General features: G+C 71.4%; 48 protein-coding genes and 1 pseudogene (1 of these 49 cut by a window edge). 32 read left to right on the top strand and 17 right to left on the bottom strand.

Annotation, left to right across the window (positions count from 1 at the left end):
- Positions 1-171: 171 nt before the first annotated feature.
- The 8 genes from ACFU5O_RS26115 to ACFU5O_RS26080 all read right to left on the bottom strand — a co-directional run bounded on the left by ACFU5O_RS26115 (position 172) and on the right by ACFU5O_RS26080 (position 8,500).
- Entirely contained in the window at positions 172-2,412 is a 2,241-nt protein-coding gene (locus ACFU5O_RS26115) for an MMPL family transporter (protein ID WP_384244278.1), read from the bottom strand.
- Positions 2,413-2,699: 287 nt separating this feature from the next.
- The gene (locus ACFU5O_RS26110) at positions 2,700-2,915 is read right to left on the bottom strand and encodes a ferredoxin (protein WP_384244277.1); all 216 of its coding nucleotides are present in this window, start codon (positions 2,913-2,915) and stop codon (positions 2,700-2,702) included.
- A gap of 4 nt (positions 2,916-2,919) precedes the next feature.
- Positions 2,920-4,182, bottom strand: a complete 1,263-nt coding sequence (locus tag ACFU5O_RS26105) for a cytochrome P450 (RefSeq protein WP_384244276.1) — start codon at positions 4,180-4,182, stop codon at positions 2,920-2,922.
- Between the two features lie 51 nt (positions 4,183-4,233).
- Entirely contained in the window at positions 4,234-5,025 is a 792-nt protein-coding gene (locus ACFU5O_RS26100; protein WP_384244275.1) for an ABC transporter permease, read from the bottom strand.
- Positions 5,022-5,996: an ATP-binding cassette domain-containing protein gene (locus ACFU5O_RS26095; protein ID WP_384244273.1), complete on the bottom strand. Its 975-nt coding sequence runs from the start codon at positions 5,994-5,996 to the stop codon at positions 5,022-5,024. Before ACFU5O_RS26095 ends, ACFU5O_RS26100 begins: the two co-directional genes overlap by 4 nt.
- Before the next feature lie 168 nt (positions 5,997-6,164).
- Positions 6,165-7,001 carry a DUF4097 domain-containing protein gene (locus ACFU5O_RS26090; protein ID WP_384244272.1) on the bottom strand — a complete coding sequence of 279 codons (837 nt, stop codon included), beginning with the start codon at positions 6,999-7,001 and terminating at the stop codon, positions 6,165-6,167.
- Positions 7,002-7,085: 84 nt separating this feature from the next.
- Entirely contained in the window at positions 7,086-7,619 is a 534-nt protein-coding gene (locus ACFU5O_RS26085) for a hypothetical protein (RefSeq protein WP_384244283.1), read from the bottom strand.
- Positions 7,620-8,119: 500 nt separating this feature from the next.
- Positions 8,120-8,500 (bottom strand): winged helix-turn-helix transcriptional regulator, encoded by a 381-nt coding sequence (locus ACFU5O_RS26080; protein ID WP_384244271.1) that lies wholly within the window; start codon positions 8,498-8,500, stop codon positions 8,120-8,122.
- A gap of 109 nt (positions 8,501-8,609) precedes the next feature.
- On the opposite strand from ACFU5O_RS26080, the gene ACFU5O_RS26075 reads away from it, so the two are divergent.
- Entirely contained in the window at positions 8,610-9,017 is a 408-nt protein-coding gene (locus tag ACFU5O_RS26075; RefSeq protein WP_384244270.1) for a RidA family protein, read from the top strand.
- Positions 9,018-9,343: 326 nt separating this feature from the next.
- Here the strand turns inward: ACFU5O_RS26075 and ACFU5O_RS26070 are convergent.
- Positions 9,344-9,802: pseudogene (locus ACFU5O_RS26070) on the bottom strand (alpha/beta hydrolase fold domain-containing protein); the annotation flags it as partial.
- Between the two features lie 117 nt (positions 9,803-9,919).
- Here ACFU5O_RS26070 and ACFU5O_RS26065 point away from each other — a divergent pair.
- Positions 9,920-10,516: a hypothetical protein gene (locus tag ACFU5O_RS26065; RefSeq protein ID WP_384244268.1), complete on the top strand. Its 597-nt coding sequence runs from the start codon at positions 9,920-9,922 to the stop codon at positions 10,514-10,516.
- A gap of 153 nt (positions 10,517-10,669) precedes the next feature.
- On the opposite strand, the gene ACFU5O_RS26060 is transcribed toward ACFU5O_RS26065, so the two are convergent.
- Complete coding sequence (locus ACFU5O_RS26060) at positions 10,670-11,941, bottom strand: PP2C family protein-serine/threonine phosphatase (protein WP_384244267.1); 1,272 nt, start codon at positions 11,939-11,941, stop codon at positions 10,670-10,672.
- A 278-nt stretch (positions 11,942-12,219) separates the two neighbouring features.
- Here ACFU5O_RS26060 and ACFU5O_RS26055 point away from each other — a divergent pair, with 278 nt between their 5' ends.
- The gene (locus ACFU5O_RS26055) at positions 12,220-13,134 is read left to right on the top strand and encodes a LysR family transcriptional regulator (protein WP_384244266.1); all 915 of its coding nucleotides are present in this window, start codon (positions 12,220-12,222) and stop codon (positions 13,132-13,134) included.
- Here the strand turns inward: ACFU5O_RS26055 and ACFU5O_RS26050 are convergent.
- Positions 13,129-13,302 carry a hypothetical protein gene (locus ACFU5O_RS26050; RefSeq protein ID WP_384244265.1) on the bottom strand — a complete coding sequence of 58 codons (174 nt, stop codon included), beginning with the start codon at positions 13,300-13,302 and terminating at the stop codon, positions 13,129-13,131. The two genes, ACFU5O_RS26055 and ACFU5O_RS26050, sit on opposite strands and share 6 nt — an antisense overlap.
- A 566-nt stretch (positions 13,303-13,868) precedes the next feature.
- Here ACFU5O_RS26050 and ddaH point away from each other — a divergent pair.
- The 4 genes from ddaH to ACFU5O_RS26030 all read left to right on the top strand — a co-directional run bounded on the left by ddaH (position 13,869) and on the right by ACFU5O_RS26030 (position 18,079).
- Positions 13,869-14,741 carry a dimethylargininase gene (gene ddaH / locus ACFU5O_RS26045; protein ID WP_384244263.1) on the top strand — a complete coding sequence of 291 codons (873 nt, stop codon included), beginning with the start codon at positions 13,869-13,871 and terminating at the stop codon, positions 14,739-14,741.
- Positions 14,742-14,913: 172 nt separating this feature from the next.
- Entirely contained in the window at positions 14,914-15,657 is a 744-nt protein-coding gene (locus ACFU5O_RS26040; RefSeq protein WP_384244262.1) for a GNAT family N-acetyltransferase, read from the top strand.
- A 303-nt stretch (positions 15,658-15,960) separates the two neighbouring features.
- Positions 15,961-16,620, top strand: a complete 660-nt coding sequence (locus tag ACFU5O_RS26035) for a DedA family protein (protein ID WP_384244261.1) — start codon at positions 15,961-15,963, stop codon at positions 16,618-16,620.
- Between the two features lie 337 nt (positions 16,621-16,957).
- Positions 16,958-18,079 carry an XdhC family protein gene (locus ACFU5O_RS26030; RefSeq protein ID WP_384244260.1) on the top strand — a complete coding sequence of 374 codons (1,122 nt, stop codon included), beginning with the start codon at positions 16,958-16,960 and terminating at the stop codon, positions 18,077-18,079.
- 284 nt (positions 18,080-18,363) lie between these two features.
- On the opposite strand, the gene ACFU5O_RS26025 is transcribed toward ACFU5O_RS26030, so the two are convergent.
- The gene (locus ACFU5O_RS26025) at positions 18,364-19,776 is read right to left on the bottom strand and encodes an MFS transporter (protein WP_384244258.1); all 1,413 of its coding nucleotides are present in this window, start codon (positions 19,774-19,776) and stop codon (positions 18,364-18,366) included.
- 298 nt (positions 19,777-20,074) lie between these two features.
- Here ACFU5O_RS26025 and ACFU5O_RS26020 point away from each other — a divergent pair, with 298 nt between their 5' ends.
- On the top strand, positions 20,075-20,578 hold the full coding sequence (locus tag ACFU5O_RS26020) for a VanZ family protein (protein WP_384244257.1): 504 nt from the start codon (positions 20,075-20,077) through the stop codon (positions 20,576-20,578).
- Positions 20,579-20,851: 273 nt separating this feature from the next.
- On the opposite strand, the gene ACFU5O_RS26015 is transcribed toward ACFU5O_RS26020, so the two are convergent.
- Entirely contained in the window at positions 20,852-21,442 is a 591-nt protein-coding gene (locus ACFU5O_RS26015) for a MarR family winged helix-turn-helix transcriptional regulator (protein WP_384244256.1), read from the bottom strand.
- A gap of 248 nt (positions 21,443-21,690) precedes the next feature.
- On the opposite strand from ACFU5O_RS26015, the gene ACFU5O_RS26010 reads away from it, so the two are divergent.
- From ACFU5O_RS26010 to ACFU5O_RS25960, 11 genes are all read left to right on the top strand, one after another.
- Positions 21,691-22,116, top strand: a complete 426-nt coding sequence (locus ACFU5O_RS26010; protein WP_384244254.1) for a cell division protein SepF — start codon at positions 21,691-21,693, stop codon at positions 22,114-22,116.
- A gap of 127 nt (positions 22,117-22,243) precedes the next feature.
- The gene (locus tag ACFU5O_RS26005; RefSeq protein WP_384244253.1) at positions 22,244-23,434 is read left to right on the top strand and encodes an AAA family ATPase; all 1,191 of its coding nucleotides are present in this window, start codon (positions 22,244-22,246) and stop codon (positions 23,432-23,434) included.
- A complete protein-coding gene (locus tag ACFU5O_RS26000) occupies positions 23,373-23,744 on the top strand; it encodes a nucleotide pyrophosphohydrolase (RefSeq protein ID WP_384244252.1) in 372 nt (123 codons plus the stop codon). The genes ACFU5O_RS26005 and ACFU5O_RS26000 overlap by 62 nt, the downstream gene beginning before the upstream one ends.
- A 125-nt stretch (positions 23,745-23,869) precedes the next feature.
- On the top strand, positions 23,870-24,358 hold the full coding sequence (locus ACFU5O_RS25995) for a DUF6099 family protein (protein ID WP_384244250.1): 489 nt from the start codon (positions 23,870-23,872) through the stop codon (positions 24,356-24,358).
- Positions 24,359-24,691: 333 nt separating this feature from the next.
- Positions 24,692-25,615, top strand: a complete 924-nt coding sequence (locus ACFU5O_RS25990) for an LLM class F420-dependent oxidoreductase (RefSeq protein ID WP_384244249.1) — start codon at positions 24,692-24,694, stop codon at positions 25,613-25,615.
- Positions 25,616-25,750: 135 nt separating this feature from the next.
- Positions 25,751-26,659, top strand: a complete 909-nt coding sequence (gene mmuM, locus ACFU5O_RS25985) for a homocysteine S-methyltransferase (RefSeq protein ID WP_384244248.1) — start codon at positions 25,751-25,753, stop codon at positions 26,657-26,659.
- Positions 26,660-26,788: 129 nt separating this feature from the next.
- Complete coding sequence (locus ACFU5O_RS25980; RefSeq protein ID WP_384244247.1) at positions 26,789-28,249, top strand: 3' terminal RNA ribose 2'-O-methyltransferase Hen1; 1,461 nt, start codon at positions 26,789-26,791, stop codon at positions 28,247-28,249.
- Positions 28,246-30,798 (top strand): polynucleotide kinase-phosphatase, encoded by a 2,553-nt coding sequence (locus tag ACFU5O_RS25975; protein ID WP_384244245.1) that lies wholly within the window; start codon positions 28,246-28,248, stop codon positions 30,796-30,798. Before ACFU5O_RS25980 ends, ACFU5O_RS25975 begins: the two co-directional genes overlap by 4 nt.
- Before the next feature lie 359 nt (positions 30,799-31,157).
- Positions 31,158-32,408: an arginine deiminase gene (locus ACFU5O_RS25970; RefSeq protein WP_384244243.1), complete on the top strand. Its 1,251-nt coding sequence runs from the start codon at positions 31,158-31,160 to the stop codon at positions 32,406-32,408.
- A gap of 60 nt (positions 32,409-32,468) precedes the next feature.
- Positions 32,469-33,482 carry an ornithine carbamoyltransferase gene (argF, locus tag ACFU5O_RS25965; RefSeq protein ID WP_384244242.1) on the top strand — a complete coding sequence of 338 codons (1,014 nt, stop codon included), beginning with the start codon at positions 32,469-32,471 and terminating at the stop codon, positions 33,480-33,482.
- Between the two features lie 171 nt (positions 33,483-33,653).
- Positions 33,654-35,114: an amino acid permease gene (locus ACFU5O_RS25960; protein ID WP_384244241.1), complete on the top strand. Its 1,461-nt coding sequence runs from the start codon at positions 33,654-33,656 to the stop codon at positions 35,112-35,114.
- Here ACFU5O_RS25960 and ACFU5O_RS25955 read toward each other — a convergent pair.
- Positions 35,032-35,529 carry an ATP-binding protein gene (locus tag ACFU5O_RS25955; protein WP_384244240.1) on the bottom strand — a complete coding sequence of 166 codons (498 nt, stop codon included), beginning with the start codon at positions 35,527-35,529 and terminating at the stop codon, positions 35,032-35,034. The two genes, ACFU5O_RS25960 and ACFU5O_RS25955, sit on opposite strands and share 83 nt — an antisense overlap.
- A 449-nt stretch (positions 35,530-35,978) precedes the next feature.
- Between ACFU5O_RS25955 and ACFU5O_RS25950 the strand changes: the two genes are divergently transcribed.
- Both ACFU5O_RS25950 and ACFU5O_RS25945 read left to right on the top strand, forming a co-directional pair.
- Complete coding sequence (locus tag ACFU5O_RS25950) at positions 35,979-36,806, top strand: enoyl-CoA hydratase family protein (RefSeq protein WP_384244238.1); 828 nt, start codon at positions 35,979-35,981, stop codon at positions 36,804-36,806.
- Positions 36,791-39,097, top strand: coding sequence for a bifunctional salicylyl-CoA 5-hydroxylase/oxidoreductase (locus tag ACFU5O_RS25945; protein WP_384244237.1), 2,307 nt, complete (start codon positions 36,791-36,793; stop codon positions 39,095-39,097). The genes ACFU5O_RS25950 and ACFU5O_RS25945 overlap by 16 nt, the downstream gene beginning before the upstream one ends.
- A 64-nt stretch (positions 39,098-39,161) precedes the next feature.
- Here ACFU5O_RS25945 and ACFU5O_RS25940 read toward each other — a convergent pair whose 3' ends face one another.
- Together ACFU5O_RS25940 and ACFU5O_RS25935 are read right to left on the bottom strand one after the other, a co-directional pair.
- A complete protein-coding gene (locus ACFU5O_RS25940; protein ID WP_384244236.1) occupies positions 39,162-39,977 on the bottom strand; it encodes a PaaX family transcriptional regulator C-terminal domain-containing protein in 816 nt (271 codons plus the stop codon).
- Between the two features lie 4 nt (positions 39,978-39,981).
- Positions 39,982-41,616: an AMP-binding protein gene (locus tag ACFU5O_RS25935; RefSeq protein ID WP_384244234.1), complete on the bottom strand. Its 1,635-nt coding sequence runs from the start codon at positions 41,614-41,616 to the stop codon at positions 39,982-39,984.
- 133 nt (positions 41,617-41,749) lie between these two features.
- Here ACFU5O_RS25935 and ACFU5O_RS25930 point away from each other — a divergent pair, with 133 nt between their 5' ends.
- Together ACFU5O_RS25930 and ACFU5O_RS25925 are read left to right on the top strand one after the other, a co-directional pair.
- Complete coding sequence (locus tag ACFU5O_RS25930; RefSeq protein WP_384244232.1) at positions 41,750-42,925, top strand: acyl-CoA dehydrogenase family protein; 1,176 nt, start codon at positions 41,750-41,752, stop codon at positions 42,923-42,925.
- Positions 42,922-43,320, top strand: coding sequence for a RidA family protein (locus tag ACFU5O_RS25925; RefSeq protein ID WP_384244231.1), 399 nt, complete (start codon positions 42,922-42,924; stop codon positions 43,318-43,320). Before ACFU5O_RS25930 ends, ACFU5O_RS25925 begins: the two co-directional genes overlap by 4 nt.
- A gap of 105 nt (positions 43,321-43,425) precedes the next feature.
- Here ACFU5O_RS25925 and ACFU5O_RS25920 read toward each other — a convergent pair whose 3' ends face one another.
- Complete coding sequence (locus ACFU5O_RS25920; protein ID WP_384244230.1) at positions 43,426-44,838, bottom strand: aminopeptidase P family protein; 1,413 nt, start codon at positions 44,836-44,838, stop codon at positions 43,426-43,428.
- Positions 44,839-45,013: 175 nt separating this feature from the next.
- On the opposite strand from ACFU5O_RS25920, the gene ACFU5O_RS25915 reads away from it, so the two are divergent.
- The 9 genes from ACFU5O_RS25915 to ACFU5O_RS25875 all read left to right on the top strand — a co-directional run.
- Positions 45,014-47,401: a collagenase gene (locus ACFU5O_RS25915; RefSeq protein WP_384244229.1), complete on the top strand. Its 2,388-nt coding sequence runs from the start codon at positions 45,014-45,016 to the stop codon at positions 47,399-47,401.
- Between the two features lie 56 nt (positions 47,402-47,457).
- Positions 47,458-48,633: an NAD(P)/FAD-dependent oxidoreductase gene (locus ACFU5O_RS25910; protein WP_384244227.1), complete on the top strand. Its 1,176-nt coding sequence runs from the start codon at positions 47,458-47,460 to the stop codon at positions 48,631-48,633.
- The gene (locus ACFU5O_RS25905; protein ID WP_384244226.1) at positions 48,630-48,944 is read left to right on the top strand and encodes a (2Fe-2S)-binding protein; all 315 of its coding nucleotides are present in this window, start codon (positions 48,630-48,632) and stop codon (positions 48,942-48,944) included. The genes ACFU5O_RS25910 and ACFU5O_RS25905 overlap by 4 nt, the downstream gene beginning before the upstream one ends.
- Positions 48,925-50,574: an FAD-dependent oxidoreductase gene (locus ACFU5O_RS25900; RefSeq protein WP_384244225.1), complete on the top strand. Its 1,650-nt coding sequence runs from the start codon at positions 48,925-48,927 to the stop codon at positions 50,572-50,574. Before ACFU5O_RS25905 ends, ACFU5O_RS25900 begins: the two co-directional genes overlap by 20 nt.
- A gap of 95 nt (positions 50,575-50,669) precedes the next feature.
- Entirely contained in the window at positions 50,670-51,572 is a 903-nt protein-coding gene (locus ACFU5O_RS25895; RefSeq protein ID WP_384244224.1) for a dihydrodipicolinate synthase family protein, read from the top strand.
- Positions 51,573-51,662: 90 nt separating this feature from the next.
- Complete coding sequence (locus ACFU5O_RS25890) at positions 51,663-52,664, top strand: proline racemase family protein (protein ID WP_384244222.1); 1,002 nt, start codon at positions 51,663-51,665, stop codon at positions 52,662-52,664.
- Between the two features lie 146 nt (positions 52,665-52,810).
- Positions 52,811-53,782 carry a proline racemase family protein gene (locus ACFU5O_RS25885; RefSeq protein ID WP_384244282.1) on the top strand — a complete coding sequence of 324 codons (972 nt, stop codon included), beginning with the start codon at positions 52,811-52,813 and terminating at the stop codon, positions 53,780-53,782.
- The gene (locus ACFU5O_RS25880) at positions 53,779-54,738 is read left to right on the top strand and encodes an ornithine cyclodeaminase family protein (RefSeq protein ID WP_384244221.1); all 960 of its coding nucleotides are present in this window, start codon (positions 53,779-53,781) and stop codon (positions 54,736-54,738) included. The genes ACFU5O_RS25885 and ACFU5O_RS25880 overlap by 4 nt, the downstream gene beginning before the upstream one ends.
- Before the next feature lie 40 nt (positions 54,739-54,778).
- Positions 54,779-55,479, top strand: the 5' portion of a protein-coding gene (locus ACFU5O_RS25875; RefSeq protein ID WP_384244220.1) for a GntR family transcriptional regulator. It continues 10 nt past the right edge of the window; 701 of the gene's 711 nt are visible here — the first part of the coding sequence; it begins with the start codon at positions 54,779-54,781; its stop codon lies beyond the right edge, outside the window.

Raw genomic sequence — 55,479 nt, 5'->3', positions numbered from 1 at the left:
GGCCCGGCCCGCATCCGGGCCGGGCCGATGGGCGGCTTTCCGTGTAGCTGTTCGGGCTGCGGCCGCTCTCCAGACGCGATGGTGACATCGGTCCGGCGAACACACCCACGTAACTGACGCCGGATCGCCCGGTGTTGCGGGTTCCCGGGGCCTCGGAGGGTTGCTGGGCGGTCAGCCCACGAGGTGGTGCTCTCGTGAGGAGTGCTCCGAGGGCGTCGCGTGGTGGTTCGTCAGCTTGTCGCCCTCGACGTCGATGTTCGGCAGGAGCCGGTCGAGCCACTTCGGCAGCCACCAGGCGGACTTGCCGAGCAGGGCGAACAGGGCGGGCACGACGGCCATGCGGACGACGAACGCGTCGAAGAGGACAGCGGCGGCGAGACCGAAGCCGATCATCTTGACGAAGTCGTTGTCCTCCACGATGAAGCCGGAGAAGACGCTGGTCATGATGATCGCGGCCGCGCTGACGACCCGGCCGCCGTACCGGAACCCGGTGACGACCGCCTCGCCGGGACGGGCGCCGTGGACGTACGCCTCGCGCATCCGGGACACCAGGAAGACCTCGTAGTCCATCGCCAGGCCGAAGACCACGCCGATCATGAAGATCGGCAGGGTGCTCATCACCGGGCCCGGCTGGTCGACGCCGAAGAGGTCGGCCAGCCAGCCCCACTGGAACACGGCGACGACGGCGCCGAGGGCCGCGGCCACCGACAGCAGGAAGCCGAGCGCCGCCTTGAGCGGGACCAGCACGGAGCGGAAGACCACCATGAGCAGCAGGAACGCCAGGCCGACGACCAGGCAGAGGTACGGGAGCAGCGCGTCGTCCAGGGTCTGCGAGAAGTCGATGAACATCGCGGTCTGACCGGCGACCAGGATCTCGGCGGCGCCCGTCCGGGACTCCAGACCGCCCGCCATGCCGCGAAGGGAGCGCACCAGGTCCTCGGTCCTGGTGTCGGTGGGACCGGTGTCGGGGATGACGTTGACGAGGGCGGTGTCGCCCGACGGGTTGGCGGTGACGGGCGAGACGGCGTCGACTCCGCGGACCGTCTCCAGCGCCGTGCGGACCTGCTCCGCCGCCGTATTCGCGTCCTTCGCCTCGACGACGACCGTCAACGGCCCGTTGAAGCCAGGGCCGAAGGAGTCGGACAGCATGTCGTACGCCTTGCGCTGGGTGGTGTGCGGGGCCATCGTGCCCTCGCCCGGCAGACCCAGTTCGAGGCTCGCGGCGGGCACGGCGACGGCGCCCAGACCCAGGACGCCGAGCAGCAGGACGGCGACGGGGTGGCGCAGCACCAGACCGGCCCAGCGGGCGCCGAGGTTGGGCTTGCGGCGGGCCTCGCGCTTGGCGGCCTTGCGCTGCTGACGCTTCGACAGCGGCTTTCCGGTGTACTGCTTGCGGTCCCTGCGGGCGAGGACCCTGACGGGGGCGAACCCGAGGAGCGCCGGTACGAACGTGATCGCGACGAGTACGGCCACGGCGACCGTGCCGGCAGCGGTGAGGCCCATCTTGGTGAGCATCGGGACGTTCACCACCGCGAGCCCCGCCAGGGCGATGACGACAGTGAGCCCTGCGAAGACGACGGCCGAGCCCGCGGTGCCCACGGCACGGGCGGCGGCTTCCGCGCGCTCGCGTCCCTCGGCGATCTCGGAGCGGTAGCGGGAGACGATGAACAGGGCGTAGTCGATGCCGACGGCGAGGCCGATCATCATCGCGAGCATCGAGGTGGTGGACGACAGGCCGAGGGTGCTGCCGAGCGCGGTGATGCCGCTGATCCCGATGCCGACGCCGATCACTGCCGTCAGCAGGGGCATTCCGGCGGCCACCAGGGAGCCGAAGGTGAGGAGCAGGACGACGGCGGAGACGAGGATGCCGATCTTCTCACCCGTACCGCCCATCGCTTGCTCGATCTTGACGGCGTCGCCGCCCGCCTCGACGACGAGACCCGTGTCCCGGGCCCGCTCCATCGCGTCGGTGAGACCGTCGTGCGTCGCGTCGGTCAGCTCGGTGGCCTTCGCCTCGTACGTGACGTAGGCGTACGCGGTCGTACGGTCGCCGCTCACGGCGTTCGCCTTGAACGGGTCGGCCACGCGCTCGACTTGAGGTGCCTTGGCCAGGTCGGCGGCGAACTGCTCGACCTGCTCCTTGCGGGCAGGGGAGGTGATCTTCTCGGTGCCGGGGACGCGGATGACGACGCGGGCGGCGGCACCGTCCGCGCGGGCGTCCGGGAACTTCTCCTGGAGGAGGTCGAACGCCTTCTGCGACTCCGTCCCCGGCATCGAGAAGGTGTCGGCGGGCGGGGCGGTGGCGGTGGAGGCCGCGAAGCCCGCACCGACAAGGGCCAGGAGCCACAGGAGGACGACCAGGCCCCGCCTTCGGAAGGCGAAGCGGCCCAGTTTGGAGAGGAACGTAGCCACGGTGAAGGAGTCCTGTCTGTGAGGCGGTCGCGTCGCCGACGGCACACCGGAGGCGCCGTCGGCGACGGACCAGGTCTTTGCAGGTGAGGAACGGTGCTTCAGCGGGCACCAGGGACACCGCGCGCAGGGGCAGAACCGGTGTCGGTGGGACCCGCGTGGGGCTGTGGTGAGCGGGCGGCATCAGAACGGGCGGGTTTGGTAACCGCCATGACTCAGGGCCGCCGGTGGGGAGTTGCCCGCGCAGGGGCGGTCGCTCGGAGGTGACACTTCCGGAGAGGCCGCCGCGGTTACGAGGCGGGGGAGGATCCCCGCTCCGTGACGGTGATGACCGAGGCCGGGCACACACCGGCGGCGACGCGGACTGCCGCGTGCTGCTCCTGCGGCGGCTGGGCGTTCAGCAGGACGACCAGGCCCTCGTCCTCGTCCTGGTCGAAGACCTGCGGGGCGGTCAGGGCGCACATTCCGGCCCCGAGGCAGCGGTCGCGGTCGACTCGGACGTCCATGGGATCAGTCCTCGTCCCAGGTGACCGGCAGCCGGTGCACGCCGTAGATGTTCATGTTCGTCCGCAGCGGCACCTCCTCTGCCGGCACGTCCAGCCGCAGCGTGGGGAACCGTTCGAGCAGCGCGGGCAGGGCCACCGTCATCTCGACGCGGGCCAGTTGCTGGCCCAGGCACTGGTGGATGCCGTGTCCGAAACCCAGGTGTCCCGTGGCCTTGCGGTGCAGGTCGAGGACGTCGGGGTCGGGGAACCGCTCCGGGTCCCGGTTGGCGGCTTCCAGCGAGATGGTGACGCTCTCGCCCGCCTTGATGAGCCGGCCCTCCAGCTCGACGTCCTCCAGCGCGGACTTCACGCTGGTGTGGGCGATGGTCAGGTAGCGCATCAGCTCTTCGACGGCCTGGGGGGCGAGGTCCGGGTCCGTACGCAGGGCATCGGCCTGGGCCGGGTTGGTGAGGAGCGCGAACGTCCCGTGGGCGATCATGTTGGCGGTGGTGTCGAGCCCGGCGGCGAGCAGGAAGCCCCCGATGCCGATCAGCTCCTCGTCGGTGAGGTCGGAGTCCTGGGCCAGGTCGCCGAGCAGGTCGTCGGAGCGTGCGGCGCGCTTGGCGGCGACCAACTCGCCCATGTACTCCTGGAGTCCGACGAAGGCGGCGTACTTGTCCTCGGGCGTCGCATCCATGGACATGATCGTGTGGGCGTGCTCCTGGAATCGCTCACGGTCGGCGTAGGGCACGCCGAGCAGCTCGCAGATCATCAGCGCGGGGAGGGGGCGGGCGAAAGCCTCGACCAGGTCGGTGCCCGGGCCGCGGCGCTCCATCGCGTCCAGGTGCTCGGCGGTGATCTCCGCGACCCGGTCGGAGAGTTGCCGCATCCGGCGGACGGTGAACTTGCCCGTCAGGATCCGCCGGAAGCGGGTGTGCCCGGGCGCGTCCATCCCGGTCATGTCGCCGACCGGGGCGGGCGGCAACGGGCCCTCGGGCCCCCCGGGGAAGGGGTAGTGCATCAGCTCGTACCGCGAGCTGAAACGGCTGTCGCCCATGATCGAGCGGACCGTGGAGTAGCCGGTGGCCAGCCAGCCGACGTGCCCGTCGGGGTACGACATCCGGGCCAGCGGCCGCTCCTCGCGCAGCTCCGCCAGTCCGGCTGCCGGGTCGAAGGGGCATCCCGCCACGCGCTGCGTGGGTAACGTGACGGGCTCGGTGGTGGCCGTGGTGTCGGTGGTGTCGGTGGTGTCGGTGGTTCCGGGGCGGGGCGACGGTTTGTGCTGCACGAGGTCCTCCGAGGAGAGAGTTGTGTGCGTGGACGGTGGGGTGGGCGGTACTTATCGCTTCGCGGTACGGCCGAAGGCGGATCGCGCCCAGACATAGCCGACGAGGGTGAGACCGACGCACCAGGCGAGCGCGAGATATCCGCTGTTGCCGATGCCGGTTCCCATCAGGAGGCCGCGCAGGGTCTCGATGACGGGGGTGAAGGGCTGGTACTCGGCGAACCAGCGCAGCCCGGTCGGCATCGAGTCGGTCGGAACGATGGCGCTGCCGAGGAAGGGCAGGAAGGTGAGCGGCATGGGCGTGTTGCTCGCCGACTCGGGGGTCTTGGCGACCAGGCCGATGCCGGCCGACAGCCAGGTCAGCGCCAGGGTGAGCATCGTGAGGAGGCCGATCGCCGCGATCCACTCGACGGCGGTGGCGTCGGGGCGGAAGCCGATCGCGAGCGCGACGCCGATCACCAGCGCGATGGCGACCATGGTTTGGATGACGCTGCCGACGACGTGTCCGGTGAGGAAAGCGGCGCGGGAGATCGACATCGTACGGAAGCGGTTGACGATGCCCTCGGTCATGTCGACGCAGACGCCGACCGCCGTCGCCACCGCCCCGGCTGTCGCGGCCATGAGGATGATGCCGGGAGCGACGTAGTCGATGTACTCGGCGCCGCCGGTGGGCCCACCGGAGATTCCGGCGCCCAGGGCGCCACCGAAGGCGTAGTTGAACAGCAGCAGCATCATCACCGGCATGGCGACGACGGAGACGGTCATCGCGGGATAGCGCAGGGCGTGCTTGAGGTTGCGCCGCAGCATGGTCATCGAGTCGCTGACGGCATACGTGAGGGTGCTCATCGGGCCATCTCCGTAGCGGTGTTGGGGGTGCTGTGACCGGTGAGGGTGAGGAAGACGTCGTCGAGGTCGGGCGTGTGCACGGTCAGCGACTCGGCCTGCACGGGCGCGCCGTCCAGCACGTCGAGTACGGCGCGCAGGGCGGGGATGCTGCCGTCGCTGGGGATGCGGAGCGTGAGCTCCTCGTGGTCGCGGGCCGCAGCGCCGAAGTGGCGTGCGGCGGCGTCGAGTTCGACGGCGTCCGCGAACCGCAGACGGATGTGCCCGCCGGGAATGAGGCGCTTGAGCTCGTCCGAGGTGCCCTCGGCGACCAGTCGGCCGTTGTCGAGGACGGCGATGCGGTCGGCGAGCTGGTCCGCCTCCTCCAGATACTGCGTGGTGAGGAAGACCGTCACGCCGTCGGCGACCAGGGCGCGGATGATCTCCCACATGGTGCGGCGGCTGCGGGGATCGAGTCCCGTGGTCGGTTCGTCGAGGAAGATGATCTGCGGGTCGCCGACCAGGGTCATCGCCAGATCGAGCTTGCGGCGCATGCCGCCGGAGAAGGTGACGACGGGTTTGCGGGCGGCCTCGGTCAGCTCGAACCGGTGCAGGAGCTCGGTGGCGCGCCGCCTGCCCTCGCGACGGGGCAGGTGCTGGAGGTCGGCCATGAGGAGCAGGTTCTCCTCGGCGGTGAGGAGGTTGTCGACGGCGGCGAACTGGCCGGTGACCCCGATCGCGGAGCGCACGCCTTCTGGACGCTGGGCGAGGTCGTGGCCGGCGACCTGGGCCTGGCCGGCGTCGGGGGCGACGAGTGTCGACAGGATCTCGACGGTGGTGGTCTTGCCGGCACCGTTCGGGCCCAGCAGGGCGAAGATCGTGCCCTCGGGGATGGCCAGGTCGATGCCGTCCAGGACGACCTTGTCGCCGTACGCCTTGCGCAACCCCAGGGCGGAGATCGCCGGTGAGGCCGTGGTGGTGGACGTCATGGTCATGGAGTCCGCTTTCCGATGGTCGTGGGCAATGTGACATTTCACGTGTGAAATCGGCAGCCCGCTTCGCGCCGTCGCCGTCGCGAGGACGGCGACACGCTCCGGGGGTGTCGGGGTGTGGGGTGTCGGGGTGTGTGGGGCGCCTCAGGGCGCCTCGTTGGTGGAGAGAGCTCAGGCGCGACGGATCACGATGTCGCCGACTCCGGTACGGGCGTGGATCTCGACGGTCTCGTCGGACGTGCCGGGGCCCTCGGCGGTACCGAGCGAGTTGCGGACGGTGCCGATCCGGGAGTTGACGTCCAGCCAGGCCGCGGTGGACTCGCGGATGCCGATCTCCACGTCGCCGGCGGCGGTCTGGAGCTGGATCACGCCCCGGGTCACGTCGTTGAGGTGGATGGCGCCGTTGGCGGACTTGGCCTCCACGGAGGCGTGTGCGACGCCGACCGTGATGCGGCCGTTGGAGGAGTTGGCCTTCAGGCCACCGGTGATCTCGCCGATCGCGGTCTCACCGTTGCCGTTCTTGACCGTCGCCGAGCCCGCGATCTCGCCGATCTCGATCCGGCCGGCCCCGTGGATCTCGGCGTCGCCCACGGCACGGTCGACGCGGATGTCCCCGTGGTCCGTACGCAGGTGCGTGACACCCGCCTCGGCGAGCAGGATGTCGCCGAGCGAGGTCTTGACGCGGCATTCCCCGAGCGGTCCCTCGCAGGTGTAGTCCCCCATGGGGGAGGTGCCCCGGAGGTGCGAGCCGTTGGGCAGTTCGACGGTCACGTCGATCGATCCGCTCTTGCCGAACAGGGAGCGCTTCCTGGGCCCCTTGATGGTCAGGACGCCGTTGGCGTAGGTGACCTTGGTCTGCTGCACCGCCCGTACATCGGCGTCGTCAGCGCCGTTGCTCGGCAGCACCTCGACGACCGTGTCCGTGCGCTTGCTCGCGGTGATCCGCACATTGCCGATGTCGAACTCGAGGGTCACGGTGATGGGTTCGGCGGTTTCGTAAGAAGGCATGGCTGTCCCGTCCTCTTGGCTCTGGAGTGTGTTCGCGCAGGTGGGGCGGTGGTGGAGTGGTGCTGCGGCAGTGGGGAGATCCGGCTAGCGGACCCAGCCCCGGATGCTCTGGCCGTGGCGCGGGGCGCGCGCCGGCTGGGCCGGTGCGCCCGGCTCCAGGGCGAGGGCAACCGCACGTACGAGCCAGGCGTTGACGGACAAGCCCTCCTGGCCGGCCGCGTCCTCCACCCGGGCCTTGAGGGGCGCCGGGAGTCGGAAGTTGATGCGGGCCATACCGCCCTCGTCGCCGTCCGCCGCGAGTGGTGCCACCGGTGCCACCGATGGCGCCATCGGTGCGGTCGCCTCGGGCGCGCCCTCGCCGGGCGCCTCGGGCGCGGGCGGCGCCGTCACCACGAACTCGGGGTCGAGTCCCCGCAGTCGTACGTCCACAGAGCCCGGCGCCAGCTCACGGGTGATCTCGTCCGACGCGGCGGACAACGCGTTCAGAAGGGTCAGTCGGGCGGCCGACTCCAGCGGCGCGGTCAGCCGCTCGGCCAGGGCGCGGGCTTCGTCCCCGCCGGCGTTCGCGGCGACCGCGAGCTCACGGCGGAGGTGATCGACGTAGGGGGTCAGGTCCATGGAGAGATAGTGGCACCAGAATGGCGCCATTGCAAGTCATTGTGGCGCCAGATGGCGCCGGATGGCGCCCTGTGGTGTCACGTGGTGGCACATGGTGCGCCTCGTGGCGCCATCGCCCGAAGTCCGGGGGCGTGGCGTCAAGGGCGCGCATGGACTGTGCCCTATGGCCTCAAGACGGCGAGAGGGCGCTCGGCAAGGCCCCGAGGCGCCGCGCAACACCCCGCCGCGCAACACCCCGCCGCGCAACACCCCGCCGCGCAACACCCCGCCGGTCACGGTCGCGACAGCGGGCCTGTCGGCGGTACCGGTGGCCTCGTACCGGCAGGTCGTCGCGGGAGAAGGTCAAGACGCACGTGTCACGGATCCTGGCGAAACTCGGCCTGCGGGACCGTGTCCAGGCGGTCGTCCTCGCCTACCGGGTGGGGCCGGGTGTCCGGCGCGGCCTGAAGCGGTGCGCTCGTGGACCCGCGCGGCGGGGCGGCAGGCGAGCGCTCCGTCCGTCAGGCGTCGAAGCTGCGGCGGGAGGCCTCGATGTGACCGAGGTACCGGTGGGTCCAGTCGCACAGTCCGTCGATCGTCACCCGCAGTGCCTGGCCCGGCTCGGTGAGGGTGTACTCGACCCGGGGCGGCACGACGGGGTGCACCGTCCGCTCGATCAGACCGTAGCGCTCCAGCATGCGCAGGTTCTGGGTGAGCATCTTGTGACTGACGCCCTCGATCTCGTTCCGCAGCTCGCTGAAACGCAGGGTGTGTTCGCCGAGGGCCTCGATGACCAGGAGCGCCCACTTGTTGGCGACGTTCGAGAAGATCTCCCGCGCCAGCGAGTCCGCGCGCCTCAGGTCCGCATCCTCGGGTGAGCCGCTGAACTGCTTGGTCACCATCAGGTTCCCCTGTCACCGAAAAGTGCGTTCTTCCATGTCAGCGGCCACTCTCCTACGGTTTCCCAGTAACCGCAAGAGAGCGGTTCTCGTAGCAATGGAGGCAGGCAGCATGGCCATCACCCTGGTGAACCCCAACGGATTGCCGGAAATCGACGCCTACCGGCAGGTGTCGATCGCGACCGGGTCGAAGCTGGTCTTCATCGCCGGGCAGGTCGCCTGGGACGTCGACGGTGTCACGGTCGGCGAAGGCGACCTCGCCGCGCAGGTCGAGCAGTGCTACGTCAACATCGGTACCGCCCTGGCCGAGGTCGGCGCTTCCTTCGACGACGTGGCGAAACTGACCGTCTACGTCGTCGACTGGACCCCCGACAAGATGCCCCTGCTCATGGAGGGGCTCGGTCGGGCGGCCGCGAAGCTGGGGGCCACCGCGACACCCCCTGCCTCGCTGCTGGGCGTTGCGGCACTGGACGTACCCGAGCACCTGGTGGAGATCGAAGCCACCGCCGTCCTCGACTGAACAGGCGTTCTCGCTGCCGTCCCAGGGGATGCGGTCCAGCGAGGCATGCGCGCAGCCGTGGAGGCCGGCGCACGGACCCGCGAAGGCGAACTCGACCACCGCGTCCTGCTGATCGACACGGCATCCGTCGCATGACCGGCCCGCGCCCGCATCGCCGTTGGGCGGTCACGGTCCGACCGGCCTGGTTCGTCAGGCGGTTCGGCGCCGGCGGCCAAAGGCCGCACGTGCTTCAGCAAGGGCGGGCCACCTCACGCACATGCCTGGGCAAGGCCCCAGGGGCTTGCCCAGGCATGCGGGCGTGGTGTGCTGGTCGTGGTCCGGGCCGCTCAGGCGGTGCCGAGAGCGGTGCGCAGGGTGCTGATGGCCTGGCTGATGGCGGCCTGGGCGGCGTGGGTCTCGCGCAGGGCGTTGAGCATGACGAAGTCATGGATGATGCCCTGGTGGCGGACGGCGGTTACGGGGACGCCGGCGGCGCGGAGCTTGCCGGCGTAGGCCTCGCCCTCGTCGCGCAGGACGTCCGCCTCGGCGGTCACGACCAGGGCGGGCGGGAGGCCGGTGAGCTGCTCGGTGGTGGCGCGCAGCGGCGAGGCGGTGATCTGCGCGCGTTCCGTCTCGTCGGTCGTGTACTGGTCCCAGAACCACTGCATGCCGTCGCGGCGCAGGAAGTAGCCCTCGGCGAACTGGTGGTAGGAGCCGGTGTCGAAGGCGGCATCGGTGACCGGGTAGAACAGGACCTGCTGGCGCAGGTCGAGGCCACCGCGTTCCTTGGCCATCAGGGTCAGGCGGTCCGGGGGCTTTCCGAAGGGCGGCCGACCGAGCTGCTCGCCGTCGCGAACGCCGTGCATGTCCTTCTGTCCCGGACCGCCACCGAGAGCAGTCCTGTTGCTCTGATCATCGATGACGTGGCGTGGCTGGACCGGCCCAGCGCCGTGGTTCTGGGAACCGTCGCCTGCTACATACGCACCGGTTCCATCGCCTTGCTCGCGGCGTCCCGGACCGGCGACGAGTGGGCTCTGGTCGAGCGGCACAAGGACAAGACGTTCTCCCTCGACCTGCCCGGCGGTGCACGGGTGAGCGCGGACGGCAGGTCGGCGGAGGAAGTCGAGCGACTGCTGAAAGCCTCCGAGGAGATGCTTCGCCGGCAGCTCGCCGCTCAGCGATTGACGACGGAGGCGCCGGAACTCCCCGAGGATCCGCAGCACGAGCTCGTCGAGCAGGCCGCACGGGGGCTGCTGGAGCAGCGCGCCGATATCGCCGGGGCCGGCGAGTGGGAGCGGCACTTCCCGGTCGGCGCCTACCTGGACGGGATGGCGGAACTGGTCGGGAACTGCCGTACGGCTCGGGACCGTACGACGCTTGCCGCGTTCCTCGCGCAGGTGGTGAACAACCTGCGCTTCCTGGAACGCATCGGCAGCAGCCCGGCCGCCGCGACCGAGGTGGCACGGCAGGCTCTCGACCGGGCTGCCGAGGCGCTCGCTGATCGCCCGCGCGGTCAGTAGGGCCGCCGGCGCCGCAGCCTCGGAACGGATCTGCCGCGCCGGGTGTGCGAGCGCGTCCGTGACGGCAGCGAGTTCCTCGTCTGTGGGCCAGCCGCGGTTGGGGTGGAGGACGTCGGCCTCGTCGGTCGCACCGCTCGCGAGCCGCGCACCGGCTCACAGTCGTACGACGACCAGGGCGGTGTCGTCGTCGGGCCCGTCGCTCCGGGGCGGGTGGAGATCGGTGAGCAGCGCGTCGGCCAGGTCCTCGGGGGAGAAGCCGCAGTGGTCGGCGAGGCTGTGGGTGAGGCGCTCGAGTCCGGTGTCGATGTCTTCGCCGCGGCGCTCGATCAGTCCGTCGGTGTACAGCACGAGCGTGGCGCCCGGCTCGTACGACAGCATGGCCTGGTTCCTGGGCGTGTCGAGGTCCCAGGCGCCGAGGGGCGGGTCCGCGACCTCCTCCAGGACTTCGACCGCGCAGCCGTCGGGGTGGAGCAGCAGGGGCGGAGGATGGCCCGCGCGGCTGTAGGTGATGGTGCGGGCGGTCAGGTCGATGACGGTCTGGACGGCCGTGGTGGCCAGCGCGCCCTCGACGGTGAGGGCGTGCAGGGCGAGCGCCTTGAGGGCGCCGGCCGGTTCGCCCGTTGCCCGGATGGCGGCGCTCAGGGCGCCGCGGAGCTGCCCCATGACCCCGGCGGCCTCCAGGCCGTGGCCCACCACATCGCCGACCGCGACCGCGCGCCGGTCCTGGCCGAGGTCGAGGAAGTCGTACCAGTCGCCGCAGACGTTGAGGGCGCTGGTGGCAGGGCGGTAGCGCACCGCGACCTCGCCGTATCCCGGCGGGACGGTCGGGAGCATGGCGCGTTGCAGGCCGACGGCGATCTCGCGTTCACGTGCGTGCGCGCGGCGCAGCCGCTCGTTGAGCTCCTGCAGTTCCTGGGAACGGGCGAGCAGGGTGGCCGTCATGGTCTCCTCGGCGCTGAGGACCCCGCCGGACTCCTGCAGGAGGGCGCGGGCGCGGACCAGCGCGGTGACCTCCTCGACCCGGGAGATGATCCACGCCACCTGCCCGTCCGGCCCGAAGACCGGAGCGTTGACCGGACTCCAGTACCGCTTCTCGAAGACCCCCGGCTGCCCGGGCACCTCCATGTCGTAGCGCTGCAGCACCATGCTGTCCTGCTGCCCCGTGTCCAGCACCCGTGCCACAGAGGCGCGCAGCCGGCTGCCCGCCGCCTCGGGGTCGGCGGGGTTCACGGGGAACACCTCGAAGACCGAACGGCCCACCAGTTCCTCACGGCTGCGACCGGACCGGCCGAGGAAGGCCTGGTTGACGTTCACGATGACCAGGTCGGGGGTGAGGAGCAGCGCCGGACCCGGGAACGCGCGGAAGACCGCCGCGTAGTCGATTTCGGAGGGCGGGACCTGACCAGGGGTGTCGGGATCGTTCACCCTCAGACGTCTACCTCGTGAGGGGCGGCACTCCGCGTCCGACACTCCTTGAGAGGCCGGACGGGGCCGAGCTCCGAGCCCCGCCCCGGAGGAAGACAGGCGGACCCCGGAAGCCGGCCAGCGTTCGGGGGTCGGCACCCGTCCGATGCTCTCGCCGCTGGTCCGGACCCTGGCGAAAGCGGTGGGACGGGTTGCCGCCTGCGCCCATGGTTGTGCACGCGATATACCAAGTCAATCCTATGATTTTTCGTTCAACTCCAAGTGATAGCTTGGGTGTTGTGACTCTCGATGACTTGCGTGTCTTTGTCGCCGTGTGCCGGGCGGGCAGCCTCAGCGCCGTCGCGCGAGACCTCGGTTGCACACAGTCGGCGGTGAGCCAGCATGTGAAACGGCTGGAACGGGAGACGGGCGTCAGCCTCCTGGAACGGCAGCCGCGGGGAGCCGTGCCCACCGAGGCGGGGCGGGTTCTGCAGGACGCGGCGGCCGACGGCATCGCCGGCCTGGACCTCGCCCTGCGCCGCCTCAAGGACCTCGTCAACGGAGACAGGGGCTCCGTACGTGTCACCACCGGTGCGACAACCGTGCGGCACTTCATGTCCGAGGCAGTCGTCTCCTTCCGGCAGCGCTACCCCAAGGTGAGCCTGGAGTTCCAGACCGAGTACTCCAGCCGAAGCTGCTTCGACGCCCTGACCGCCAACAACCTCGACCTCGCGTGGATCACGATCGGCGGCCCGGTGCGAGGCATCGAGCAGCGTCCGGTCGCCGACCTGCCCTGGGTCCTGGCCGTCCGCGCCGACGATCCGCTCGCGGACCGGCTCCATGTGGAGGCGGACGACCTCCGTGACGTCCGGCTCATCCGGCCGCCGGAGAGCTCCACGTCCGGGACCCGTCTGGACGCGGCGTTCAACGAGCTGGGCGTGCGGATCAGGTCCGACACCAGCGTCGCCGACTGGGATGCCGCTCTCCTGCTGACCGAACTCGGCCTGGGACATGCCGTCGTCCCCGCCGTGCCCGGCCGACGGGTCCCCGGCAGCCATGGCCCCCTCCGTCTCGTCCCCATTCCCGTGCTGCCGCCGCTCTCCGTCGGCTGGGCGGTCCGGCGCTGGGACGCCCTGACCCCGATCGCCCGGGAATTCGCCGACACCGTCGCCCGGAGTTGCGCGGAGAGAGCCGCGGACGCCACGGCGTCATGACGGCAAGTGCCGACGCGCCGCCCGCAGGCGGCGGCCGGCACCGCCGCCCCGGGTACTGCCGCGGAGCAGGTCGTCGAACGACGCGATGACCTCGGTGACGGCCCGCTCGTAAGCGCTGCCGAAGTCCTGGACCGACTGCACCCGTGTCGTCGTCCATGACGAGCGCACATGCTCATTCCCCACAGGCCGACGGACCGGGACCGTGCCGCGGAGACTAGGCCCCTCGCCGACCGACCGACCGACCGGCTCGGACGGGCGACCCCGTGGAAGCCTGCCGCGAGATCCGTCACTCCGACGTCGGATCGTGTTCGGCCGGCGGACACCAACGCGGCGCACCGCGCCGCGCAGGTGGTTCGCATCCGGCGCAGGTGGCGCTCGATCTTCACCGTCGGCTTGGTGAGCGCGGGCGGCCACGACAGCCCCTGATGCGCAGCGCGGGCGCCGGGCGCCCGCGACGACAGCGGGCGCCCTTGCCCACCCGGATGGCCCGCCGCCCACCACCCGCGGCCGGTCGCCTGCCGCCCACCGCCGGTTGCCCGTCGCCCGTCGCGCCGTACCGGAACCGACCGGCGTCGGACGAGATCACGCCCGGGCCGTGGTACGTGGTACCCGCCGGTGAACATGAGCCCCCGGTGTCCGGACCCAACCGGTGGGCCGCCCTTCGGCCCTGATTAGCGCGGCATTCACCCGGCGCGCCGATACTCCGAATCCCAGGAGACGAAGAAGGAAACGCCATGCCCGAGACCGGCATCACCGCTCAGTCCCGCACCCCCGAGGCAACCGCCACGGCCCCCGCCTCCCGCACGGCTGTCCCGCGCCGGCTGCTGATGTGCTCACCCAGCCACTTCGACGTCACCTACTCCATCAATCCCTGGATGGAGCCGGAGAAGCCGGTCGACGGCGGTCTCGCTCTCACGCAGTGGGAGCAGCTGCGCGACCTGTACCGGGACCTGGGCCACACCGTGGAGGTCGTCGAGCCGGTCGGCGGGCTGCCCGACATGGTGTTCGCGGCCAACGGTGCCACCGTCGTGGACGGCCGTGTGCTCGGTGCCCGCTTCCGGCACGAGGAGCGTACGGCCGAGGGGCCGCTGTATCTGTCCTGGCTGCGCGAGAACGGCTTCACCGAGACGCACTGGCCCGAGTACATCAACGAGGGCGAAGGCGACTACCTCCTCGTCGGCCGCCGTCTCCTGGCCGGAACGGGCTTTCGCACCGACCCCCGCTCGCACGCCGAGGCCCAGGAGTTCTTCGGTGTGCCCGTCACGGGACTGACGCTGATCGACCCGCGCTTCTACCACCTGGACACCGCGCTCGCCGTGCTCGGCGACGACGAAGTCATGTACTACCCCGAGGCGTTCTCGCCCGGCAGCCGGGCCGTGCTGCGGGAGATGTTCCCCGACGCGCTCCTCGCGACGGCCGAGGACGCCGACGTCTTCGGGCTCAACGCCTTCAGCGACGGCCGCCATGTGCTGCTGCCGGAGTCCGCGACAGGGCTGACGGCGGGCCTGCGGGAGCGTGGGTTCGAACCCGTCGGCGTCGATCTGACCGAACTTCTGAAGGCGGGCGGCAGCGTCAAGTGCTGCACGCTCGAGCTGCGTGAGGGGTGACGCAGGAGGCCCCAGCGCCGAGGAAGGTCAGGTGCCGGGGCGTGCGTTGTCCCACTGCTCCGTACCCGGGCCGCTCCCACGGCCTCAGCAGGCGTCAACGCCCCTTCCGTACAAGCGAATCAGACGGCCGATCAGGCCGGCGCAGTACGCCCACCGAACGGAGAACGCAACCATGCTCTCGACACCCACGGCAACGGTCACCAGCAACTACGTCACCTCCATCGCAGGCACCCAGGAGCAGATACGGGCCGCCCAGCGGCTGCGCTACCAGGTCTTCGGCGAGGAGATGGGCGCCACCCTCGACACGCCGCTGCCCGGCCACGACATCGACGAGTACGACGACCTGGTCGATCACCTGATCGTCACCGACACCACCACGGGCGAAGTCGTCGGCACCTACCGGCTCCTGCCGCCGGGACGCACCGAACGGTCCTACTCGGACGGCGAGTTCGACCTGCGCAACCTGTCCGCTGTGCGCTCCTCGATGATCGAGGTCGGTCGCTCCTGCGTCCACCCCGACCACCGCAGTGGCGCGGTCATCAACCTGATGTGGGCGGGCATGGCCCGCTATGTACTGCTCTCCGGCCACCGCTATCTGGCCGGCTGCGCCTCCGTTCCGCTGGGTGACGGCGGCCAGTCCGCTTCCCACGCATGGCTCCTCGGCACCACCAAGCACGCCGCTCCCGCCGAGTACCGGGTCCACCCGCGGCGGCCGTGGACGCCCCAGGGCCTGAGCGAGAGCAAGCCGAGCTATGCGCTGTTGCCGCCGCTGCTCCGCGGCTACCTGCGCCTCGGCGCGTGGATGTGCGGGGCACCCGCGCACGACCCCGAGTTCGACGTCGCCGACTTCTTCGTCGTGCTGGACATGGACCGGCTGAGCGACCGCTACCGCCGGTACTTCCTCGGCGAGACCTGATGGGCCCCGACGCGGCGGCGGAGGTCCACCGGGCACCGGCCTGCACGGAGAAACCCGCGTGCAGGGTGTCACCTGTGGCCGAGGCCGGGCGCCGCCACGCATCGTCCGCCGGCACGCTCGTCCGCGGCGTGTTGCCGGGGGAGAGGCCGGCAGATCCCCTGACCCCGCACCGGGCCGCCGGTGCCACGGAGCCTTCCGCGACGGTCGTCACGCGTCTCACGCGTCGTCCGCTGCCCCGTGGCGGCCGGCCCTCGTCGGCTGCCGGGTCCCGAAGAAGCCTGCCGGGCTCGGAGTTGCCGGCCCATGCCTGAGTCGTTCGGCCAGCTCGTAGGGCTGCTGCAGGCCCGGCTGGATTCGCCTTGGCTGTGGCTGGCCGTCTTCCTGGTGGCCGGCCTCGACGCCCTGCTGCCGTTCATGCCGAGTGAGGCCACCGTCGTCACGGTGGCGGTGCTGTTCGGGGGAGACGTACCGCGGTTGGCCGTCCTCGCCGCGGTCGCGGCGACCGGTGCGCTGTGCGGCGACTGCCTCGGTCACTGGACAGGGCGCCGGTTCGGACCACGTGCCGTGGAGCGCCTCATGCGTGGCGAGAAGGGCCGGCAGCGCTACGAATGGGGCCGGACGATGGTCCACAGGCACGCGTCGGCCCTGGTGATCGCCGGTCGCTTCCTGCCGGGCGGTCGGGTCGCGTCCAGTATGTCGACGGGGTGCCTGCGCTTCCCCTTCCGCCGTTTTCTCCTGCTGGACGCTTCAGGCGCCGGCCTCTGGGCGGTCACCAGCACCGCCATCGGATACATCGGCGGGGCCCGCTTCGGCCACGAACCCGTCAAGGGGCTGCTGCTGGCCTTCGCCCTGGCCCTGGTCGTCGTCGGATGCGTCGAACTGGCGCGCAGGCTGCGGGCACGGCGCGCGCCCGCCGATGCGCCTGTGCCCGCGACTCCACCCGTCGGACCGGCCTGCTCCTGAGCCGGCGGGCGCACCCCGGCAGTCCGGGGCACCCGACTGCTCCGGCGCGCCCGGCTGGTCCCGCGCGGCGCGCCGGATCACCATGGAGAGCGGTACGGATTCGCGACGCCCGCGCAGGAAGGGGGCGTCATGGCCGGGACAGCGAGCACGTACGCGCACCGATGTGGTGGTGGGAGCGGAGCAGGACCGGCCGGACCGTGCGCCATCGATCACGGTGGGCCGGGGCCTCGGCAGGGTCCGCGCGTGACGGCGGCAGCCCTGTCCCGAGTGCCGGCGCGTTCGTCGAGGGCCGGCGGCAGCACGCGAGCGCCCGCGGCGCTGGTGAGAGGAGCGGACCGTGCGTGAGATCCTCCCGGCGCTGAACCGCTGGTACGAGGCGGGCGAACCCTTCGGCCTGGCCACGATCATCGCCGTCAGCCGGAGCGCGCCGCGCGGTCCCGGTGCGGCCATGGCGGTGGGGCCCGACGACGAAGTCGTGGGCAGTGTGTCCGGCGGATGCGTGGAAGGAGCGGTCTTCGAACTCGCCAAGGAGGTCGTGGACGACGGAGAGGCACGGCTCCACACCTTCGGCTACAGCGATGAGGACGCGTTCGCGGTCGGGCTGACCTGCGGCGGCGCGATCACCCTGCTCGTACGTCGGGTGTCGCGGGACTCCGACCCGTCCTTCGGCGCCGTCGCCGATTCCGTCGCAGGACACCGGCCCGTCACGGTCGCGACCGTGACGGACGGTCCGGCGCCGCGCGGCGCCGCGCTCGCCGTCTGGCCCGACGCCGTCGAAGGCACGCTCGGCGCGCCCGGACTGGACGCGGCCGTTACCGCCGACGCACGGGGCGAACTCGCCCAGGGCCTGACCGGGCTCCGCCACTACGGTCCGCAGGGCCAGCGCCGCGAGGACACCGTCACCGTGTTCCTGCACTCGTTCGCCCCACCGCCACGCATGCTCGTGTTCGGCGCGATCGACTACGCCGCTGCCGTCGCGCGCATCGGCGACTTCCTCGGCTACCGGGTGACCGTGTGCGACGCCCGGCAGGTCTTCGCCACGCCCAAGCGGTTCCCCGAGGGGGTCGAGGTCGTGGTCGAGTGGCCGCACCGCTATCTGGGCGCCACCGGGACCGACTCCCGCACGGTGATCTGTGTGCTGACGCACGACACGAAATTCGATGTGCCGCTGCTGGAGGAGGCGCTGCGCCGCCCCGCCGCGTACATCGGCGCGATGGGCAGCCGCCGCACCCACGACGAGCGGATGAAGCGGCTGCGCGAGGCAGGCCTGGGTGACGAGGAACTGGCGCGGTTGCGCTCGCCCGTCGGGCTGGACCTCGGGGCCCGCACACCGGAGGAGGTGGCCGTCTCCGTCGCCGCCGAGATCGTGGCCCTGCGCTGGGGAGGCAGTGGTGCCCCACTGACCGCGACAGCGGGGGCGATTCACCCTCCGGCTGCCGGACCAGCACCGGGCCGGTGAAGCGAAGAAGAGGCCCACCCGAGGACGTACGCGTCGGGGCACAGCAGTGCGGAGATCGAGGCAGGCCGTGTCCGGCCCGTCGCTCGCCTGCGGGACGCGCTCCACCGTCGCCAGCCGCGTCGCGTTCGCGGCGGCACTGGTGGCGGCCCTCGCAGCCGTGGTCACCGTCCTTCGCCGACGGGGCCGCTGATCGCAGGGCCGCGGTCGCCGGGGCGCCGGCCCTCCCCGGCGAGGGATCGCAGTCTCCGCCGCGGGCAACAGTCCTCGTCGCACCCATGCCGATGTCAGGCGGGGACGACCTCCGGGTGGCGACGGGCGAGCACGGCGAGTGCGCCGGCCCCGGCCAGGGCCAGTACGGCCGCCGCGCGCAGGACCGCCTCGATGGCGGGCCCGTCGGAGGCCGCCCCCGCGGCGGAACCGCTCATCGCCTCGAGAACCGTCGCGGCCACGGCGACGGCCACCGCGCCGAGCAGGACGAGCGACGTGAGAACCAGCCCGGAGGCCGCGGCGAGGCGGGAGGCCGGGACGTAGGCCTGCGTCGCCACATTGGTCAGCGCCCACCCCAGGCCCAGACCCACGCCCACCACAGCGAAGATCGCCGTGTACAGAGGGAGGGGGGTCGCCCAGGTGAGGGCGTACAGGCTGAGCCCGCTCAGCAGCATGCCCCCGGCCATCAGCGATTCGGGGCGCCATTGCCGGGCCAGCCGGCCGGACCAGTAGCTCGCCGCCCCGGCACCGACGGACAGCGCGAGGAAGACCAGGCCGGACTCCAGCGGCGAGAGCCCGCGCGCCTGCTGCAGGTACAGCGCGGACAGCACCGCGACAAGGCAGTACACGACGTTGGACACCGAGCCCGCCGCGGTGACGGTGACGAACGGGGCGTTGCGCAGCAGCGCGAGGTCCAGCAGCGGCTCCGCCGTGCGCCGCTCGATCCGTACGAACACGACCAGCAGGGCCACGCCGCCGAGGAGACACCCGAGGGTGGCCGGGGACGCCCATCCCCACCTGGCACCCTGGTCCACGGCCAGCATGATCCCGGTGAGCCCGGCCCCGATGGTGAGTACGCCGGGAATGTCGAGGCCACCGCTCGCCTGTTCGTCACGGGTCTCGGCCACGAAACGGAGCATGAGCACCGCGGCGACGACACAGAAGGGCACATTCAGCAGAAAGACCGCCCGCCAGCTCACGTGCTCCGCGAACGCTCCGCCGACGAACGGCCCGAGCGCGGTACCGATGGCGCTGAAGGCCAGCACCGTCGCCACGGCTCTCCCCTGGCGGTCGTCACGGAAGTACGCGGTGACCACCGCGACGGCCACGGGGAAGATCAGCGCGGCGGTCACGCCCTGGACGACCCTGCCGGCGATCAGCCACGGCACGTTCTGCGCGGCACTGCAGACGACGGACACGATCGCGAAGCCGACGAGGCCCGACACGAGGATCCGGCGTCTTCCGTGTACGTCCGCGAGACGCCCACCGGTGATCATCATTGCGCCGAGAGTCAGCATGTACCCACTCACGAGCCACTGCAGATCGGTGGCCGGAGTACCGAAGTCGCGGGCTATCACCGGCAGCATCAGATTGAGCGCGAACCAGTCCATCTGGACGAGCAGCATCGAGATGGCAGCCGCGGCGATCACCGCGCGATCACGCGCCGGGAAGAGGCCCGGCGCCTTCGTCCGCCTGTCGGCTGAGGTCATGGCGCCCACTCTCCGCGTCTCTGCTCATCGTGGCACCGGGCGCACGGGGCCGCGACCGCTCGAGGCAGGGCCGAGGACCGCGGGTGGGATACGAGTTCGGATGTGATGCGAACTCGGACGGGATGCGAACTCGGACGGGAAGCGCAAGGCATGGAGTCGACGCGCATGGGACTCAGCACCCGGGGTACCCGCCGTTGACGTCAATCGACCTGTTCTGGGGGCGGCGATGTCACGGCGGACGGCCGATGCCAAAGCAGCAGCAAGCGACGACGCCGGGGCAACGACCCGCAGGCCACCGATGACACCCCTGCTCCGCGCGGCGGCCATGCTGCTCGCGTTCGCCGGGACGGTGGCCTTCAGCGTGGTGCTGGCCCGGCTCACCCTCGAGCCGTCCATCGCCTCCGAACAGCTGACGCACAGCAACGTCCGGCCGGGCGCGTCCATCCGCGCCTATCTGGCAGGGAGCGACCCGCTGGACGCGGCCAAGCAGCTGGGCGGGAACGTGGTCCTGGGTGTTCCCTTCGGTGTGCTGCTGCCTGTACTGGTGCCGCGGGCCCGCGGTCTGCTGCGGGTGGCGGTGACCACGGCCGCGGTCATGGTGCTGGTCGAGCTGGTTCAGGGGGCGCTGGTGACGGGCCGTGCCTTCGACATCGATGACGTCATTCTGAACACGACGGGCGCCGTCCTCGGATACGTGCTGCTGGGCCTTCGTCTCGGCCGCGCCGTCCACCCCCGCCGCCGCCACTGGTGGCACCGCTGGTTCGGCCCGGGCACACCCCGCCGGGCCACGGGCCGGGGCTGAGCCGTCGCCGGTGCGGCACGGCGCGTGTGCAGTGCACGCACAGGTGCAGGTCCACGTGCGCAGATGTGCGCGCAGGGTGGGCGTACAAGGAGGCGCATCGGGCCGGTACGCCCGGCAGTTACCGCGCCCCGGCTTCAAGTCGGCCGAAGTGCGGGCCGCTTGAGCGCCGCCGGGCGGCCGGAGTGTGGCGCCCGGTGCGGGAGGGTGCGGTCCCTCACGGACAGGACCCGGCATCTGCCGGGTCCGGCGGGTGCCGGGCGGCTCCTGCCCCGATCAGGACTTCGGGCGCCGTCCGCCACGGCGTGGCACCGGCGGGCCTCCGTCCAGGAGCCGGCGCCGCCGCTCCTCGCCGTACGTCTCGATCTGCATCACCACACGTCGCAGCGCGTCCGCCGCCTGTCGGCACTCCTCGTCGCTGAGCTGCCCGGCCACGAAGGCCTCCTCGGCGTTGAACTCCGGGAGCAGGTTCCGCATCACCGCCTCGCCCTCGTCCGTGAGGGCCAGCAGGACCCGTCTGCCGTCGGTGGGGTGCTCGGTACGCCTGACCAGTCGCCGCGATTCCAGGGTGCGGGCGACCCCCGTGAGGGTCCCTTTCGAGATGCCCGCCTCCTCGGCGACCAGTCGGGTCTCCATCTCGCCCCCGATCCATACCACCCACAACACGACGAAGCCGGTCCAGGTGAGATCGGAGCCGCGCAGAACGGAGTTCTCGACATGCTGGCGCACCGCGGCGGCCGCACGGTGGATATTGCCGACCATGGCCATCTGCTCATGGCGGATCGGAGTGTCGCCCAGCTTCGTCCGGATCAGCCTCTCGGTCTCGCTGACGGACCGCTGACCCCGCTCATCCGGCTGAGCTGGCACGGACCCTCCTCCGGAGTTCGAACTCCTCCGGGTTCGAGTTTTGCGTAGGTACCGGCGCCCCGCTACTCGCGGTCGGGCCGGTCGGGCCGGTCGGGCCGGTCGGGCCGGTGGACCCCGGCTCCGACCTGTGAGCGACCACCGGCCACCCGACGATGCGACCGGGACATATCGCAACTGATGCCTGCCTGATGCCCGCTCCGCCGTGTCGGTGTTGGGCCGAATGGGTGAGGCGCGCCAGGATGGGTCCCATGAGCAGGTACGAGAGGTACGACGTCACCGACGAGCAGTGGGAGGGCCTGGCCCAGGTCGTCCCGCTGCGAGGTCGCAACGAGTGGCCGTCGCGAGTCGACCACCACACGATCCCGCGGGACTACGACGGTATCGCTGCCGGCGCCCCGGGCGCGGACGCCGAGCAGCGCCGCATGGTCGTGCTGCGGGTGCAGGTCTTCGCCGACGCGCGCGAGGTGGCCGAGTACCTCATCGCGCAGATCCCGGTCCTGCTGGACCTCACGGGCGCGGACACCGACGTGGCCAAGCGCATCCTGGACTTCAGCAGCGGCGTGGTCTTCGGGCTCGGGAGCGGGATGCACAGGGTGGACCGCAATGTGTTCCTGCTCGCACCGACCGGCACGGAGGTCGAGGGCGTCGCCGCGGCGGCCGTCCCTCACGCGTAGCCAGTGGCCACCGTCCCTGCCCTCGTGCCCCTCTGCACCTTCGCTCTGCATTCCACGGTCCCTCGATCGTAGGAAACCCCTGGCGGCGGAACGGTTCGGCGGTCGTCGCGGTGCATAGCGTCCCCGTATGGACTTGCTCAGCACCCGCCCGGCGGTCACCGAACTGCGGCTCTCCGCCTTCGCGTCGCATCGTGGAGGCACCTTCTCCCTCGGCCCCGTGACGCTGTTCGCGGGGCCGAGCGGCAGCGGCAAGTCGAGCGCGCTGCGGGCGTACGAGTCGCTGGCCGGGCTCGCCGCGGGCGCCGAACTCGGCCAGGTCTTCCCGGATCCTGCGGGCTGTGTGCCCGACCACGCGGAGAAGGACGCTCAGGGCCGCCGGGGGTTCAGGATCGGCTGCACCGTCGAAGGCCCGGCCGGCCCCGTGCAACTCGACCTCGCCGTCCAGGCCGAGCCCGAACTGCGCATCGTCGGCGAGCGGTTGACCGCAGAGGACGGACGGATCCTGCTGAGCACGGCGCTGCGGGACCCCGGGCGCTCCTGTGTGCAGGCCGCCTGGCACACCGCGGGCGCCGCCGCGGTCACCCGCGCGCCGTTCCCCGACGACCGGCTCGGCACGGCGCTGTTGCCGCTGCGCGTCGCGGGCAGGACGGACGGACAACGACAGGTGCTGGCCGCCGCCGAGCAGGTGGTCGTGGCGCTGCGGTCGGTCTTCACGTGCGACCCACAGCCTCAGCGGATGCGCGCGCCGGTCCCGCCGGGGGACGGCAGGCTGCTCCGGGGCTGCGACAATCTCGCGGCGGTGCTGCACCGCACCCGCCACGAATGCGCGCGCCGTCATGCGCGGCTGACGACGGTGGCCGGGGCAGGCTGCCGGGGCCAGGTCTCGGAGGTCGGTGTCGACGCGCTGGCGGACGGGACGGTCATGGCGGTCCTCGGCCGGGCGGCCGGGGTCCCCGCCACCCCGCTCGGGCGGCTGGGCGACGGTGAACTGCGCTATCTGGCACTGGCCCTGGTCCTGCTCACGGGGCCGGGTGTGCTGGCGGTCGACCAGGTCGCCGAGGTACCCGGCGCACTGCAGTCCCTCACCGTCCTCGCCGACGGCTTCGACCGCTGCCTCGACCGGCGCCAGACGGCCGAACTTGCTTCGCTGGCCGCGTCGATCTGCGCCGACGGGCATCTGCGGCTGGTGGGCGCGGTGAGCACGGACGCCGCGTTCGCGGATGAGCTGGAAGGGGTGACGGTGGTAGACCTGTGCCGTGACAGAACCGGACGTGAAAGCACTGCAGCGCAGGCTGGCCGAGTTCGCGGCCGCCCGTGACTGGGAGCCGTACCACACCCCGAAGAACCTCGCCGTTGCGCTCACGGTCGAGGCGGCCGAACTGGTGGAGATCTTCCAGTGGTTGACGCCGGAGGAGTCCGCGAGGGTGATGGACGACCCCCGGAAGGCGCACCGGGTGGCGGACGAAGTCGCCGACGTCCTCGCGTATCTGCTGCAGTTCTGCGAGGTGCTCGGGGTCGACGCGCTGGCAGCGCTCTCCGAGAAGATCGACCGGAACGAACTGCGTTTCCCGGCCGCCGAACGCCCGTCGGAAGACCCGTCATCACCCGATCGTCACTCTGTGGAGTGACTGATCTTTCCTCAATCGGCTTCCTGTCCACAGATTTCCGAAATCCCCTGGCTGTTCGTCTGGACCGCCTTCACTCTGGGTAGTGACTCATTGAGCGGAAATTCGTACGAACGGGGGCGGCGTACATGGAAGCGGAACGGCTCATCGCGGCCTGTCGGCACGCACTGGCGGAGTGCGGGGACGCGCTGGATGTGGTGGCGGAGGCCTGGCAGGCGCAGGCCCTCGCCCAGGCGGTCGGCACACGGCTTGCCCAGTGCGGCCCCCAGGAGCTGCGGGGCGAGGCGCGGGGCCTCGGCGAGGGGGGCGGACGGGGCGGCGGGCAGGTTGATCCTCAGCTGCTCCGCATCGGCAGCCTCCGAGCGGCACAGCTCACCGAAGTCCTCGATCCCCGTCGTGCACTCACCCTGCTGAGCACCCTCCTCGGCGAGGTCGGCATAGCGCTCGTCGGCGTCGCCTGCGCCACCGACGAGGAGGGTCTGTACTGGCAGTGCATCGAGGCCATCGACGCCGCGGACGAGTCGAGCGACCGTGTGGGTGCGATGCTCCGAAGACTCTCCCTGCGCGAGCGCGAGCGCGACCGCGTTGATCCGGACTCGGCCACGAGTCCGCCGTGACGACGAGCCGGCCATGAGCACGCCCTCGCCGTGACGACGAGCCCGCCGTCATGCGCTCGCCCATGACCACGGGCGACGTGACGGGTCTGCCTTGCCTGCCGCGGGGGCGTACACGCCCGGGCGGGCCGCTTCCGGCTCGGACCTCCACCGACGATCAGGGCGCAGGAGTGGCGGTGCACCGGTACCCGCCGCCCGGGGCGGACAGGCGTCCGTCCGGCTTCGCGGGAGCCGGCGATCACCCCTTGCGCCGGTCATGGCATCCACCCGCCGGAGTGGCATCGGTGCGACCGGACGGAAAAGGTCGACATCGCCACGACGGTGCAGGATGGAAGCATGGATCTTCGAATTTTCACCGAGCCCCAGCAAGGGGCCTCCTACGACACCCTGCTGACAGTCGCCAAAGCGGCCGAGGACCTCGGCTTCGACGCGTTCTTCCGATCGGACCACTATCTGTCCATGGGCTCGGCCGACGGTCTCCCGGGTCCCACCGACGCCTGGATCACCCTGGCCGGGCTGGCCCGGGAGACCAAGCGGATCAGGCTCGGCACACTGATGACCGCCGGTACGTTCCGTCTGCCAGGTGTGCTCGCCATCCAGGTAGCTCAGGTCGACCAGATGTCGGGCGGCCGGGTCGAGCTCGGACTCGGAGCGGGCTGGTTCGAGGAGGAGCACAGGGCGTACGGCATCCCCTTCCCGAAGGAGAAGTTCGCCCGGCTGGAGGAGCAGCTCGCGATCGTCACGGGGCTGTGGGCCACCGAGACCGGCAAGACGTTCACATATCAGGGCAGGCACTATCAGCTGCAGGATTCACCCGCGTTGCCCAAGCCCGCCCAGAGCAGGGTCCCGGTGCTCATCGGCGGCCACGGCGCCACCCGCACCCCGCGGCTGGCCGCCCGGTACGCCGACGAGTTCAACATTCCGTTCGCATCGGTGGAGGACACCGAGCGGCAGTTCGGCCGGGTCCGGGCCGCGGCAGAGGAGACCGGCCGCAAGGCCGACGACCTGCTCTACTCCAACGCCCTCGTCGTCTGCGCCGGCAAGGACGACGCGGAAGTGGCACGCCGCGCCGCAGCCATCGGACGTGAGGTCGACGAGCTCAGGGCCAACGGCCTCGCGGGCTCGCCCGCCGAGATCGTCGACAAGCTCGGGCGGTACGCCGCGGTCGGCTCCTCCCGGGTCTATCTGCAGGTCCTCGACCTCGACGATCTCGACCACCTGGAGCTCATCTCCACCCAGATCCAGTCCCAGCTGAGCTGAGCCAACGCCTGGTCGGCCATGCGGGTCCGTCCGCCGGGCCGGTCCCTCGGGCCGGTCCTTCGGGCCCGTCGGCCGAACCGGCCTTCCGACCCACCTCCCGGAGCCAGCCTTCCGACCCACCTCCCGGAGTCATCCGTGCAGCCCGTCCGCAGCCTCGCCGCCGCCCTCGCCGAAGGGCCGCTCGTCCTGGACGGCGGTCTCTCCAACCAGCTGGAGGCACAGGGCTGCGACCTGTCCGACGATCTCTGGTCGGCACGGCTGCTCGCGGACGCCCCCGAGCAGATCGGTGCGGCCCACACGGCATATGTGCGGGCGGGGGCACAGGTGCTCATCACCTCCAGCTACCAGGCGACCTTCGAGGGCTTCGCCCGGCGTGGGAAAGGCCCGGCAGAGGCCGCCGCCCTCCTGGCCCGCAGCGTGGACCTGGCTCGCGCCGCGGCGGGGCAGCCGGACCGGGAGGTGTGGGTCGCGGCCTCCGCGGGCCCGTACGGGGCGATGCTGGCGGACGGCAGCGAGTACCGCGGCCGGTACGGCCTCACGGTCCGGGAGCTGGAGACCTTCCACCGCCCCCGTATCGAGGCACTCGCCGCCGCCCGCCCCGACGCTCTCGCCCTGGAAACGGTGCCGGACACCGACGAGGCCATGGCCATGCTCCGCGCCGCACGGGGCTGCGGGCTGCCGCTCTGGCTCTCGTACACGATCGCGGGGCGGCGCACCCGGGCCGGACAGGACCTGGCGGCGGCCTTCGCACTCGCCGCCGACAACGACCAGGTGATCGCCGTGGGAGTCAACTGCTGCGAACCGGCCGACGTCGACCGTGCCGTTGAGGTCGCCGCCCGGGAGGCGGGCAAGCCGGTCGTCGTCTACCCGAACAGCGGTGAGCGGTGGGACGAAGCCGCGCGAACGTGGCGCGGCGGCGTCACCTTCGACCCGGCACGGGTGCGTGACTGGCAGGCTGCCGGGGCGCGGCTCGTCGGCGGATGCTGCCGCGTCGGCCCGGACCGTATCGCCGCGCTGGCAGCCCTCACCGGGCGACGGCCGTAGCGGCGGCCCACGCCACAGGAGGAATCGGCACGCTGTGCGGTCGCTGGACGAGGCCGCCCTTGCGCACGCTGCCGGGTGACCGCAGAAAACGCCTGGTCACAAGGAGCCGACCGGACAATACTCGGACGCGTGTTCCTGACGATCAGTACGACCGGTACTCCCGAGCGACCCGCCACCGATCTGGGCTTTCTGCTGCACAAGCATCCGGACAGGGCGCAGACGTTCTCCACCTCCCACGGCACGGCGCATGTCCTCTACCCGGAGGCGACCGCCGAGCGTTGCACAGCCGCGCTGCTGCTGGAGGTGGATCCCGTGGCGCTGGTGCGGCGGGGCAAGGGCAAGGGACGCGGCGGGGCGCCGGATTCCGCACTGGCGCAGTACGTCAACGACCGGCCCTACGCGGCGTCCTCACTGCTCTCCGTCGCCATGAGCACCGTCTTCAAGAGCGCGCTGCGCGGCGTCTGCCAGGCGATGCCGGAACGGGCCGAGAGCGCGCTTCCGCTGCGGATCGAGGTGCCCGCGCTGCCCGCGCGCGGCGGGGCGGAGCTGGTGCGGAAGCTGTTCGGTCCGCTCGGCTGGGCCACGGTCGACGCACAGCCGGTGGCGCTGGACCAGCGGTTCCCGGAGTGGGGCGACTCGCGGTACGTACGGCTCGTGCTGGAGGGAGAGCTGCGGCTCGCCGACGCACTGCGGCAGCTGTACGTCCTGCTGCCGGTGCTCGACGACGCCAAGCACTACTGGGTGGCGCCCGACGAGGTCGACAAGCTGCTGCGGGCGGGCGAGGGCTGGCTGGCCGAGCACCCCGAGCAGAAGCTGATCACCAGCCGCTATCTGTCGCGCCGCTGGGGGCTGACCCGGCAGGCGATGGAACGCCTCGAACTCGTCCGGCTGGCCGAGAGCGACGACCTCGAGATCGAGGACGTCGACAACGCCGTGGACGAGACGACGGACACCGACGAACGCCCGGTACCGCTCGCAGAGCAGCGCCGTACGGCCGTTCTGGCGGCCCTCCGGGCGGCGGGAGCGGCCTCCGTGCTCGACCTGGGCTGCGGGCAGGGCCAGTTGGTGCAGGCCCTGCTCAAGGACGTCCGCTTCACCGACATCGTGGGCGTCGACGTGTCCGTACGCGCCCTGACCATCGCCGCCCGCCGGCTGAAGCTGGACCGTATGGGGGAGCGCCAGGCCGGCCGTGTCACCCTGCTCCAGGGCTCGTTGACGTACACCGACAAGCGGCTGGGTGGTTATGACGCCGCTGTGCTCAGCGAGGTCATCGAGCATCTCGACCTGCCACGGCTGCCTGCCCTGGAATACGCCGTCTTCGGCTCGGCGCGCCCCCGCACGGTCATCGTGACCACGCCGAACTCCGAGTACAACGTCCGCTGGGAGACGCTGCCCGCCGGGCATGTCCGACACAGCGACCACCGCTTCGAGTGGACCCGCGCGGAGTTCCGGGACTGGGCGGAGCGGGTGGCCGGCCGCCACGGATACGGCGTCGAGTACGTGGGCGTCGGCGACGACGACCCCGAAGTGGGCCCCCCGACCCAGATGGCCGTATTCACCGTGACCACGAAGGAGGTGGAGGCGGCATGACCACCACCACCCGCACCCTGCCCGTCCCCGACCTCTCCCTCGTGGTGCTCGTCGGCGCCACCGGCTCCGGCAAGTCCACCTTCGCCCGAAGGCACTTCAGGCCCACCGAGGTGATCTCCTCGGACTTCTGCCGGGGACTGGTCGCCGACGACGAGAACGACCAGAGCGCGAGCGGCGACGCCTTCGACGTCCTGCACTACATCGTCGGCAAGCGCCTCGCCGCCGGCCGGCTCACCGTCGTGGACGCCACCAGCGTCCAGCAGGAGAGCCGCCGCCAGCTCGTCCGGATCGCCCGCGAGCACGACGTCCTGCCCGTCGCGATCGTCCTCGACCTGCCAGAGGAGGTGTGCGCCGAGCGCAACGCGGCACGCCCCGACCGGGCGGACATGCCACGCCATGTCATCCAGCGGCACCGCCGCGAGCTGCGCCGTTCGCTGCGCGGGCTGGAGCGCGAGGGCTTTCGCAAGGTGCACATCCTGCGCAGTCCCGAGGAGGTCGAAGCCGCCCAGGTCGTCATGGAGAAGCGCTACAACGACCTGCGGCATCTGACCGGCCCGTTCGACATCATCGGTGACATCCACGGCTGCAGCTCCGAGCTGGACAGCCTGCTCGCCACCCTGGGCTATATGGACGGGGCACATCCCGAAGGCCGTACCGCGGTGTTCGTCGGAGACCTCGTCGACCGCGGACCGGACAGCCCCGGTGTGCTGCGCCGGGTGATGAGCATGGTGGCCTCCGGCAACGCCCTGTGCGTGCCCGGAAACCACGAGAACAAGCTGGGCCGCTGGCTCAAGGGCAGGAACGTGCAGCTCACTCATGGGCTCCCCGAGACCGTCGAGCAGCTGGAGCGCGAGGACGAGCGGGACCCGCGGTTCCGCGAGCAGGTGCGGGAGTTCATCGAGGGCCTCGTCAGCCACTACGTACTCGACGAGGGGAAGCTCGTCGTCTGCCACGCCGGTCTGCCCGAGAAGTACCACGGCCGCACCTCCGGGCGCGTCCGCTCGCACGCGCTGTACGGCGAAACCACGGGCGAGACCGACGAGTTCGGACTGCCTGTGCGCTACCCCTGGGCAGAGGACTACCGAGGTCGCGCCGCAGTGGTCTACGGCCACACGCCGGTGCCCACCGCCTCATGGGTCAACAACACCATCTGCCTCGACACCGGCGCCGTCTTCGGCGGAAAGCTGACCGCGCTGCGCTGGCCGGAGCGCGAGCTCGTCGATGTGCCCGCGGAAAAGGTGTGGTACGAGCCCACCAAGCCGCTCGTCACCGAGGCGCCCGGCGGACACCAGGGCCGGCCCCTGGACCTCGCCGACGTCCACGGCCGGCGCATCGTGGAGACACGCCACATGGGCCGCATCGCGGTCCGTGAGGAGAACGCGGCCGCGGCTCTTGAAGTCATGAGCCGCTTCGCGGTCGACCCGCAGCTGCTCGCCTACCTCCCGCCGACGATGGCCCCGACCGCGACCTCGCGGGAGGAGGGCTATCTGGAGCACCCGGCCGAAACCTTCGAGCAGTACCGGGCGGACGGCGTCGCTCAGGTCGTGTGCGAGGAGAAGCACATGGGCTCGAGGGCGGTAGCGCTGGTCTGCCGCGACGCCGGCGTGGCGCGCACACGCTTCGGCGCCCACGAGGCGTCCGGCTCCCTGCACACCCGCACCGGGCGCCCCTTCTTCGACGACCCCCGGGTCACCGAGGAGGTTCTGGAGCGGCTGCGCGGAGCCGTCACCGCCGCGGGGCTGTGGGACGAACTGCGGACGGACTGGCTGCTGCTGGACGGCGAGCTGATGCCCTGGTCGCTCAAGGCGTCCGGCCTGCTGCGCAAGCAGTACGCGGCCGTCGGCGCCGCATCCGGAGCCGTGTTCCCCGGTGCGACGGCGGCCCTCGAAGCGGCGGCGGCACGCGGTGTCGACGTGGAAGGACTGCTGGAGCGCCAGCGCGAACGGGCAGCGGACGCGGCCGCGTTCACCGAGGCGTACCGGCGGTACTGCTGGACGACCGACGGTCTGGAGGGGGTGCGCTTCGCACCGTTCCAGATCCTCGCCACCGAGGGACGCTCCCTGGCTTCCGAACCGCACGACACCCAACTGGCCTGGCTGGACCGGCTGGTGGAGGCCGACGCCGGCGCCGGGTCCGGACTGCTCCAGCGCACCCGGCGGCTTGTCGTCGACACGGGGGACGAGGACTCGGTGCGCGCGGGTGTCGAATGGTGGCTGGAGATGACCGGCGCGGGTGGCGAGGGCATGGTCGTCAAGCCGCTGCAGGCGTTCGTACGGGACGACAAGGGCAGGCTCGTCCAGCCCGGGATCAAGGTGCGCGGGCGCGAGTATCTGCGGATCATCTACGGCCCCGAGTACACGCGCCCGGACAATCTGACCCGGCTGCGCAGCCGCTTCCTCGGCCACAAGCGGTCGTTGGCGCTGCGCGAGTACGGGCTGGGCCTGGAGGCCCTGGACCGGCTGGCCGACGGAGAACCGCTGTGGCGTGTGCACGAGGCGGTCTTCGCCGTACTCGCCCTGGAGTCGGAGCCGGTCGACCCCCGGCTCTGACGCCGGCCGTGCCCGCCCCGGCGAGAGGGGCGGCGCGGCCGCGTACCTCTGGCGCGCAGCTGCGGCGGCGGTGGTGGTGGCGGCGGAACCCTGCCACCGCCACCGCCGTGTCATGGGGTCCGGGAACGCGGCGTACGAGCGCGGCAGGCCCCGGCCCCGCAAAGGCCCCGACAGGTGGCGCCGTCGCGCCCGTCGGCGGTCGTGGACGCCGTCGTGCCCGTGGGCCGTCGCGCACGTCGTCCCGGGCGCGTCCGACATGCCCGGACCGTCCGGAAGTGGCAGTTTCCCGGACGGCACCGCCCGTCCCGCTTTACGCGCCGTGGTGGGCGGGGGCAGGGTCGGTCTGGGAACGTTCCCCCATGGGATTCCATGTCGACTCCGAGACCGGGCTGCTGCGCCGGGTCATACTGCACCGCCCCGATCTGGAGCTGAAGCGGCTCACGCCCACCAACAAGGACGCACTGCTCTTCGACGACCTCCTGTGGGTCCGGCGCGCCCGCCAGGAGCACGACGGCTTCGCGGACGTGCTCCGCGACCGCGGCGTCGAGGTGCATCTCTTCGGCGATCTGCTGCGCGAGTCGCTGGAGATCCCGGTCGCCAGAAAGCTGGTGCTGGACCGGGTCTTCGACGAGAAGGAGTACGGTCCACTGGCCACGGACCATCTCCGCGCCGCGTTCGACGTGATGGACACGGCCGATCTGACCGAGGCACTGATCGGCGGGATGACGAAACGTGAGTTCCTGGCCGGTCACTCCGAGCCCGCGTCCGTCCGCTTCCATGTCATGGACCTGGACGACTTCCTGCTCGATCCGCTGCCCAACCACATCTTCACCCGTGACACCTCCGCCTGGATCTACGACGGCGTCTCCATCAACGCGATGCGCTGGCCCGCCCGTCAGCGCGAAACCGTGCACTTCGAGGCGATCTACAAGCACCATCCCCTGTTCACCGGCCCGGAGGCAGGCGCGTTCCACCACTGGTCGGAAGGACAGCACGACTATCCGTCCACCATCGAGGGCGGGGACGTCCTGGTCATCGGCAACGGCGCGGTGCTGATCGGGATGAGCGAGCGCACCACCCCGCAGGCCGTGGAAATGCTGGCGCGCGGGCTCTTCGCGGCCGGCTCCGCACGGACGATCGTGGCGCTGGACATGCCGAAGGGGCGGGCGTTCATGCACCTCGACACGGTGATGACGATGGTGGACCACGACACCTTCACCCAGTACGCGGGCCTCGGCATGCTGCGCTCGTACACGATCGAACCGGCGGAGAGCGAGCGGGGCGTGGGGCTGCGCGTCACCGACCATCCGCCCGAGCACATGCACAGCGCCATCGCCGCCGCCCTCGGGCTCCAGGACATCAGGGTCCTCACGGCGAAGCAGGACGTGCACGCGGCCGAGCGCGAGCAGTGGGACGACGGCTGCAACGTCCTCGCCGTCGAGCCGGGGGTGGTGGTCGCATACGACCGCAATGTCACGACCAACACCCATCTGCGGAAGCAGGGCATCGAGGTCATCGAGATCCCGGGCAGTGAGCTGGGCAGAGGGCGCGGCGGCCCGCGCTGCATGAGCTGCCCCATCGAACGGGACGCCGTCGACCCGACCGTATAGCAATACGGATGTTCGTATATACTTCCATGGTCCCCGCATTTGCGACCCAGGAGCAGCCCCATGGCGACACAACTCGAAGGCCGCCACTTCCTCAAGGAGCTCGACTTCACCGCCGAGGAGTTCCTCGGCCTCGTCGGGCTGGCCGCCGAGCTCAAGGCCGCCAAGCGTGCGGGCGCCGAGGTCCAGCGGCTGCGCGGGAAGAACATCGCGCTGATCTTCGAGAAGACCTCGACCCGCACGCGCTGTGCCTTCGAGGTCGCCGCCGCCGACCAGGGCGCGTCGACGACTTATCTCGACCCCTCCGGTTCGCAGATGGGCCACAAGGAGTCGGTCAAGGACACGGCCCGGGTGCTCGGGCGGATGTTCGACGGTATCGAGTACCGCGGGGACAGTCAGGGGACCGTCGAGGAGCTCGCCGCGCACGCCGGGGTCCCCGTCTTCAACGGCCTGACCGACGACTGGCATCCCACGCAGATGCTCGCCGACGTGCTCACCATGACCGAGCACTGCGCCAAGCGCATCGAGAGCGACGGGATCGTCCTCGCCTACCTCGGCGACGCCCGCTTCAACATGGGCAACTCCTACCTCGTCACCGGAGCGCTGCTCGGCATGGACGTGCGGATCGTGGCCCCCAGGGCGTACTGGCCCGCGCAGGACGTCGTCACCCGGGCGAAGGGGCTGGCCGAGTCCAGCGGTGCCACGATCACCCTCACCGAGGACATCGCCGCGGGTGTCCGGGGGGCCGACTTCGTCGCCACCGACGTGTGGGTGTCGATGGGTGAGCCCAAGGAAGTGTGGGACGAGCGCATCAAGGCCCTCGCCCCGTACGCGGTGACCATGGACGTCCTGCGCGCCACCGGCAATGCGGACGTCAAGTTCCTGCACTGTCTGCCGGCGTTCCACGACCTCGGCACCAGGATCGGGCGCGAGATCCACGAGAGCCACGGTCTGACCGAGCTCGAGGTCACGGACGAGGTCTTCGAGTCCGCGCACTCGGTCGTGTTCGACGAGGCGGAGAACCGGATGCACACGATCAAGGCCGTACTGGTCGCCACGCTGGCGGCGAGTGAATAGCTATACGGGAATTTGCGGAGCCATGCGGCTTTTGGGTTACCATCTCTCCAGATGATCGCCACACAGGTGGGGTCCGGGCGCACCAGGCCCGGACCCCACTCTGCTGCGACTCCCGCTCCCGCCGCACCACCCCCCGCGGCGCCCCCGCACCACCCCGAAAGCGAACCACCCATGCGCATCAAAAGCCCTGCCCAGCTTGTCGCCGAATCCGGCGCCGACCGCGAGGGGCACGGCCTCCGACGGACCATGGGGCTCTTCCAGCTCGTCTGCTTCGGCGTCGGCGCGATCGTCGGCACCGGAATCTTCGTCGGCCTTTCCGACAGCGTGGCCGAAGCCGGCCCGGCGGTGGTCGTCTCGTTCGCCCTCGCGGCCATCACCTGCATCTTCACCGCGTTCTCGTTCGCCGAGCTGGGCAGCGCGATCCCGGTCTCCGGATCCTCGTACTCCTTCGCCTACGCCACCCTCGGCGAGCGCGTCGCCTTCCTCACCGGCTGGTGCCTGCTGCTGGAGTACGGCGTGTCCGTCTCCGCGGTCTCCGTGGGCTGGGGCCAGTACCTCAACGAACTGCTCGGCAGCCTCACCGGGCACGAACTGCCCGCCGCGCTGTCCAGTCCTCCCGGCGACGGCGGCATCGTCAACATCCCGGCCGTCGTCGTGATGCTGCTCGCCGCGACGCTGCTGGTCCGCGGTATGAGGGAGTCCGCACGCGCCACCGCCGCGATGGCCGTGATCAAGCTCGCCGTCCTGGTCCTCTTCTGCGCGGTCGCGTTCACGGCGTACCGCTCGAACAACCTGTCGCCGTTCGCCCCGCAGGAGCTCATGGGCATCACCTCGGGGGCGTCGCTCGCCTTCTTCTCGTACATCGGCTTCGACGCCATCACCACGGCCGGCGAGGAGGTCAGGAACCCGCGCCGCAACATCCCCCTCGCGATCATGATCTGCATCGGTGTCGTCACGCTGCTGTACTGCACCGTCGCGCTGGCCGCCATCGGTGCGATGTCCGCGGACGACGTCGCCGACAAGCCGGCCGCCCTCTCGCTGATCGTCGACAAGGTCACCGGCTCGGCCGTCGGCGGCGGCGTCATCGCCTTCGGCGCCGTGGTCGCGATCGCGTCCGTCGTCCTCGCGGTGATGTACGGACAGACCCGGATCCTGATGTCGATGTCCCGCGACGGACTCGTCCCGCGGGTCTTCCAGCGGGTCTCCCCGCGGACCTCCACCCCGGTCGCCAACACCTGGATCGTGGCCGCCGTCTTCGCCGTCCCCGCCGCCGTCGTACCGCTCGACGTCGTGATGAACCTGACGACCATCGGCACCCTCGCCGTCATGGCCGTGGTCAATGTCGCGGTGATCGCCCTGCGCCGCCGCCACCCGGACATCGAGAAGTCGTTCCGGGTGCCGCTCTTCCCCGTCAGCCCGGTCCTCGGAGTGGTCTTCTGCCTCTATCTGATGTGGGGGACCGGCTGGACGACCTGGGTCCAGTTCGCGGTGTTCCTCGCGATCGGCGCCCTGGTGTACGCGCTGTACGGGCGACGGAACTCGCGGCTCGCTACGACTCCGCCCCGGGCGAACGGGGAGACGGCACCCCAGGGGCCGCAGCCGGAGCGGGATCCGGAGCTCCAGGAAGCGTGAACCAGACCGCCTTGCCGTAAGCGGTGGGGCGGTGCCCGCAGGCCGAGCTCAGGGCGCGGATGAGCAGCAGACCGCGGCCGTGCTCCTGCCATGGATCGGGCACGACGCCGTCCGGCCGGCCTGACAGGCCGCCGGGCGGCGCAGGGTCATGATCGTGCACCTCGATCTGGCAGCCCGTCGGCAGGAGCTCCACGACCAGCTGGATCGGGGTGCCGCCCGGGGTGTGCTCGACCGCGTTCGCGACGAGCTCCGCCGTGAGGAGCTCCGCCGTGTCGCTTTCTGCCGCCGCGTCGAGCTCGGCGAAGGCAGCCCGGACCAGGGCGCGCGCCATCGGCACGGCGGCCGTGGTGTGGGGCAGCGCGAGCCGCCACGCGGCGGTGGTCGCGGCCGGCTCGGGGGCGGTGGCGTTGAACAAGGGAGTGATCCGTTCGCGGTGCTCCGTGCTTCCGGTGCCCGGCGACGACCGGGACCGGGGGCAACCATACGAAACGGATATACGCGATCAAGAGCCCCCGGGGCGTCGGAACCGGGACCTGTGCCCCACCTGATACGGGACCTTTGCCGGTCCGCGACCGTGTGACGGTCCGTCGGCAGCGGGCAGCTCCCCGTCCGACCGGTTTGGGTACTTTTGTGCCCGCCCGCGTCCGCCCGCGTCCGCCCGCGTCCGCCCGCGTCCGCCCGCGTCCGCCCGCGTCCGCCTGTGCCCGCAGGTTGCGCATCCGTATCCGGTGCGCATCCGCGTGCGCACCGGCACACGGTCCCGTCGTATAGCGCACTCGTGACGGGAGTCACGTAGAAGTGATAACTTCGTAGAGCAGGCATAAGTCGCAGGCACCAGCCGGCAGCCCGAGGGAGGCCGCGTCCATGAGCCCCTTTCCCAGCTCCGCGCCCCGTACCGACGAATGGCGCCATCTTCGGCTGACCAGGCAGGACGGCGTCGCCACCGTCACTCTCGACCGGCCGGAGAAACTCAACGCGCTCACCTTCGGCGCCTACGCCGATCTGCGCGATCTGCTCGCCGAACTGTCCCGGGAGCGATCCGTACGAGCCCTCGTCCTCGGCGGCGAAGGGCGCGGCTTCTGCTCCGGCGGCGACGTCGACGAGATCATCGGCGCCACGCTCGCCATGGACACCGCCCAGCTCCTCGACTTCAACCGGATGACCGGCCAGGTCGTACGAGCCCTGCGCGAATGCCCCTTCCCCGTGATCGCGGCCCTGCACGGCGTGGCCGCGGGCGCCGGTGCCGTCCTCGCACTCGCCGCGGACTTCCGCGTCGCCGACCCGACGGCCCGCTTCTCCTTCCTCTTCACCAAGGTCGGACTCTCCGGCGGCGACATGGGCGCCGCCTATCTGCTGCCCCGCGTCGTCGGGCTCGGGCACGCGACACGGCTGCTGATGCTCGGCGAGCCGGTCAGAGCCGTCGAGGCCGAGCGGATCGGACTGATCAGCGAGCTCACCGGCGAAGGTGAGGCGGACAAGGCGGCGGCTGCTCTCGCCCGCCGCCTCGCCGACGGCCCCGCCCTCGCGTACGCCCAGACCAAGGCGCTCCTCACCGCCGAACTCGACATGCCGCTCGCCGCCGCCGTCGAACTGGACGCCGCGACCCAGGCACTCCTGATGAACGGCGAGGACTACGCAGAGTTCCACGCCGCCTTCACGGAGAAACGCGCCCCGAAATGGCAGGGGCGCTGATCATGGGCGCCCCCGCCAGGCCCCCACTGCGCGTCGCCGTCATCGGCGGCGGGCCCGGCGGGCTGTACGCCGCAGCACTCCTCAAGCGACTCGACCCGGCCCGGGACATCACCGTCTGGGAGCGCAACGCCCCCGACGACACCTTCGGCTTCGGTGTCGTCCTGTCCGACGAGACCCTCGGCGGCATCGAGCACGCCGACCCCACCGTCTACCGGGCGCTCCAGGAGGAGTTCGTACGCTGGGACAACATCGACATCGTCCATCGCGGCCACACCCTCACCTCCGGCGGACACGGGTTCGCCGCGCTCGGCCGCCGCCGGCTGCTGGAGATCCTGCACGAACGGTGCGCGTCGCTCGGCGTACGACTGCGACTGCGCACCGAGGCCCCGCCCGCGGCCGAACTCGCCGCCGGCCACGACCTCGTCATCGCCGCCGACGGCGTGCACAGCCTCACCCGCGCGGCACACGCCGACGCCTTCGCCCCCGATGTCACCACCCACCGCTGCCGCTACATCTGGCTCGCCGCCGACTTCGCCTTCGACGCCTTCCGCTTCGAGATCGCAGAGACCGAGCACGGCGTGATGCAGCTTCACGGCTACCCCTACTCACCCGGTGCGTCCACCGTCATCGTCGAGATGCGCGAGGAGGTCTGGAGGGCCGCCGGACTCGACGAATGCGACGAGCAGCAGTCCGCAGAACGGTGCGCGAAGATCTTCGCCGACGCGCTCGGAGGCCGCCCCCTGCGCGGCAACAACTCCGCCTGGACCGCCTTCCGTACCGTCGTCAACGAGCGCTGGTCGCACGGCAACACCGTGCTGCTCGGTGACGCCGCCCACACCGCCCACTTCTCCATCGGCTCCGGCACCAAGCTGGCCGTCGAGGACGCGCTCGCCCTCGCCGCCTGCATCGAGGAACAGCCCACCCTCCCCGACGCGCTCGCGGCCTACGAGACCGAACGCAGGCCCGTCGTCGAATCGACACAGCGTGCGGCAGCCGCCAGCCTCCGCTGGTTCGAGGAACTCGGAACGTATCTCGGCCAGCCACCACGCCAGTTCGCGTTCAACCTCCTCACCCGCAGCCGCCGCGTCACCCACGACAACCTGAGGCTGCGCGACCCGGCCTTCACCGCGGCCGTAGAAGGCGACTTCGGCTGCCCGCCCGGCACGCCACCGATGTTCACCCCCTTCAGGCTGCGCGGGCTGACCCTGCGCAACCGGGTCGTCGTCTCGCCCATGGACATGTACTCCGCCGAAAACGGCGTCCCCGGGGACTTCCACCTCGTCCACCTCGGTGCCCGGGCACTCGGCGGAGCCGGACTCGTCATGACCGAGATGGTCTGCGTGAGCGCCGAAGGCCGTATCACCCCCGGCTGCACGGGCCTCTACACCGACGAACAGGCCGCCTCCTGGCGCCACGTCACCGACTTCGTCCACACGGGCTCACCCGGCACCGCCATCGGCGTCCAACTCGGGCACTCCGGGCGCAAGGGCTCTACCAGGCTCATGTGGGACGACATGGACGCCCCGCTCCCCGACGGCAACTGGCCCCTCGTCGCCGCCTCGCCCCTCCCGTACCGGCCCGGCGTCAACCAGGTCCCCCACCAGCTCGACCGGGCCGGACTCACCACGATCCGCGAACAGTTCACCGCCGCGGCGGACCGCGCCGCACGCTGCGGATTCGACCTGCTCGAACTCCACTGCGCCCACGGCTATCTGCTCTCCGGCTTCCTGTCCCCCCTCACCAACCGGCGCACCGACGCCTACGGGGGTTCCCTCGCGGCACGGATGCGCTACCCGCTCGAAGTCTTCGACGCGGTCCGCGCCGTCTGGCCCGACGACCGGCCGATGACCGTCCGGATCTCCGCCACCGACTGGGCACCCGGCGGCACGACCGCCGACGACGCGGTGGAGATCGCCCGTGCCTTCGCCGCGCACGGCGCCGACGCCATCGACGTCTCCACCGGCCAGGTCGTCCCCGGGGAACGCCCCGAGTACGGCCGCTCGTACCAGACCCCCTACGCCGACCGGATCCGCAACACCCTTCGCGTCCCTGTCATCGCCGTCGGCGCCATCTCCTCCTGGGACGACGTCAACTCCCTGCTCCTCGCGGGGCGCGCCGACCTCTGCGCCTTGGGCCGACCCCACCTCTACGACCCTCACTGGACCCTGCACGCCGCAGCCGACCAGACGTACACGGGCCCCGCCGCCCCCTGGCCGCTGCCCTACCGCGCCGGCAGCCGCAAACCCCCCACCGGCCGCACCGACGCACCCAAACCACGCCTCACACTCTGACCCGTCCCTGAGGCGCCCGCGGCAGCACGCACGGCCCGGAACCGTGGACGGCCCTGGCCCCTGCTCAGGCCCCGCCGCCGTGCACGAACTCCGCCCCCGCATCCCGCAGCCGCTTGTGCAGTCCCGCGAAAACGGCCGCCGAGCGGCCTCCCGGCCAGCCGTCGGGCAGCAGCTCCTCCGGCAGCCCCGGGTCCGCGTACGGCAGACGGCGCCATGAGTCCAGCGCCAGGAGGTAGTCCCGGTACGCCTCCTCCGGCGGGGTGTCGGTGCGGGACTCCCACATCCGCAGCACCGCGCCGTGCGCATCGAGGAACTCCTCGTGCTGCTTCGCGACCGCCGCCAGGTCCCACCAGCGCGCCGCCGCATCCGCCGTCGGGGCGAAGCCCAGATGCTCCCCGCGGAAGAGATCCACGTACGGGTCGAGCTGCAGACGGCGCAGCGTGTGGCGCGTCTCGTCGTAGAAGCGGGCGGGGGCGATCCAGACACCCGGGGCCGCCGTGCCGAACCCCAGCCTGGCCAGCCGGGAGCGCAGCAGATGCCGCTTGTGGCGCTCGGCCTCGGGAACGGAGAAGATCGCGAGGACCCAGCCGTCGGACAGCTTCGGGGCCGCATGGCCGTAGATGCGCTCGTCGCCGTCGTCGAGGAGCTGCCGGGCATCAGCCGAGAGCGTGTAACCGGCAGCTCCGGCAGCCGTGCGCTGCGGCACGAGCAGCCCCCGCCGCTTGAGCCGCGAGACCGACGAGCGAACCGACGGCGCGTCCACGCCGACCGCACCCAGCAGGCGGATCAGTTCCGCCACCGCGAGGGAGCCCGCGGTCTCGCGTCCGAACGCGCCGTACAGGGTGACGATCAGGGAACGGGGGGTGTGCTGCTCTGCCACGTGGTCACTCTATGGCCCGCAGCCGGAAGCGCTGCAGCTTGCCCGTGGGAGTACGGGGCAACGCGTCCAGGAAGACGATCTCGCGCGGGCACTTGTACGGCACCAGACGGGCCTTCACGAAGTCGCGCAGCGCTGCGGCCGTACGGTCGTCACGCTCCACTCCCTCACGCGGCACGACGTACGCCACCACGATCCGGCCCCGCAGCTCGTCAGGACGCCCGACCACTGCCGCCTCCACCACATCCGGGTGGTCCAGCAGTGCGTCCTCGACCTCCGGGCCCGCGATGTTGTACCCGGCGGAGATGATCATGTCATCCGCGCGGGCGACATAGCGGAACCACCCGTCCGGCTCGCGCACATACGTGTCACCCGTCAGGTTCCAGCCGTCGCGCACGTACTCCCGCTGCCGCGGATCCGACAGATAGCGGCAGCCGACCGGCCCGCGCACCGCCAGCAGTCCCGGCTCGCCGTCCGCCACCGGCGCCCCGGTCGCGCCGTCCACGACCCGCGCCTCCCACCCCGGCACCGGCACCCCGGTCGTACCGGGACGGATGTCCCCGTCCGCCGCCGAGATGAAGATGTGCAGCAGCTCCGTGGCACCGATGCCGTTGATGAGGCGCAGCCCCGTCCGCTCGTGCCACGCCCGCCAGGTCGCCGCCGGAAGGTTCTCCCCGGCCGATACACAGCGCCGCAGCGACGTCACGTCGTACGCGGCGAGCTCGTCGAGCATGACGCGGTACGCCGTCGGCGCCGTGAACAGCACCGAGACCCGGTGCCTCGCGATCGCCGGAAGCAACTGCCGCGGACCGGCCTGCTCCAGCAGCAGCGCCGACGCGCCCGCCCGCATCGGAAAGATCACCAGCCCGCCCAGCCCGAACGTGAATCCGAGCGGCGGGCTGCCCGCGAAGACGTCCTCGGGCGTGGGACGCAGGACCTGCGCCGAGAAGGTGTCGGCGACGGCCAGCACATCCCGGTGGAAGTGCATGCACCCCTTCGGCCGCCCCGTCGTCCCGCTCGTGAAGGCGATCAGCGCCACATCGTCCGCCGCGGTCCGCACGGCGCCGTACGAGTCCGGCTTGCCCGCCGCCAGCCGCAGCAGGTCGTCCGGGGCGTCCCCGCCGTACACCGTGACCCGCAGCCCCGGCACCTCAGCCTTCACCAGCGCGTCGACCGCCCGGACGTCACAGAGGGCATGGTCCACCCGGGCGATCTCGCACATCGTGGCGAGCTCCTGGGACCGCTGCTGGGCGAGCACCGTGACGGCGACCCCACCCGCCTTCATCACCGCGAGCCAGCAGGCCGCCAGCCAGGGTGTCGTCGGCCCGCGCAGCATCACCCGGTTGCCGGGCACCACGCCGAGCTCATCCGTCAGGACGTGCGCGATCCGGTCGACGTGGCCACGCAGCTCGCCGTAGGTCCACACGGCGCCGGTCGTCCCGTCATGGAAAACGGGCCGGTCGGCCCCGTACCGGGCGATCGTCGCGTCCAGCAGCTCCGCACCGCAGTTGAGCCGCTCCGGGTAGTGCCCCTCCGGACCGTACAGGCCGGGCATGTCGAGAAGAAGTCGCGGCCATTGCTCACCGGGCGGGAGATGGTCGCGCGCAAAGGTGTCGAGGTGGGCCGAGGGTGTCAGCTCCATGTTCGCCCCCTTGTCGTGGTGGGGTCGCGCATCGAGCGTATCGTGATGGTGACGACAGTCAACGGTCCGCGATAATCTGGCTTTCCGAGGGCCACCCCCGGACCCCCGGCCACAGGAGAGTGAGGGGGCACGGATGTCAGCATTCTCGCTCGACCCGGCACAAACCGCTTGGTGCGCGGAGCTGCGCACGCTGGCCGCCGACCGGCTGCGCCCCCTCGCGGAGAACGGCGAACCGGGCCGGGTCAACCGACCGCTCGTCGCCGCCCTCGGCGAACTCGGTCTGCTGAAGCGGCTGTTCACCGACGCGAGCGCACTCGACCTGTGCCTGCTGCGGGAATCCCTCGCCTACGGCTGCACCGAGGCGGAGACCGCCCTGGCCCTCCAGGGTCTGGGAACGTATCCGCTCGTCCAGTCGGGTACAGGACCGCAACGTGACCGCTGGCTCCCCGAAGTCGTCGCGGGCCGCGCCGTCGCCGCCTTCGCGCTCAGCGAGCCGGACGCCGGTTCCGACGCCGCGGCGCTCGCCCTCGACGCCGCACCGCACGGCGACGGCTGGCGGCTCACCGGGCACAAACGCTGGATCTCCAACGCACCCGAAGCGGACTTCTACACCGTCTTCGCCCGAACGGGTGAGGCGCCCGGTGCCCGCGGCATCACCGCCTTCCTCGTCCCCGCCGACCGCCCCGGCCTGGCCGGCAGCGCGCTGGAGATGCTCTCCCCGCACCCGATCGGCGCCCTCGCCTTCGACGGCGTTCCCGTCACCCGCGACGACGTCATCGGCGAGCCCGGCAACGGCTTCCGCGTCGCCATGAACACCCTCAACCTCTTCCGCCCCAGCGTCGGCGCCTTCGCCACGGGTATGGCCCAGGCCGCGCTCGACGCGACGCTCGCCCACACCGCGGGCCGGATCGCGTTCGGAGGGCCGCTCAAGGACCTTCAGGCCGTCTCCCACCGGGCCGCCGAGATGGCGACCCGGACGGAGGCGGCGCGGCTCCTGGTGTACGCGGCGGCCTGCGCGTACGACTCCGGCGCGCCGGACGTGCCGCAGCGCTCCGCCATGGCGAAACTGTTCGCCACCGAGACCGCGCAGTACGTCGTGGACGCCGCGGTACAGCTGCACGGCGCCCAGGCTCTCCAGCGGGGGCATCTGCTGGAGCACCTCTACCGGGAGGTCCGCGCACCACGGATCTACGAAGGGGCCAGCGAGGTCCAGCGCGGCATCATCGCGAAGGAGCTGTACGCGCGGTCCGGAGCGCGGCACGACACCCGGGCCGGCGCGGAGATCCCCGCCCGGAAGGACGCCCGATGACCCTTGAACGCATCAACCCGCCCGAGCTCTCCCCGCCCACCGGCTTCTCGCACGCCGTGGCCGCCACGGGCTCCCGGCTGGTGCTGCTGGCCGGTCAGACCTCCCTCGACAGGGACGGCAAGGTCATCGGGAGCGGGCTCGTCGAGCAGTTCGAGAACGCTCTCTCCAATCTCCTCGCCGCCCTCACCGCGGCCGGCGGCACCTCCCACGACCTGGCCCGCGTCACCGTCTACGCGACCGATGTCGCCGACTACCGCGCGCACGCTCACGAACTGGGCCGTGTCTGGCACCGGCTGGCAGGGCGCGACTATCCCGCGATGGCGGTCATCGGCGCAGTACGTCTCTGGGACGAACAGGCGCTGGTCGAGCTGGACGGGATCGCCGTACTGCCGTAGCGACCGTCGTGATGCCGTGGTTGTGATGCCGTGGTCGTGATGCCGTGGTCGTGATGCCGTAGGAGTGCCGGCCGGCCGGTCGTGCGTGGGGGCCGGTGGGACAGGTCAGGGCCGGTCGGTCAGGAGCGCGTCCATCCACTCCTCGACGGCGTCGGGCGTACGCGGCAACGCGCCCGACATCAGGCGTGCGCCGTCGGCCGTGATGACCAGGTCGTCCTCGATCCGCACACCGATCCCACGCAGCCGCGCCGGCAGGGTCTCGTCGTCGGGCTGGAGGTAGAGTCCCGGCTCGACGGTGAGGACCTGGCCCTCCTCCAGCACCCCGTCGAGATACGCCTCCACGCGGGCCTTGGCGCAGTCGTGCACATCGAGGCCGAGCATGTGGCCGCTGCTGCAGAGGGTGTAACGACGGTGCAGGTCGCCGTCGCCGTTCTTGAGGACGCCCCACTCGGCGAGCCCGTCCGCGATCACCCGCATACAGGCACGGTGGAAATCCCGGAAGCTCGCACCCGGCCTGAGCGCCGCCATGCCCGCCTCCTGGGCGGCCAGCACGAGCTCGTACACCTGACGCTGCACCGGGGAGAAGCGGCCGGACAGCGGGAGGGTGCGGGTGATGTCGGCGGTGTAGAGCGTGTCGGTCTCCCCGCCCGCGTCGAGCAGCAGCAGTTCGGAGGGGTCGAGGCGGCCGTCGTTGCGTATCCAGTGCAGTACGCAGGCATGGGCGCCGGAAGCGGCGATCGTCTCGTAGCCGGTTCCGTTGCCCTCCAGCCTGGCACGCAGTCCGAAGACGCCCTCGATCCAGCGCTCACCGCGTTCGTGGGTGAGCGCGCGCGGCAGGGCGCGGACGACGTCCTCGAAGCCGGCGGTGGTCTGATCGACGGCCAGCTGGAGCTGCCCGACCTCCCAGTGATCCTTCACCAGACGCAGCTCCGAGAGGGCGCCGGCGAGTGCGGGATCGGTCGTGGCGCTCCGGCCGGGCGGCAGCCGGTCGATCCCGTCCAGGTGCGCGCAGCGGATGCCGGTCAGCCGCTCGGCCTCGGCCAGGTCGGGGCGGCGGCCCACCCAGAACTCCCCGTAGCGGCGGTCCCGGTAGAACTCCTCGTCACCGCCCGTGCCACGGGACGACCTCGGTCGCAGATACAGCACCGGCTCGTGGCCGGCCGGGCCCGAAGGCTCCATGACGAGCACATGACCGGCCTGGTCCTCGCCGGTCAGCCCGGTCAGCCACGCGTATGCGCTGTGGGGGCGGAAGCGATGGTCGCAGTCGTTGGAGCGGACCTTCAACTCACCTGCGGGGACCAGCAGTCGCTCACCGGGGAAGCGGGCGGAGAGGCGGGCGCGGCGGGCCGGGGTCATGGCGTGGGCCGGGACCCGGACGTCGGAGGGGAGGGGGGTGGCCGCCCATCCGGTGCGCATGAACTTGGCCAGTTCCGGTGAAACCGGCAGGTCATGGCTGCCGGTGCCGGGCGACTGGGACGAGGGTCGGGCGGCGGACTGCGGTGCGGGGGTCTCGGTCATCCGGGCTCCCTGGTAACGGACTTGGTCTGAGGCCTTGTCAGTGCAATTTCACATTACTATGTTACGGGTCACATCGCGCCGCTCGGTTCGGCCAATCCCCTTGTGCACCACGGCGCTTCGCGATGACCGCACTGCTGTCACACCTCCCACCCCACCTCCCACACAGGAGCCATCGGTGTCCCAGCCCAGATCCGTGCTGCCCGGATCCATACGCAAGCCCCTGCTCGCAGGAGCCGTCGCCGTCACCCTGCTGGCCACGCTCGGGCAGACCACCCGGGCGACCGGGGCGGAACAGGCCCCGACCGCCGCCCCCACCACCCCGACCGCCGCCTTCGCCGCCAGACCCGGTCCGGCCGCCCCGCCGGCCGCCGGCCACGGCGAGAACCCCTTCGACGAGGTCGAGCGCCTCGCCAGGGCCCCCAGGCGGGTCGCCGTGCCTGCCGCCGCGCCCGGAGAACTGACGGAGGGCCGCACACCCGGCAGGCAGGGCCCCAAGAAGAGCGACGCCTCACGCAATGCCGCTCTGCGGGCCTCCGGTGTCCCGTGCACCCTGGACGGCGTCACCCGCCTCGGCCCCGAACAGCTCGCCGACTTCCTCGCCGACCCGGCCGTCACCGCCGACGGCTGCCTGAGCGGCCTCATCTGGACCTGGGACGCCCGGCTCACGCCCATCATGTCGGACGCCCATGTCCAGGCCGTCGGCCGCCGGATCTCCTCGCTCGCGGCACGCCACGACGGCCGCAACGGCACGCATCTGCTGGAGATGTTCACGTATCTCCACGCCGTCGCCTACCACGACTTCTCGCGCCCCGAGATAGACATCACCGACGTCCCCACGACCGAGATACTGCGGCGGGCCGTCAACGACTTCGGCACCGCGGCCCGCACCTTCCAGGTCACGAAAACCAACGCCGAGACCCTGCGCGAGGCGCTCTACACCGCCAGCGCGCCAGGGCTCCGGCACAGCCAGCTCGGGCTGATCAAGAAGGTCCTGGCGACGATGGACAGGTACCACACGGGCCAGTACGACAACGCGTCCTGGGGCGGCGCGGCTCTGGCCGCGCTCTCCGTGAACTACCTGGGCATCTACCCCGGCAACCGGGACACCGCGTTCCACAACGTGGTCACCCAGAATCCCTCCTACCGGGCGGCCTTCAGGGCCTTCGCAAGCCACACCCACCTCAAGGGCACCCCCAACGAGTGGGTCGTACGCGACGCACTCGGCGAATACGGCCGTTTCGGCCAAGTGGCCGCCCTCAAGGCGCAGATCGTGCCCGACCTCGGCACCCTGCTGTCCGTCACCCGCACCAACTTCGGTTACGGCAGCCGCCCCTGGGCCTCACTCGCCACCTGGCTCGGCTTCTACGAGGCCTGCAAGCCGTACGGGGTCTGCAAGGACGACATCGAACGACAGATCTTCCCGCAGACGTACACCTACGACAACGGTGCCATCAAGGTCCGCACGGCCCTCGACCGCGCCACCGTCGACCAGCTCTACTACGCGAGCAAGCAGGTCAAGGCGCAGTTCCACCGGGTCCTCGGCGCCGAGCAGCCGCTGGCCGGCGACACCAACACCTCGCTCACCATCGTGCTGTACGCCTCCCGCGCCGACTACGAGGTCTACCACCCCCTCCTCACCGGCATGGGCACCGAGAACGGCGGGATCTACATCGAGCGGGGCGCCACCTTCTACACCTATCAGCGCCGGGTCCCCCAGGACTCCTCGCTCACCCTCGAGGAGCTCTTCCGCCACGAGTACGTGCACTACCTCAACGGCCGCTGGGCCGTGCCCGGATACTTCGGCGAGGGACCTTGGTACAGCGGCGACCGTACGACCGCGATGGACGAGGGAACGGCGGAGTTCTTCGACGGGGCGACACGCGACAACGGCATCGCGGTCCGCAAGTCCCTCGTCCGCGGGATCATCAGGGACACCGCCGGCGGCGGTCCCCGGATGACCGTCGACCAACTGCTGCACGCCACCTACGACGGGGACGGCTTCCGCTTCTACAACTACGCGGGCACCTTCTTCGAGTTCCTGTGGACCGAGCGGCCATCACTGCTCCGCGAGATGTACGGCCATCTCCGGGCCGACGACCCCAGGGCCTTCGACGCCTGGCGCAGCCGTCTCGGCGGGGACCCGGCGTTGCAGCGCGCCTACGACACCTTCCTGGACGCCCAGATCGCCAAGGTCGACGAGCTGTTCGTGCCCAACACGACGTACACGCCCAACGGGCAGCTCAGGGACGCCTCGCTGGAGGCGGTCCGCTCGTCCTTCGCCGCCGCGACGTACGCCGACCCGGCATGCGCGGAGAGCGGCGAGCCTGGCAAGCGGCGCTTCACCTGCACCGGAAGGATCACCGCCAACCTCGCGGACGCCGCCAGTCCCGACCTCGTCTTCAAGGACATGTCCGAGACCGTCGACTACTTCATCCTCGACCGGGCAGGAGCCGCGTCCAACAACCTCGCCGACATGAACTGCTCCTTCGGGGCGGTCGAGATCTGGGTCAACGGCCGGGCGGGCAGCTCCACTTATCGCTGCGAGGGCCCGCTCCGCAGCTGAAGCCGGGTCGCGTGTGCTCCCTTCCCCGGGACATGGCAATGTGACATATTACTGCTGTGCCCACCAGACACCCCCGTGGTCCCCTGGACGCCGTCATCGTCGGCGCCGGCGTCGTCGGAGCGGCTTGCGCCTACTACGCGAGCCGGGCCGGCCTGGCCGTCGCCGTCGTCGACCGCGGATCCGTCGCGGGCGGCACCACCGGTGCCGGGGAAGGGAACCTTCTCGTCTCCGACAAGGAGCCGGGACCCGAGCTCGATCTCGCGCTGCTGTCCACCCGACTCTGGCGCGAACTCACCGAAGTCCTCCCACCGGAGACGGAGTACGAGCCCAAAGGCGGTCTCGTCGTGGCGCCCGACGAGACCGCCCTCACCGCTCTGCGCGCCTTCGCCGACGGACAGCGCAAAGCGGGCGCGGAGACGTACGAAGTTCCCCCCGACCGCCTCCAGGAACTCGAACCCCACCTCGCGGACGGCCTCGCCGGCGGATTCCACTACCCGCAGGACGCGCAGGTCCAGCCCGCCCGCGCCGCAGCCCAACTGCTCCACGCCGCAAGGGAGTCCGGAGCCGTCGTCCGGCTCCGCGAGGAGGTCACCGGTATCCTCGCCGCACCCGGGGACGGCAGGATCAGGGGCGTGCGCACTCGGCACGGCGAACTCCTCGCCCCCGCCGTCGTCAACGCCGCCGGCACCTGGGGCGCTGCCCTCGCGCGTCTCGCGGGTACCGAACTGCCCGTCCTCCCGCGTCGCGGCTTCGTCCTCGTCACCGAGCCACTGCCGCGCGTCGTCCGGCACAAGGTCTACGCCGCCGACTACATCGCCGACGTCGCCAGCGGCTCCGCCGCCCTCCAGTCCTCCGCCGTCGTCGAAGGCACACCGTCAGGACCGGTGCTGATCGGGGCCACCCGTGAACGCGTCGGCTTCGACCGGGCGTTGTCGCCGGAGGCACTGCGACGCCTCGCGGTCCAGGCCGCCACACTCTTCCCCGTACTCGCCGACGTGCGCGTGCTGCGGACGTACCACGGCTTCAGGCCCTATCTCCCCGACCATCTCCCCGCCATCGGGCCCGACCCGCGAGTCCCCGGGCTGTTCCACGCCTGCGGCCACGAGGGCGCGGGCATCGGACTGGCACCCGCGACCGGACACCTGATCGCCGCGGCACTGAGCGGCGCACAACCCGCCCTGGACCTGCGCCCGTTCGGTCCGGAACGTTTCGAGTCAGGAGCAGCGCAGTGACCAGAACACCGGCGTCCCTGGCGAGAGCGGAACCCGGGTCCCCGTACGAGATCACCTTCGACGGGCTGCCGGTCAGCGCGCTGCCCGGCCAGAGTGTCGCCGCCGCCCTCTGGTCGGCGGGCATCCTCGCCTGGCGCACCACCCGCGACAGGGGCGCGCCCCGCGGCGCCTTCTGCGGCATCGGATCCTGCTACGACTGCCTCGCCACCGTCAACGGCCGCCCGAACCAGCGTGCCTGCATGGTCCCGGCCCGCCCGGGCGACACCATCACCACCCAGGAGGGCACCGGCCATGAAGACCTCGCCGTCTGAACCCGGCGCCCCCTGCGAACCGGCCGGCGTCGAAGTGGCCGTCGTCGGAGCCGGTCCCGCCGGACTCGCCGCCGCCGTCACCGCGGCGGGACTGGGCCTGCGGGTGGCACTGCTCGACGCGTCGGAGCAACCCGGCGGACAGTTCTACCGGCACCCCGCACCCGGCCTTCGCGCGGGCCGGCCCGAAGCGCTGCACCACCACTGGGAGGCATTCGCCCGCAGGGAACGCGCCCTGCGCACCAACATGGCATCGGGCCGCATCATCCATCTGCCCGCACATCACGTCTGGACGGTCCTCCCCGAACAAGCGGCGGGTGCGGGCGAGCCGAGCGGAATCCCGCACTGGCGGCTGCACGCCGTCGCAGGACACCACGGCGCCGACGAGCGCGCTGTCACCGTACGGGCCCGCACCGTACTGCTGGCCACCGGAGCGTACGAGCGCCAACTCCCTTTCCCCGGCTGGACACTGCCCGGCGTCGTCGGCGCAGGCGGCGCGCAGGCGATGCTCAAGTCCGGCCTCGTGCTTCCCGGCCGCCGTGTCGTCGTCGCGGGCAGCGGGCCTCTGCTGCTCGCCGTCGCCCGGTCGCTCGCAGCCGCCGGTGCCACCGTGCCGGCCGTCGTCGAGGCCGCCTCCTACACGGCGTACGCACATCGACTGCCCGCCCTCGTACGCAACCCCGGCAAGCTCGCCGAGGGCGCCGCACACGGCGGCGCGCTGCTCAGGCACGGAGTACGACTGCTCGCCAGACACGCTGTCGTCGCTGCCCACGGCAGGGAACGCGTCGAGGCCGTCACCGTCGCGCGGCTCGACCATGACTGGCGGCCCGTTCCCGGCAGCCGACGGCGCATCCCGTGCGACGCGCTGGCCGTCGGCCATGGCCTCGTCCCCCAGCTGGAGCTCGCCACCGGCGTCGGCTGCGCAACTCGCCGAACTCCCGACGGCGCGGTCGCCCTCGAACTTGACCGCGAGCAGCGCACCTCCGTCCCAGGCGTCTGGTCGGCGGGGGAGACCGGCGGAATCGGCGGAGCGGAACTCGCGCTGGCGGAAGGCGAGCTGGCCGCCTACTCCATCGCGCACACCCTGCACGGAACGCCGTCGCCCCGGCGGAGGACGGCGGCCCTGGCTGCACGCCGCGACCGGCTACGGGCCTTCGCCGACACGATGACCGCGGCCCACCGCCCGCGGCCGGGGTGGACCGGGTGGCTCGACGACGCCACCGATGTGTGCCGCTGCGAAGAGGTACCGGCCGGGATGATCAGGGAGGCGGCCGGTGAACTCGGCGCGCACGACGTCCGAACGGTCAAGCTGCTGACCCGGGCCGGAATGGGCTGGTGCCAGGGGCGTGTGTGCGGGCCGGCCGTGGCGCTGCTGGCCGGAGAGGAGCCCGCGCCGGACCGGCGGCCACTGTCCTGTCCGGTGCCGTTGAACCACCTGGCGGACCTGCCGCGTTCTGCCGCAGGACCGCGTCCCGCGGAGCCGGGGGATCCGGCGCCGAACGATTCGACGGAATCATCCTCGCCGTCCGGTCCGCCCGCGCCGTCCGGTCCGCCCGCGTCGCCCGGTCCGTGCGGCCCCTCCGACCGGGCCGACCCGGCCGACCGCCTCGGCCCGCCGGGCATCCCGCGCTGAGATTTCGTCAGGAAACCGCGTCCTCGACGCTGCCTTGGTCTTGTGGCTGCATCCGGCCCATTAGTAAAATGTCACACCGTACTCTAGGAGTTGATATGGCATTCGCACCCCGCACGCGCCCCTGGCACGGTGTCATGGTCGCCACCGCCCTGCCCCTGCGTGACGATCTGTCCATCGACTACGACGGTTACGCCGACCATGTCGCCTGGCTCATCAGGAACGGCTGCGACGGCGTCGTTCCCAACGGCTCTCTCGGCGAGTATCAGACCCTGACCGACGACGAGCGCGCCCGCGTGGTGCGTACCGCCGTGGAGGCGGCGGGCGACGGGCGCCGGGTGATGCCGGGCGTCGCGGCCTACGGCAGTGCCGAGTCGCGCCGTTGGGCCGACCAGGCCGCCGAGGCCGGAGCCGGATCCGTACTCCTGCTCCCGCCCAACGCCTATCGCGCGGACGAGGAGGCTGTCGTCGCCCACTATGCCGAAGTCGCGCGCTCCGGCGTCCCCGTCGTCGCCTACAACAACCCGTACGACACCAGGACGGATCTCACCCCCGCCCTGCTCGCCCGCCTCCACGGCGAGAACAGCATCGTCGCCGTCAAGGAGTTCAGCGGCGATGTCCGCCGCGCCTATGAGATCGCCGAACTCGCCCCCGGGCTCGACCTGCTGATCGGCGCCGACGACGTACTGCTCGAACTCGCCCTCGCGGGCGCGGTCGGCTGGATCGCCGGCTACCCCAATGCTTTGCCCGATTCCTGCGTCACCCTCTATCGGGCCGCCGTCGCAGGGGACCTGGAGACAGCGCTGCCGCTCTACAAATCCCTGCATCCGCTGCTGCGCTGGGATTCGAGGACGGAGTTCGTCCAGGCCATCAAGCTCTCCATGGACCTGGCCGGGCGCCCGGGCGGCCCCACCCGTCCGCCGCGCTCACCGCTCAGCACGGACCAGGAGACAGCCGTGCGTGCCGCCACCGAGAAGGCGCTCGCCGAGGGACACGGATAGGGACCGGCCGGCGGCAGCCGAGCCCCGACCCGACCCGACCCGACCCGACCCGTCAGGACCGGACCGACAACACAGCGAGACGAGGACTTCATGCGCACCCGCCACGTCTTCCACGCCGTCGACTCGCACACCGAGGGCATGCCGACCCGCGTCGTCACCGGTGGCGTCGGTGTCATCCCCGGCGCCACGATGGCCGAGCGCCGACGGCACTTCATCGACCATCTCGACCACGTCCGCACGCTGCTCATGTGCGAGCCGCGCGGCCACTCCGCGATGAGCGGTGCGATCCTGCAGCCGCCGACCCGGCCGGACGCCGACTACGGCGTGCTGTTCATCGAGGTGTCCGGACTGCTGCCGATGTGCGGCCACGGCACCATCGGGGTCGCCACCGTTCTCGTCGAGACCGGCATGGTGCCCGTCACCGAACCGGTCACCACGGTCCGGCTCGACACCCCGGCCGGGCTGGTGCGCGTGGACGTACACGTCGAGGACGGGGCGGCCAGGTCCGTCACACTGACCAATGTCCCGGCCTTCTGCCTCGCACTGGACCGCAAGGTCGAAGTACCCGGACACGGCACGGTCACGTATGACATAGCATACGGCGGAAACTTCTACGCGGTCGTCTCCCTGGACGCCCTCGGTCTCCCCTTCGACCGTGCCCGCAAGGACGATCTGCTCGCCGCCGGACTCGCCGTCATGGACGCCATCAACGGGACCGAACGGCCCGTCCACCCCGACAACCCGGGCATCGCCGGCGTCAAGCATGTCTACCTCGCCGCCCCGGGCTCCGACGCCGTGCGCTCCCGGCACGCCATGGCCATCCATCCGGGCTGGTTCGACCGTTCCCCGTGCGGTACGGGTACCAGCGCCCGGATGGCTCAGCTGCACGCCCGCGGTGAACTCCCTCTCGGCAGGGACTTCGTCAACGAGTCATACATCGGTACGGAGTTCACCGGCCGTCTGGTCGAGGAGACCACGGTCGGCGGGCTGCCCGCTGTCGTCCCCACCGTCACCGGCCGTGCCTGGATCACCGGCACCGCGCAGTACTTCCTGGACCCGACCGACCCGTTCCCCGGAGGCTTCCTCCTGTGACCGCCCGGACTCCACGCATTCCACCGACTTCACCGACACCGCCGACCTCAACGGCCGCGGCCCCGGCTGCGCCTTCGACGCCGACGCCGCCGGCCGAGACCGTCGTCCGCGCCACCGACTACCACACCGCCGGTGAGCCCTTCCGGATCGTCAGCGACGGGCTTCCCCCGGCCCCCGGTGACACGGTCGCCGAACGCTGCGCCAACGCCATCGGTGCCGGGGGCTCCGCGACCGCACCCCGCCCCGGCCCCCTGGACGACGTCCGGCGGCTCCTCGTCCAGGAACCGCGCGGCCATGCGGGCATGTACGGCGGCTTCGTCGTACCTCCCGACGACGAAGGCGCCCACTTCGGGGTGCTGTTCTGGCACAAGGACGGCTACTCCACGGCCTGCGGCCACGGCACCCTCGCACTCGGCGCATGGGCGGTGGACAGCGGCCGCGTCCAGGCGCCGGTGGACGGCTCCGTGCAGATCCGTATCGACGTCCCGTCCGGACGGGTCACGGCGACGGTCCACCGCGAACACGGCCGGACCACCGCGGTCGGCTTCCGCAATGTCCCCGCCCGCGTGACCGCCCGGAAGATCCCGGTCGCCACCAGCTTCGGCACCGCCGATGTCGATGTGGCGCACGCCGGCGCCTGCTACGCGTCGGTGCCCGCAGCGCAGCTGGGGCTCGACGCGGACCGGGCCGCGCTGCCCCAACTCGTACGCGCGGGGCGCGAGATCCGCGCCGCGCTGGCCGGCCACCCCGCCACCTGGCATCCCGACAGTCCGCTGCTCTCCGGCGTCTACGGTGTGATCCTCTACGAGGAGCTGCCCGACACCGAGGCCGGGCCCGCCCAGGCCAATGTGACGGTCTTCGCCGACGGCCAGATCGACCGCTCGCCGTGCGGCTCCGGCACCTCCGCGCGCCTCGCCCTGCTCGCGGAGGACGGCAGGCTCGGCCCGGGCGACACTCTGCACCACGAGTCGGTCGTCGGTACGGTCTTCACCGGCCGCGTGATCTCCCGCACGGACGAGGGGATCATCACGGAGGTGACCGGGACCGCGTACCGCACCGGCGAGCACGTATTCGTGCACGACCCGTACGACACGCTGGCGACGGGTTTCCTGCTGTGAAGGCGTCCGATCCGGGCCTGCTCCACCTGGACGCGCACGACATCGCCAGGCTGCTGACACCCGCGGAGGCGGCGGACGCCGTGGAGCAGGTGCTCAGGGACGGCCTCGACCCCGAGCACTGCCCGCCCCGCACCCATGTCGCCGTCCCGGCAGGCCAACTGCTGCTGATGCCCGCCGCGGCGGGGCCGTACGCCGGAGTCAAGATCGCCGGCGTGGTCCCCGCCAACCCGGGGCGGGGGCTTCCCCGGATCACCGGGAGCTATCTGCTGCTGGACGGAGTGACGTTGGTCCCGCTGGCACTGCTGGACGGGGCGGCGCTGACCGCCCTGCGCACGCCGGCCGTCTCCGCGGTCGCCCTGAGGCGGCTGGCGGCGCCCGACGCCGGACATGCCGTGCTCTTCGGGGCGGGACCGCAGGCGTACGGACATCTGGAAGCGGCCCTCGCCGAGCTGCCGTTGAGCCGGGTGACCGTGGTCGCCCGCAGGCCGGAGCGGGCACAGGCACTGGTCGACCACGCTCGTGGGCGCGGTCTCGACGCGCGCATCGGCGGCCCCGGCGACGTGTCGGAGTCGGACCTCGTCATCTGCTGCACCACCGCACGTGAGCCGCTCTTCGACGGGGACCTGGTCCCGGACCGTGCCACCGTGATCGCGGTCGGCTCACATGAACCGGACGCGCGTGAGACCGGTACCGAACTCGTCCGGCGCGCGGACGTCTACGTCGAATCGCGGGCGGCCGCACTGCGCGAGGCGGGAGATCTGATCATCCCGGAGGCGGAAGGCGCCGTCGCGCCGGGATACTTCGCGGGTACGCTCGCAGAGCTGGTCGGCGGATCCGTCACGGTGACCGGCGGGCGCCCCCGGCTGTTCAAGAGCGTGGGGATGGCCTGGGAGGACCTCGCCGTGGCCGCGGCTGTCCACAGGCGAGCGACGGCGGGCCCCAGTGGCGCAACGTGACATTGTACGCTGGCTCCTCGCGGATTCACGGAGGCATGCCATGGGTGACCTGAAGCAGTTCAGCCTGATCACGGCCCAGGAGCGGCTGCGCGACCAGGTCGCTCACGCACTGCGCGCCGCCCTCGTGGCGGGCGAACTCCGCCCGGGCCATGTCTACTCGGCGCCCGGACTCGCCGCCGACTTCGGGATCTCCGCCACCCCGGTGCGCGAGGCCATGCTGGACCTCGCCCGCGAGGGTCTGGTGGAGCCCGTGCGCAACAAGGGATTCCGGATCACCGAGGTCAGCGAGCGCGATCTCGACCAGTACACCGAACTCCGCGCGCTGATCGAGGTGCCGACCATCGGCCTGGTCACCCAGATCGCCACGGAAGAGCAGCTGGAGGAACTCCGGCCGGTCGCCGAGGAGATCGTGGCTCACGCCAGGGACCACGATCTGATCGGCTATCTGGACGCGGACCGTCGCTTCCACCTCGGCCTGCTCGCGCTCGGCGGCAACGACCGGCTCGTCGAGACGGTCGGTGATCTGCGCAAGCGCTCCCGGCTCTACGGTCTCACCCGGCTCGATGAGCTCGGGCAGCTCGTCGCCTCGGCGGAAGAGCACCATGAGCTGCTCGATCTGATGGTGGCCGGTGACGAAGCCGCCGCGGAGGAGTGCATGGCCCGCCATCTCGGCCATGTCCGCTCCCTGTGGGCGCAGGCCAGGGACGAGCCGGTGGAGCCGCGAGGGAAGCGCGGTCTGAG

Source organism: Streptomyces sp. NPDC057445, assembly GCF_042802855.1.
Classification (GTDB): domain Bacteria; phylum Actinomycetota; class Actinomycetes; order Streptomycetales; family Streptomycetaceae; genus Streptomyces.
Note: the sequence above shows the minus strand (reverse complement) of the source record. Positions and strands in the feature narration are given on the sequence as shown.

Excerpts from the sequence above, each read along its gene's own strand:
- ACFU5O_RS25925 (WP_384244231.1), top strand. The coding sequence starts at position 42,922 with ATGACCCTTGAACGCATCAACCCGCCCGAGCTCTCCCCGCCCACCGGC.
- ACFU5O_RS26035 (WP_384244261.1), top strand. The coding sequence starts at position 15,961 with ATGCCTGAGTCGTTCGGCCAGCTCGTAGGGCTGCTGCAGGCCCGGCTG.
- ACFU5O_RS26095 (WP_384244273.1), bottom strand. The coding sequence starts at position 5,996 with ATGACCATGACGTCCACCACCACGGCCTCACCGGCGATCTCCGCCCTG.
- ACFU5O_RS25935 (WP_384244234.1), bottom strand. The coding sequence starts at position 41,616 with ATGGAGCTGACACCCTCGGCCCACCTCGACACCTTTGCGCGCGACCAT.
- ACFU5O_RS26085 (WP_384244283.1), bottom strand. The coding sequence starts at position 7,619 with ATGGACCTGACCCCCTACGTCGATCACCTCCGCCGTGAGCTCGCGGTC.
- ACFU5O_RS26100 (WP_384244275.1), bottom strand. The coding sequence starts at position 5,025 with ATGAGCACCCTCACGTATGCCGTCAGCGACTCGATGACCATGCTGCGG.
- ACFU5O_RS26110 (WP_384244277.1), bottom strand. The coding sequence starts at position 2,915 with ATGGACGTCCGAGTCGACCGCGACCGCTGCCTCGGGGCCGGAATGTGC.
- ACFU5O_RS26040 (WP_384244262.1), top strand. The coding sequence starts at position 14,914 with ATGCTCTCGACACCCACGGCAACGGTCACCAGCAACTACGTCACCTCC.
- ACFU5O_RS25970 (WP_384244243.1), top strand. The coding sequence starts at position 31,158 with ATGGGATTCCATGTCGACTCCGAGACCGGGCTGCTGCGCCGGGTCATA.
- ACFU5O_RS25895 (WP_384244224.1), top strand. The coding sequence starts at position 50,670 with ATGGCATTCGCACCCCGCACGCGCCCCTGGCACGGTGTCATGGTCGCC.
- ACFU5O_RS25990 (WP_384244249.1), top strand. The coding sequence starts at position 24,692 with ATGGATCTTCGAATTTTCACCGAGCCCCAGCAAGGGGCCTCCTACGAC.
- ddaH (WP_384244263.1), top strand. The coding sequence starts at position 13,869 with ATGCCCGAGACCGGCATCACCGCTCAGTCCCGCACCCCCGAGGCAACC.
- ACFU5O_RS26005 (WP_384244253.1), top strand. The coding sequence starts at position 22,244 with ATGGACTTGCTCAGCACCCGCCCGGCGGTCACCGAACTGCGGCTCTCC.
- ACFU5O_RS26010 (WP_384244254.1), top strand. The coding sequence starts at position 21,691 with ATGAGCAGGTACGAGAGGTACGACGTCACCGACGAGCAGTGGGAGGGC.
- ACFU5O_RS25920 (WP_384244230.1), bottom strand. The coding sequence starts at position 44,838 with ATGACCGAGACCCCCGCACCGCAGTCCGCCGCCCGACCCTCGTCCCAG.
- ACFU5O_RS26075 (WP_384244270.1), top strand. The coding sequence starts at position 8,610 with ATGGCCATCACCCTGGTGAACCCCAACGGATTGCCGGAAATCGACGCC.
- ACFU5O_RS26090 (WP_384244272.1), bottom strand. The coding sequence starts at position 7,001 with ATGCCTTCTTACGAAACCGCCGAACCCATCACCGTGACCCTCGAGTTC.
- ACFU5O_RS25975 (WP_384244245.1), top strand. The coding sequence starts at position 28,246 with ATGACCACCACCACCCGCACCCTGCCCGTCCCCGACCTCTCCCTCGTG.
- ACFU5O_RS25950 (WP_384244238.1), top strand. The coding sequence starts at position 35,979 with ATGAGCCCCTTTCCCAGCTCCGCGCCCCGTACCGACGAATGGCGCCAT.
- ACFU5O_RS25945 (WP_384244237.1), top strand. The coding sequence starts at position 36,791 with ATGGCAGGGGCGCTGATCATGGGCGCCCCCGCCAGGCCCCCACTGCGC.
- ACFU5O_RS26020 (WP_384244257.1), top strand. The coding sequence starts at position 20,075 with ATGACACCCCTGCTCCGCGCGGCGGCCATGCTGCTCGCGTTCGCCGGG.
- ACFU5O_RS25995 (WP_384244250.1), top strand. The coding sequence starts at position 23,870 with ATGGAAGCGGAACGGCTCATCGCGGCCTGTCGGCACGCACTGGCGGAG.
- argF (WP_384244242.1), top strand. The coding sequence starts at position 32,469 with ATGGCGACACAACTCGAAGGCCGCCACTTCCTCAAGGAGCTCGACTTC.
- ACFU5O_RS25960 (WP_384244241.1), top strand. The coding sequence starts at position 33,654 with ATGCGCATCAAAAGCCCTGCCCAGCTTGTCGCCGAATCCGGCGCCGAC.
- ACFU5O_RS25890 (WP_384244222.1), top strand. The coding sequence starts at position 51,663 with ATGCGCACCCGCCACGTCTTCCACGCCGTCGACTCGCACACCGAGGGC.
- ACFU5O_RS25930 (WP_384244232.1), top strand. The coding sequence starts at position 41,750 with ATGTCAGCATTCTCGCTCGACCCGGCACAAACCGCTTGGTGCGCGGAG.
- ACFU5O_RS26025 (WP_384244258.1), bottom strand. The coding sequence starts at position 19,776 with ATGACCTCAGCCGACAGGCGGACGAAGGCGCCGGGCCTCTTCCCGGCG.
- ACFU5O_RS26080 (WP_384244271.1), bottom strand. The coding sequence starts at position 8,500 with ATGGTGACCAAGCAGTTCAGCGGCTCACCCGAGGATGCGGACCTGAGG.
- ACFU5O_RS25900 (WP_384244225.1), top strand. The coding sequence starts at position 48,925 with ATGAAGACCTCGCCGTCTGAACCCGGCGCCCCCTGCGAACCGGCCGGC.